The organism is Hydrogenobaculum acidophilum, from assembly GCF_054656715.1.
Genome location: NZ_BAAHXP010000010.1, coordinates 1 through 57671 on the forward strand (window position 1 = coordinate 1; position 57671 = coordinate 57671).

Here is a 57671-nt window from a genome sequence, read left to right on the forward strand (position 1 = left end):
AGTCCCTATAAAAGATTGGCATATTATACAACAACAGCTCAAAATTCTCTATCCAGGTGTGCTATAATGTTTAGTAAGAGAGTTTACACAAAGTATGAGACACTCCCTCTGATTAACTTAGTTATTGGACTTTTGTGCTTTTTGGTGAGATTTTTTTAAGTTTTGAGGTTTTTGTATTAGTTCAGTAAACTTAATTTCTCACTAGAGATATCTAATTCCATATATATATCGTATATTAGCTTTGATAATGGTCTTTTAAGAAATTCACTCTCTGTAGTTGGAAAATAATTGCAATATAACAATCTATATTTATCTTCAAGATTTAGCAAATTATCATCTATCTTGATTTTAGCCTCGTTTATTAATTTAGTTTTTAATATTATTTCTGCTACAACATCCTTGTGATATTGATATCTTTCTTTAAGAAGGAAAATACGCCTATTTTCCTCTATTGAATTTTTAAAATCTATCTCTATATTATCTTCTATATTTGTTAGTTTAATACTAGTTAATGCATTTAAATAGATGTCGGTAATAAAAGTAAATTTAAAATCGTTATAACTATCAATCTGAAATGGCGATTTTAATTCATCGTTATAGTTATTACTCTTTTTCTTGTTACATATACTACAAGATGGAATTAAGTTACCTAAACTTATAGCAAAAATAGGAAATTTAGATTTAGGCAAAAAGTGATCTAATTCTGGTCTTAGTTTAATATTATTATTTTCCATTTCTTCTATAGTGTAAGTATATTGCTCGTTGCAGTATGGGCAAACTCTGGCATCCAAAATTTTAGTTAAAGTATAACCTATTCCATCTTTACCGATTTTATTTTCATAGATTTTATCAAATTCTTTTCTAAGCTTTTTCATTAAAAATTTATATATGTTTTTATCAATACTTTGTAGTTCATTCAAAAGATTTTCGATCTCTCTATAGAATGTCAACAAGCTTTTTATGTCACCTGTCAAAATAACTGTTAAGTTATTCAATATACTTTCAATGATTTTTGTTATTATATTAATTTTCATTTGTCTTTTTGTTAATATTTTTTTTCTTTTGATAATTTTCAATATAAGTATTTCTAAATTTCTTATTTCGTACTCGAGATTACTTGGCTCACTATTACTGAAGTATTTTTCGTTTTTTATCCCTTTTGCAAAAAAATTATAATAAGCTTCTTTAAATTCTTCCGTATACTTTCTAAAGTCAATATTAATCATTTTTTATTTTTAAATTTACCTTTGTAGAAATCTTTATTTTTTACTATATCTAACAGTTTAGATTGTATTATTTTATCGCCTATCATAGATATTAAATTTTTAAATTCTTCTTCATCTTTCGTGCTTAGGCTTCCTTCATTTACTAGCTCTAGAAAATGCTTTAATTTTTGATTTATATATTCTCCCACACCCTTTTCCATAAAGAAACTATCAGTTAACAAATAATAGATATTTTGGGCTAGCGTATCTGATATTTCATCGTGAGGTTTGACTTTAGCTTCATTATCTTTCGTCTCTAAATTATATTTCATCTCTAAAAATACGCAGTTATCTTTTGGAATGTCTGAAATTACGAATGGCGAATGAGTGGATATGATAATATGGAAATCTTTATCTTCAAATTGTTTTAAGAATTTCGTTATAAGAAATATTAATAATCTTTGCCATTCTGGATGCAAATAAGCATCTGGCTCATCTAACAATAAAAGCATATTCTTTGTATCTTTATTTTCATGTATAAACTTTTCTATGTTTGTAAACAAGTTTATCAAGCGTTTCTGTCCAGAAGATAGAGGTGGATATGTAGATATATACAAAAACATAGGTTCTCCTAGGGAAATGTCTCTTATTAATGATGATACTTCTTTAAATAGTTGATATATTTCTATGATTGTATTTTTTTCTTCATTGCTTCCGTCTATTTTCAATAATCTTCCTATCGCAAAATCTATTGCATTAGTTGTAAGAAAAAGTTGACCATCTATTTTTTCTCTTAAAAATTCATATTTTTTTATTATTTGTTCTAAATTATCTACAATTTTATCTATTTTCTCAAGAAACTCTTTTAGTAAAGTATAATGAATTTCTACTTTATTACCATTTTCTTCTTTAATAATTTTAATCTCTTGCTTTAGCTCTAATATAAGATTATCTAAAATATCAGCTATAGAGTCTTCATCAAGCTCATTATCTTTATCTTCTATTTTTTTATAGGTTTTTCTAATTATACCATTTATATGTCTCAAGACCTTAACTTCAGTAGAATCCTTTTTATCTTTAATAGAGTTTTTAGAATTGAAATCTCTATATAGCGTATATATATAATAGATTATTGATTTTAATTCTATGATTGGTTTTAACTTTTTAATACTAGATATAAATCCTCCTTCTTTAACTCCTAGCTTTTCCATTAGTATATTTTGTATAAACTCTAGTTTTCCTGAAAGTTTGCCTAAACTTGTGAAATTTACTATATTTAAAATAACCGAATCTGGTATTTTTATATTCTCATCAATACTGTCTAGTTCCTGCCAAAACTGAATTTGGCTAAAAAAATTTACAAACACATCATGATTTAATCTAGATATTGCAATTTTAAATTTACTTAAACAAGAAAACTCTTTGTATGAGCTTTCTAATTTTTCTAATCTTTCATATAAATCCTGAGCATATGAATAAAAACTATCTTCACAAGGTCTATAAGAATCTCTGCTTTCGTTAGATAAGTCTATTAAAGTAAACTTATCAAAATCAGAAGTAAGATAGTACAAAGATAGGTTATGAACTTGTTTGAAGTAATTTCTAAAATCATTTTCAAAGTGTATCAATTCTTTATAGTTGAAAAGGGAAGATTTGTAATCAGGTAACTTTATGTTTATTTCCAGACTTTCTATAGGTTGATTTGCAGAATTAAATTGATTTAATTGAATTACATGTTTATTAGGATTATCTACTTCATTAGGATTATCTACTTTCGCTCCAAATATAATCAATTCCTTTTTATCAATATCTTCAAACAAAGCAAAATAAGACTTCAAAAGATATTTTTCTCTTGAAATACCAAAATGAAATAAATCAAATACGCTACTTTTTCCTACGCCATTTTTACCCACTATTAGAGAGATAAATTGATTTTTGGGGAAATAGTTATTTATATTCCTAATATTTTTCTTTATTCTTAATGTTCCAGTTCTATTTTTTTCTTTGCTTAACTCAAAACTAAATTGAAAATTTGGATTAAAATTAATACCTATGTTATTGAAAACTCTATATCTTTCAATCCATAAATAAGATAATATAATCATACATAAGATATTATACTATAAACCTATTGAGAAATTAATCATATAGTACTACCTCACCAATCCTGAAAAAGCTAAATCCTACAAGTATGCCACAGCTGTTTGTCTTTGGGCTTTATCTTCTTTTTTAGTATATGCATTGATATTTTAACAGCCTTTATAGCCTTTGTCTACCATCAATGAAAACTAACCCTGATGCTATTCATTCATCTATAATCTTTGATTTTCTACCAGCATTAGGTTTATCAGAGTATTTACAAAAATATGTGCTTTAAATACAATTGGAAAATAGTCAATGCAATTTCAATATAAGACGATATAAATAAATACGAGCTTTTTTAACTGAGTATACAAAAAATGCTATTACTATCATACTAGAGAAAATGAATCCAAATAAATATTTGAAAGACATGATTTGATGCTCGCTTTTATACCATAAAGCTGATATAGAAATACCAAGAGAGGATAAGGCTATAGATAAGGATACATAAGAGCTGTTTCTATTGAAGGATTTATAACTAAGCTATATTTCTTTGTATTAGCTCTTCAAGTCAAGATATGTTTTAGGAGTTTGGGATTTAAAATTTGAATTGGAAATTAGGGTTATAATTTAATTTTTTATTTTGTCAATTATAATCCATAAGCTTGTGTTTTGTCTGACTAACTAATCATAAAAGCCTGACACTAATCCCTTCTATCCCAGTTATCTATTCCAAGCACCACTTTTTTGTAATAATATTGGGCTGAAAAACCATAAACCATCAAAACAGCACAAAAACATATCATAAATATTTGATCGTTTTTATGCCCAAGCCAAGGTTTTGTTATAAACATAGAACAAGAAGCTACGATAGAAGCCACCAAATCTGGCAATATCCCTTTTCCATTTAGTCTAATATATGTAAAGTTCCATTGCCAACGCCACATGATCAGTATCAACCATCCCCAGACAAAGAAAACAAACAAGTTAGTCCATATAGACCAATTTGATATATATGTGGTATGCCTTAGCCCCTCATACGCTCCTTCAAAACCTATCATTATAAAACCTTCATATGATTTTAGCATAAGTTTTACATAGAAAAAGCGTAAAAATTTTTTAAGTTGTACAAGTTCACATAGACTATGAACACTTACATCTGTTAAAATTTCTACATATTTTATTTGAAGGAGGTAGATATATGATTGATTTATATCATGTTTATGTAGTGATTATCACATTAGAAAGGGGGTGACAAGTATACCACGGTTTACCATAAGAAGACAATATGAGGTAGATGTAATAAGAGTAAGGACAGAAAATCCTGCTTGGGAGATTTCTTTGGACACAAATATTAGGGGGTTATTCCTAACTATTCAAAAAACTGAAATATTAGTAAATATATACTATTGCATAATCAACTCAAATATACTTAGCTATATTATTTTACTTATGCCTATACTAAACTATATATTCCTATACATGAGAATTATCATGTATGGTTTTGATAGCAAACTATGTTTTTAGAAAACCAAGATTTATCAATGGTTTACGGGTTCCTAACCAAACCTAACTTTTTTATTTTTTGTTCCTAACTTTTTATTTTCAAAAATGGTTAGGCGTTTTGCCCTTGTCTGTCAATGGTTCTAACCTTCTAACCATTCTAACCGCATTTTTAAGTATATATAGGAAAAAATTTTTAGTGGGGGGGTATCCCCCTCTCTTATTTTTATTTTTTTTCTATAATACCTCAAAAAATTGTTAGAATGTTAGAATGCTAGAATGCTTGTCTATCAATGGATATCTTCCTAACCATTTTAAAGAGTAAAAAGTTAGAAAGTTAGGATTTTTGGTTAGGATTTTGTTAGGTAAACGCGTGCAAATCCTCATATATACCTTGATATATCTGGATTTTCGCTAAAATGATAGGGTAGGGGTATGGTATAGGGTAGGAGAGGGTACCCCCCCTCTTAGCCATCACACCAGGGGGTAGGGGGATACCCTCTCCAAAAACCAACTCCCTTGTCTATTAAGGCTTTCCAGCAGGTAGGGTAGTGGGTGGATATTAATGGGGCATTCATGGGGCATTCATGGGGCATTCATGGGGCATTCATGGGACGTTCAAGTGGGATTTTGTTATATGTAAATAGTCTACCGATTTTCAGTTTAACTTAATAAATTATTAACTTATCAAGTTATTAACTTAATAAATTATTAACTACCAAGCATTGTTCATATAACCGGAAAAATCAATATACTAAATCGCTCACAAAGATATAAGTTGCTAATAAATATGTTATTGGTAAAGAAAACTTTTTGTGATAAAATTGGATAATAATTATTGGGAGGTTTCTATGAGAAAAGTTCTTTTGAGCTTATTTATAGTCTCTGGTTTGTCTTTAGCTATAAGTTTGCATCTTAGAACAGCTGAGGGTATTTATGGTGTGACTACTTATCCAGTGACATTTTCAAAAAATAAAAATGCTTATGTTTGTATAGAATATAATAAACCTTATTTGAAAGGTTTTAAACCTGTAGTCATCAATAGTAGCTATTACAATGGTGGCTACAATAATCATGGAAGATTGTATATTTATGTTTATGAAGGCTACAAGCCATATAGCCTTTGTAATATTGAAAACGGTTTTAAGATGAAATTAACATATGAGGGGATAAAAAATCTTAATGGATATAAGATAATAAACCTTGGTGTCAATAGGATAGGAGACGTCTACAAGCATTATCATAAGTCAAACATATTGTTAATTTATAAGAACAACAAAGAGATAGCTCAAATAAATACTCTAACACCACTACAAAGTTTAAAAATAATTGACAACAAGATATACATTAACCAGTTGAAAACGCCAGAAGACCAAATAAATAATTATTGCTTCTATCTTAATAGAACAAGTGAAATAGACTATGGAAGTAATGACAACAATTTTGCCTTCGAAACTTTAAAATCATGTATGCATAATAAGGCAATAGAAAATGCTTACTGGAACGGTAAGATTAAACAAGAAAACCCTTATCAACCTCCTGTTACAGGCTTAATACCACCATTCTACATACAAAACTTTTACGTTAATAAGTAGGTTTTCTGTGTCTCGGATGATGAATGCCTGTTTGTGAATATTGTATAACATCTTAAAACATGGTTTAGTCTTATTAGCCATCATGAAGTTAAATCTTTAGGTTAAAAGCTAGGATAATTCTATAGTTTAAGAAACTTATAAATCTTTTTGAGGTATAGGAGAAAAAGGATGTGAAAATGTCATTCGTATCCACTAATAAGGAAGATAAAGCCCGAAGACAAAATATAGAGACTAAATTCTAAAGAATAAACCAATTTAATGCTCTAAGTAAGGTGGCGGAAAGGGATAACGATTCTTGCTTATTTGTATGCTTATATGATAAACCGTGTTATACTTGTACGATTTAGCTTTTTAGGACTATTAAGATAGAATCATGTGGTTAGCTTCTCATTCGAGGTATTATTTTTCATGACTTCTAACGTATTTATAGTTATCCATTTCATTCTGCCTTTATTAAGTGCATCTTGTATTGCCTTTTCTCTTTCTGTAAGTCTTGTAGTTTTACCAGTTTTAACTTCTATAAAAATTATTTCAATATTTTCATAATTTTGCTCTTCTAATCCTTTGAAAGCTATAAAATCTATTGGAGTGCCTATAAACCTAATATCTTTTGGATTAATACCATATTCTTCAAAAATTAACAAGGGTGCCAAATGCTCTCCAACTTTTCCGATAATAACAGAACTTGATTTTTTAATGGCATCCTGCCTTATATTTTTCTCATTTTCCATAATCCATCTATCAAGTTTATTTTTATATTCTTGTTCTAATATGCTCCTTAACTCCGATTCTAACCTTATCCTATCTTGCCTTTTATACTCATCAATTTTGGTATTAAATTTCATATTAAGATAAATAAGAGCTATAGCCATAACAATAAATAGGATTAAAATAAACAAAACTAAATTTGAGCTCATAATTATATTATATGTCAACTTTGTTTTGCATACGTTTCATATCTGATGTAATGCCTTTGCATTGCTTTACCGTGAGGAATTTATCTGCCCCCTAGCCCACAACTCAAAGAGAAAAAATTCTTGCTTGCCCGCCCTACCATACTTAGGTCTTATCTTGTATTTTTTTTACAGGAATATATCTAGTGAGGGCTATACCATTATCTTGCTATCTATTAGTGATTACAGTTTTTTTCTTTTTCGAAATATAGGGCGTTCCCTTTTAGGGAACGCCCTACTTAAGTGTACTTAAGTACACTTAAGGTACAAAAAATAGTGTGAATATTCTGAAACCATTATCCTGTATTGCTAAAAATTTGAGTAAATATTGACTGGCGTCATCAGTCCAACAATTTGCGTCGTTAGTCCAACTGTTTGCGTCATCAGTCCAACAAATTTTTTCTTGTTTATAACTTTTTAGCTCATAAGAAAGCTTCTATTTTAACAATGGTTATTCTGGCTTTTTATCGCTTTTTTATCGCTCTTGTTTCTAACAAATATAAAATACGTATCATTTTGTCTTTTCTCCTCATGCCAACTTTTGAGAAAGGAAATTTTAACAAGCTCATTAAACGCTTTTCTTATATCTCTTAATGTAGTGCGGTTTTTCTCTTGAGTATACATATTGAGTTGTTTCCTCAAAAAAGACAATGAAAATGAGTTTGCGTTTTTCTGGGTCATTAGAAAGAATACGAGAAATGTAGCTGTTCTTGACTTAGTTTTTTGAATGTAATCATTGTTGATATACAAAGCTTCTTTGTGCTCAAACATCATAAGCAATGCTCCAAAAAATGTTAATTCTAACGTATACTTTTTTGAGCCATCCTTCTCTGAGTTATCTTTTGTAATTCTTATAAATGGTAGTGGCATCATAGAAAATGCGGTCTCTTTATTCATTTTCTTGTCTATTATCTTTCCTTCTATAGATAATGTTTTTAGTCTTCTTAGGCTTTCTAATATTGCTTTATAAGTTTTACCACCTATACTATTTCTACTCAAAAGCATATATTCAGTAGCAAATTTATACAAGTCAATAGAAAACGTAAATGTCATATCGTAAAACTCTTTCACCACTTGGATATCTATCTCTCCTGATAAAAGCACTTGTATATCTTGTTTACTGGCAAAAGTTTCTCTGCAGTCATATAGACTGGTTAGAAATGCGGCTAAAACCTTAAAATCAAAGGCATTAATCGTTTCCTGTGCGCTGATAATCCATTCTCCTAAGCTATTATTCACTGTGTTGTTAAAAGCAGGTGTCCGCTTTTTAGTAGGTATCCCTAAAATTGCTTTTGACATTACTTTTCCTACTCTAAAAATCTTGCTCATACTATTACCCCATGTCAATATTTATAAAGCGATGTCTATGCAAGCACTTATGTTATTGTGTTTTTCAGCTTTCGCCTTTCTCTTATTCTCCTTCCTATCTTCATATTCGTTTACAAACTTTTTAGCTCTTTCTGGTGGACTGCAGAAATCATATATAGGCCCCTTCTCAAACTCGTAAAAGTAAATCAAATCATTACTAAACACATCTCCCTTGCTCTCAGAAAGCCATATCTGACTCATTCGCGGTATATCTTCGGTAAACATCTCTATCATAAAGTCTCTTGTGTTTGGTAAATAAGAGTTTTTGACATTCCAAATTTCAATAGCCAAAGGTATTGCTTGAGACCTTCTTAAGAACCAAATGAATCTTGCATTAGAATGCAAAGCGGATGCTCCTCTTATAAGGTCAAGCATATCGTATTTCGTTTTTATCACTTCCCCTTTCTGTCGCTTTCTTACATGGTGAGATAAGAAGATGTTAACATTATGGGTAGCACAAAGCTTATTTAATTCAAACATCATCTTTGATACCTCTGTATTGTCCTTTTCATCTTCCAGAAGGGCACTTATAGGGTCAACGATTATAATTTCATAGCCAAAATTAACGTATTCTTGGATAAGTCCAAAAAGGTTTGTTATACTTAACTCAAAAAGGCTTTCAAAAGTATCTAACATAAAGGGTTTGGTCTGATTCACTGGCTCTTCTTTATTTACTCTTTTAACTCTTTTCCTAACAAGCCTTTGTAAACGATGCTCCAAGATGTGAATAGGGTCTTCCAAAGATAGATATACCACTGAGTATTTTTCTATCCATCTTAGCATGTTCCACATGAGAAAAAAGCCTTTTCCAACGCTTCCCATTCCTGCCACTAAGCCTAATACCCCTTTTGGTATGTTGTAGAGTTCATCTATTTTCTCTACCGGTGGTAGTTGTTTAACTTTGTATTCGTTCACATTTGTAATAACAATCTTTTGATATATGGTCTTAGAGAAAAGAAAAGCCTCTTCTATACTATGTCCTTCTTCTAAGAAGTCTGCTATGTCATATCCTTTCTCTTTGTCTTGAAAACTTACCAAATCTACCTGAGATGCGTATCTTTTTACATAATTCACTATTTTTTGTGCCTTATTCTGGCCTGTTTCATCGTTATCCTCAAAAACTATTACTTTCTTTCCCAGTAGCCAATCATCTATTTGAGAGTTGACTATTTCCTGTTCTGGGCTTGAGGAATAAGAGAGTATAAGTATGTCTAATCTTGAGTCAGTAGCTTCCAAAAGGGCATCTCTACATTTCTCTCCTTCGCAAAACCAAATTTCTGATATATCATTTGGACTTAATACGGTTAAGGACAGAAGGTCATAGAGCACTTGTCTTCTATCGTCAGACTTCCAGTCAATTGAGAATTTTTTAGAGTTATCATCGTATTCATAGCGTATTTTGTCATACACATGCTTACCAGCTCTGTCATAGTAATGATATACAATAGAGTTCACGATAGTTTTTTGTTTTTGGCTGGTTTTTAGCTCAGGTGAGTTCCTTCTACTCTTCTCAAGAGCATCTTTTTTCCAGTTCTCTACTTTCTTCTTTTGCTCTTTTTTGAGCTCTCTTGGTATTCTCTTTTTCCACTCCTCATCTCCCATTCGGTCAGCAAATTGATAAGCGTTTCCCTTTTCTCCACATGCAAAGCATTGCCATAAGCCTGTGGACGCATTAAAAGAAAAGGATGGGTGATGATCATCGTGAAATGGACAAAGTGCTGTATAATTATCTTCACTTCCTTTCTTTACCCTTTGTAAGTATTTGTCAAATAAATCAAAGTAATTCATACTAATCTCAAAAGTAAATACTTTTAATATTATGCATGCATATTGACAATATTTCAATAAGAAAAATCATCATATCTAGCTTGATATATATGAATAGTTATATAAGGTACTGATAGATTTTGTGATAGATTTTGTTTTTCTATTAAAGTTAAGCAAGTTAATAAAAAGCAAAATCTTACTATCTATAGTAGATGATACCCAAGTTGATATTAATAAATTTTCCTTTGTCAAATTACAATCATATTGACAAAATTGAAATAATTTGGTATATTATTTATGTATTATCAATTAGTGTGGAAAGGAGGTATGTATGCCAGTAGTGAAAATCTCAGATTGCTCTAACTATTTTGGTAGGATAGCCTACCTGGCCGCTTGTGGGTACCCTAAAGACCTTGTGGAAGGTAGTTATAGAAAAGCCATCTTACCAAACCTTGGCAAAATAGACATGGACTATATTATCAACATGCTATTTGATTACGAGAGAAAGGTTTTGCAAAGAGAGAAAGCATCCATCAACGAATATCTAAAACATCTTCCACAGATAGAAGAACCGCTATTGATTTACGACAAAAAAGATGGCAAAGAGCATGTCTTTACTTGGGTTAAGCTCTCAGAGGTAGCCAACGAGGTAAAAAACGCCTTTGTGGATTATCTGAAAGAAAACTACTCTTTTAAGGATATAAACAGGCTAAAACTCTCATCTAAAAGAACAAAGAACAACGAGATAATGGCAGATATTTCATCGTATAGTTATCAACGCATCATGACCTTTGGAGTATTACCAGAAAGAACCTATAGTTCTTACTCAATGATAGTGGCTTTAATAACTAAGTGGCTCATTTTAGAGAATATTCTAAGGGGGGACAAAAACACAATACAAGCTTTCAACAAAGCTACAAGGATAATCTGTGAGATAGTCTCTGAGATGGTAGATGTGGATTACAAAGAACTATGGGATATCATCAACAAAGCTATGAATACAAGCTATAGCCTTGATTTTTAAGATTGACAATTTTATGATTAATAGGTATAATTTATCTATCCGATGGCAAGCATCTTCAAGCGTGGGAACACCTATTACATAGACTACATAGACAATACTGGAAAACGCATAAGAAAATCTCTTGGTACCTCTAACAAAAAGCTTGCGGAGATAAAAAGGGCGGAGATAGAAACAGAGCTTGCCAAGGGTAGGTTAGGCTTTGCCACTGACATAGAGTTATCTGAGTTTATCAAAAAGTATTTAGAGTATTCAAGGGTTAATAAGAGTAAAGAGACTTACAGAACTGACGAAAAAGCCTTGCAAAATCTTATTGATTACTTTGGCAACATTAGATTGTCTCAGATTACCATAGAAAAGCTTGAAGGATGGAAAATATGGCTAATAGATGCAAGAGGGCTATCTAAAACCACTGCCAACATAAGGATTAGACATGTAAAATCAGCTTTTTCAAAAGCTCTGGAATGGAAACACATTGAAATAAACCCAACAAACAAGTTAAAGCTATTTAAGACGCCAATAGGAAGACCAGACTTTATTACAGAAGAACAGATGAAAAGGTTTTTATCTTTTGTAGAAAATGAAACACAACAAGCTATGTTTATGTTATTATATCTTACTGGTATGCGGTTATCGGAAGCGGTAAACCTTACTTGGGATGATGTAAACTTTGAAGAGATGACCATAACCATAAGAAGCAAGAAAGATTGGCACACAAAGAACTATAAAGAGAGAGTAATACCGATACACTCAAAGCTATTGCCTTTCTTGGAACACTTAAAGAGTGAAAGCCCTAACAAAGTTATACCTTATGCAAAAAGAACGATAGAGGACATATTCAGCAAATACTCAAAACTCTCTGGTATAAAGATAACACCGCACTTGCTTAGGCATTCAATAGCAACCGCAATGGCATCTAAGGGAGTTTCACTGCAAGCTATCAAGGAGATATTGGGACATTCTGACTACTCAACCACTTTGATTTATGCTAAACTCGTTGACGACTACAAGAGAAAAGCGTTAGAAAGCGTAAACATTGAACTCAAGACAAACAAATTAGAAGATATAGATTAATAATTAGCGTCGTGGTATAATAAAACTATGAGGATATACAATAATTTCAAAGCGATATGTTTTTCTAGCGTCTTATTCTTTTCATTGCTTGGATTGTCATCTTGCGCTAATATAGCTAAAAGAAGGGAAGAATTTTTATCAATGTATAATAAAGCCAAAAAAGATGAGATAAATAAAGAATCTGAACAAAGAGAATCTGACTTAAAACAAGCCAAAGAATTGTGCCTCTCTCTTGGTTATAAGCCAAGAACAAGATTAATTTATAATTGCGTAGAAAATGAGTTTCAGACCTTACAATATAAAGATAGCATAAATAATTGCTCAGACCTTTATCATCGTTTAAAGTTTAAAGAATATTGCTATGACATGTTAAAGGGGATGCTAATTTTTAAAAGGCGTGTTCTTATTTCGAGATGTATAGTTAAGCAAATAAATAATTGTGAAAAACAGGCTAAGGAAATTTATCTAAGTAATAAAAATAATCAAGGCACAAAAATATATAAACACTTATACATTCATTATTATACTCACACCTACAATCACTAATATTGAGCTATATCACGACACAAATATGGCACAATAACAAATAAAGCCTTGATAGACAAAGAAAAGAAATATCTTGAAAGCTACTCGAAATCACCTGTGGGTTTTTGCCCACCGAGGGTTCGAATCCCTCTCTCTCCGTTTTAATCCTTTGAAACCTTCTTTGTGCGATTTGTGAGTTTATCATATGTAAGCGAATTCTTCATTTAAACACTTATCAAACTCTAATCCGTGGCAAACTTGCCCCCTTCATGTTACCGAATCGTGGTAGATTTGTGGGGCGCGGCATACTTGTGGGCCGTGGCATACTTGTCATCCCCTTTCTAATGTTATGTGAGTTCTAAACTTTTAACCATAAAAACTTACCTACTTCATGCATTGGTTTATAAAAAATTTTAACAAAGGCAAGTGTCCATAGTGTATGTGAACTTGTACAAAAACTTGTTTTTTTTAAAAATTTATGTTATAATAATCTGTAGTTTTAGTTGGCTTCAAAGCCAACGGCGTACTTCAACAGCTGAATATGGGGATAGCATTACTTTAAAGTGATATGATATATATCACCTTTGGGAAATTTTTGTGTTTACGAAAAATCAATGTTTTCCCCAGCTCTGTTATATATCATAAACACTAGATAATCATTGATAGAGAAAGCTTTCCAGCTATCTGTTCTATATCACCTTTCTTAGTAAATTTTTTACAAATAATATAATTTATATCATTGTATAAATGACTATGAAAGCTTATAATTTGATTATTGAAATCGGGTTGACGGGTTGGTAATCTGCCTTATGGAATTGAAACTCATTGTGATGCAGGAGAGAATCGCTCTAATACAATGTTGGTAATCTGCCTTATGGAATTGAAACTCTACAAGTTGAGTGCATACGAGTTTTTGTTTTATAGTTGGTAATCTGCCTTATGGAATTGAAACTAATCTTTATGAAAGATGCAGGTATATGCGAAATCGTTGGTAATCTGCCTTATGGAATTGAAACACATATACATAGATATTTGTATCAGTTGGTATAATGTTGGTAATCTGCCTTATGGAATTGAAACTAGATAGACTTAGGAAAAACTTAAGCTCTGAATACAGTTGGTAATCTGCCTTATGGAATTGAAACTAAAAGTAAGTTCTTTGGTTTAGGGTTCAAGCGGTTTGTTGGTAATCTGCCTTATGGAATTGAAACACTTACCTCCTTTGCCTTCTTCATCTTACTCCTCCGTTGGTAATCTGCCTTATGGAATTGAAACAGTATAATTATAAACAAAATTGAAAAAATAGAAATAGTTGGTAATCTGCCTTATGGAATTGAAACAAAGCCTTTTGTGGTAAGTGCAATGGTTTTAGGGTGTTGGTAATCTGCCTTATGGAATTGAAACTTGTATTAGCACAACTACTAAGAAAACCTAAGGTAGTTGGTAATCTGCCTTATGGAATTGAAACAAGCAAAATTTGTTCCTTGAGCAACTTTTAAATACGGGTTGGTAATCTGCCTTATGGAATTGAAACTAGATATACCTAATTCTATTATGCAGGAGGTGAAGTTGGTAATCTGCCTTATGGGATTGAAACTTGTGGTTATGTTGTATATACCTGAACATGTTTCGTTGGTAATCTGCCTTATGGGATTGAAACTGTAATTTGTGTGCCCAATCAGCTTCAGCTTCTGGGGTTGGTAATCTGCCTTATGGGATTGAAACTTTCTTGGGCGAGCTTATTTAAAAGCTCGTCTTGTTGGTAATCTGCCTTATGGGATTGAAACTAGAATTTCAATACCTTATAGGCACTATAAAAACAAGTTGGTAATCTGCCTTATGGGATTGAAACATTGCTAGACAAATGTTCTTCGTATTCTTGAAGAAGTTGGTAATCTGCCTTATGGGATTGAAACTCTTTTGCGGATAACGAACCAGCAGATGTCACCAAGTTGGTAATCTGCCTTATGGGATTGAAACAAGCTTCACTTGGACAACCGTTAGGATTGCTTGGTAATGTTAGAGTAGGTTGGTAATCTGCCTTATGGGATTGAAACACTAAGGCGAATAGAAGAGGAAATTAAACAAGGCAAAGTAAGAGTTGGTAATCTGCCTTATGGGATTGAAACTCTTCGAGTTCTTCCTTATACTCATAATAATCTGGTTGGTAATCTGCCTTATGGGATTGAAACGCTCTGAGATTTTTCAAATAGCCTCGGCTTTTTAACTTGACAAAAAATGCTTTTGTATAAGTCCATACACACTATTGACACTTAGCTTCGTTAACATTTTCTGTGAGCCAATACCTGAAAGCAGTAAGTTTTGATTGCCTCAATACCTAGACAAATATAACTTTGTAAGACCTCACTGTGCTCTAGGATACAGAACTCCTAGAGAAGTAGCTACAAGTCTGCCACGGTTCACAAGTCTGCCACGATTTACAAGTATACCACGGTCTATAGCGATAAAGTTATGAGGTTGGAGTAACAGTATGAAAATTTGGTATAATTTTTTTAAGTGTAAGTGTTAGCGTGTGGCATACTTATCACGATGTACAGCAACTCATACAAAGAGTGTACAAGTACAAATGTTATAATATCTCATAGGGAGGTATTTTTTTTGAGGCTTAAGATTACATTTTCAGCTTATAAAGAATACGTGAAGCTACCTATACATCACAATAAAATTGTTCAATCCATGCTTTATAAAAGTTTACCGGAAGAGCTCTCAAATTTCTTGCACAACCTAGGCTTTTACTACAACAACAGACATTTTAAGCTTTTCACATTTTCAAGGATTTTCTCAGAAAAATTTTATATTAATAAAAGCTCAAAAATCGGTTTTAAAAACACCACTAGCATATCTTACAAATCTCCTATACACCTGTATATATCTTCGAGTGTAAATTATATAGTAGAAAACTGGGGGCAATTTCTCATAAAGAAATCAGATGTCAGACTTTACAAAAATATTGTGTATATAGAAAGTATGGAAAGTGTTAGTTTTGAGGCTTTTAGAGAAGAGATGATCGTAAAAACCCTTTCGCCTATAACCGTGTATAGGACCTTTGAAAACGGTAGAAAATACTATAGATACTACGCTCCCATAGAAAAAGAGTTTGAAGAGCTCATAAGAGAAAATCTTAGAAAAAAATATAATCTCATAACCGGCAAAGATGTAAAAGAGTTTCCTATAAGTATAACCCCTATAAGTACTAAAAAAGTGCTTTTAAAGTATGAAAATTTTCCAATAGAAGCTTACGACGGCACCTTCAAAATAAAAACAGACCCTGAGATGTTTAAGGTAATCTACGATGCAGGTCTAGGAGCTAAAAACTCTCAGGGATTTGGCATGATAGAGGTAATAGGATGATAGAAAGTATTTTTAAACTTGGTAAAATGTTTGGAGAGAGCGTTGGTAAAAAAGACTACGATGATATAAAAGCTGAAAATGTTATAACGATTGACTTTGATGAAAATGGTAAATTTAGCAAGGTGGACCAGGAGAAATTTACTGAGGAAAAGCTACCAAAGTACTTTTATAAAAAAGCAAAAGGGTCAAATCCACCATCCCTTTCTCCTACTTTAAGCCTAAACAAAGATGTAAACAAAACGCTTGGAAATCTTAAGAAGGTTTTAAACAAGATGCTAGATACCTTTGAAGATTTGCATGATGAAGAAGGAATAACGCTTGTAAGCAATATACTAAAAGCCTTAGACCAAGAAGACTTGGAGAATATGATAAAAGAGCGCATATCAAAAGAAAGCGCTATCTTGACAATAAAAGTGGGGGGTAAGTATGTGGGGGATATAGATTCTTTCAAGAGTGCTATTTTAAACGTTGCTTCTGATGAAGGAAAAGAAAGCAAAAGTGTTGGGGTTTGTGCTTTTTGTTTACAAGAAAAAGAGATAAGCGGGAACATATCACCCTTTAAATTTTATACAATAGATAAACCAGGGTATGTAGCAGGTGGATTTGATAAAAAAGAAGCTTACAAGAACTTTCCAGTATGTTATGAGTGTAAGGATTATATAAAGATTGGAAGAGAAAAGATAGAAAACTCCTTGAAATTTTCAATATATGGAAACTTAACTTATTATATTATTCCGGATTTTGTAATTGAAGATGAATATGTTGAAAAAGAGGTCTTAAACATACTATTTAACCAAGATTTTAGAAACAACAAACTAACAAAATCACAACATCAAAAGTTAATGTCTAGCAATGAAGAGATTTTGGATTTGCTGATAGAAAGCAAGGATATTATGACATTAGACTTTTTGTTTTTGGAAAAGACCAACAACGCAGAGGTGATAAACCTTCACATTCAAGATATATATCCATCTCGCTTAAAAGAGCTTTTTGAAGCCAAAGAGAAAGTAGAAGCTGTGGTAGAAAAGCCATTTACTTACGCTGTGATGCATAAATTCTTTTCTAAGACCGATAAGAAGAAAAGGGACGAAGATTTAAGAAAGTACTTTTTAGAGCTTTTAGACAAAACTTTTAGGTCCGTGAGGGTAGATGGAGTATTTTTGATAAATTTCTTACTAAGACAAATAAGAGATGCTCTAAGCCCAGAGGATTTAAAGGAAAACATATATAAATACAAAGATGTCATAAAAGATGCTTACGGGGTGTTTTTATTTGTAAAACTAAGCACCAAGGAGGTAAAGATGGAAGATGTAAAAGAAAATCTGAGAGAAGAGGTCAAAGGCATCGAAGAGTTTGTAGAGAAATTACCAGCTCTTGATAACGCTACTAAAAAAGCCTTGTTTTTAATGGGTGTTTTAACAGAGTACATCCTAACAACTCAATATCTCAACGGTATGAAGGCGAAACCTTTTATGAAAAAGTTAAACGGCTTAAAAATGAACGCAAACGATATAAAAGGACTTTTGCCAGAGATTAGGAATAAACTTGAAGAGTACGGAGAATATGGACCAAACATAGCAAAGATATTTAGCTTAGCTTCTAATTATCTTGCAACAGAAAATGCTTTGCAAAAGATGAGCATAGAGGAACTAAACTTTTACTTTGCTTTAGGTATGGGCATGTATGACAGTGTTAAGGGAAAATTTATCTTTGTTAAAAAGGAGGAAAACAATGAAGAACAGACGTGAGTTTTTGTTTGTTTACGATGTGTCTTGGGCAAATCCAAACGGAGATCCTTTGGATGAAAATAAACCAAGAATTGATGAAGAAACAGGCATAAACTATGTTACAGATGTTAGGCTGAAAAGAACCATAAGAGACCAGCTTGTCGATATGGGTTATGAGGTGTTTATAAGAGAAGAAAGAAAAGAAGACGGCAAGCTCTCAAGCAAAGAGGATATATTTTCTAAATACGAAAACGATTACGCCAAGGTTTTAGAAAAGTGTATAGATATAAGGCTTTTTGGTGGGACTTTTGCTCTTAAAAGCGTTAAAAAATCAAAGGGAAAAACTAACGAATCGGAAGGACAGGACAATGAGGAAACTAAACAAACAGCATCCTTTACTGGTCCTGTGCAGTTTAAATTTGGCAAGTCTCTAAATAGAGTTAAGATGGAGCTAGTGAAGGGAACTACTGTGATGCCTTCTGGTGAGGGTAAAGGGCAAGGAACAATGACGGAGGTTTATGTATTACCTTATTCTCTTATAGTATTTTACGGTATTGCCAATGAAAAAGCAGCCAAAGATACTAATTTGAAGGATGAGGATATAGAGGATATGCTAAAAGCTATGTGGTTGGGGCATAAGAGCTCAACGGACGTAATATCTAGGTCTAAATTTGGACACAGCCCTAGGCTTTTAATAGAGATAATCTATAAAGAAAACACTCTTACCCATATAGGCGAGCTTGACAAGCTTTTAAGCTTTAAATCTGACAAAAGAGATGAAGAGATACGAGATATAGAGGAGTTAGAGTTAGATTTGTCAAAGTTAAAAGATAAGATAGCAAAGTACAAGGATAAGATAGAAAAAGTAAGGTTTTCCATAGACGATAGGGTAAAGTTTTCCATGCCCATAGAGTCTTTATTTGAAGGCGTGGCATATGAACAATTTCCTTGGGTAAAAGAGGTGTGAGTTTTGAGGGTTTTGGTTTTTAGACTGTTTGGGGATTTTGCGCATTTTAGAAAGTTTTATACAACCTCTTCCCCGCTCTCTTTCTCTTTCCCTCCTATACCTACTGTAAGAGGTATAATAGGCGCTATAATGGGTTATGATAAAAATGAATATCTTGAAAAGACCAGACATTTAAAGATAGGTGTGGGAATAGTAAACCCTATTAAAAAGGTAAGGATGGGTCTAAATATAATATTCACAAAAGGGGGTTCTGGAGGATTTGACCCTACCCTTATTTCTCACAGAAAAGGAGATGTCAATAAGACTTTGAGAACCCAAATAAAATCCGAATTTGTGAAAGATACTTGTTACAAGGTTTACATCGGTGCTAATGATGAGTTTTTAGAAAACCTCGAAAACATACTATCCCATCATCAAACTTATTATAGCGTCTCACTTGGCTTATCAGAGTTACTAGGTGATTTTTCTTTTGAAGGTGTTTATAAAGCTGAAGCTGTAGAGGAAAATGACGCTACAATAGTACATAGCGTAATTCCAGCCGGTATAATTAAAAGCCTAGATGTAGAAAAAATAAGGCATTTAGCGAAAGAAAGAATACCAATTTACATGTTGCCTAATAGAAAAGTGCAAAGGTATGAGGATGTTGTCTTTGATGTATATGGAAACCCTATATACGGGAAGTTTAGTGAAGTTTTAAGACTAGAAAACGATGAATACGTATATTTATGGTAAAATCAGGCATATATTCTCATCCAGATGTATACATAGAAGACCATATAAATAGATGTATTGAGCTTTTAGAATTTTACATACAAAAAAATAATTTGATGGATGATGATTTTGTAAAAGCCGTGAAAACTTCATTGGCTCTTCATGATTTTGGTAAATTTACAACCTATTTTCAAACCTATATCAAAAAAGAAAATGACAAGGCTATAGATAAAAGACTAAAAGAACACTCTCTTATATCCGGAGTTTATGCTTTTTACTGCCTTAAAAACTTGGTAAGCAATAAAAGTTATCAGGCTTTTGCTTTTGTTGCTTGTAAAAGACACCATACAAACCCAAAGGCATTTATAAACGAGTTTTATATACCTCAAGAAGATGTAAATACAATAAAAAAGCAGTTAGAAAGCATAAACCAGGATAAGTTTAATATATTTGTAGATAACTTAAACTTACCAAAGGATATAAAAACTAATATTTATCTAAACAAAGAAGAGTTTAAAAATAATATTGACATCATAGCAAAAGAACTTATGGCTTTTAAAAAAGATTTTAGAAAAGACGTAATATCCAATAAGTGCAAATACGATTTGAGAGATTTTGTTAGGTTTCAATATATATACTCTCTTATTTTGGATGCTGATAAAACTGAGGCTGGAGCAAAGCCTTTTAAACCAAAAAGAATAGAGAATATAAATTTAGATATTGTTTTGAATTATAAGAAAACGCTTGATAAAACTAAATTTATAGATAATATAAGAGAAGAAGCCTTTAACGATATTATATTTAATAAAGATTTTGACGAAAACAATAAAATATATTCCGTAACGCTACCTACTGGCGTAGGTAAAACACTTATAGGACTAGCTTTAGCTTTGAAGCTTAGAAATCAAGTGATGCAAAAAACAGGTGCTATACCACACATAATATACGCTTTGCCATATGTAAGCATCATAGACCAAAATGCAAAAGTTTATGAAGATGTATTAAAATCAAAAGATATTTTTGAAAACCTTGATTCTTCCATACTTCTTAAGCATCATCATCTGTCGGAACCAAGTTACGAAGAGTTTGATTTTGGCACATCTAGAGTTTTGATGGAAGCTTGGAATTCTGAAATAGTAGTGACTACTTTTGTTCAGCTTTTTCATGCTATGATATCTTATTTAAACTCTTCTTCTAGAAGATTTAACAAGCTCTCAAACGCTATAGTAATAATTGATGAGATACAAGCTTTACCAACAAAATATTGGAAGCTTATAAAATATATGATAAAAGAAATATCAGAAGCTCTTAACACATACTTTATATTTATGACAGCTACGCAGCCTTATTTAATGGAAGATGCCATAGAGTTAAGCCAAAAGAAAAAATACATTGATAGGCTAAATAGATATAACGTATATTTTGATTTAACGCCAAAAAGCATAAAAACATTTTTAGAAGACATTAATTTTAAAAGCAATAAAACTTATTTGTTTATTAACAACACCGTAGCATCTTCTAAGATGCTTTATGGGCTTTTGAAAGAAAAATTAGAAAATAAAAATATAGGCTATCTTTCAACAACTATTACTCCTTATGAGAGAAGAGCTAGAATAAAGGATATAAAAGATGGAAAATATAGGATTGTGGTAAGCACTCAATTAGTAGAAGCAGGGGTAGACATAGATTTTGATATAGTTTATAGAGATTTTGCGCCGATGGATTCTCTAAATCAATCCGCTGGAAGATGCAATAGAAACATGGAAAAAACTGGCGAGTTTATAGTCGTAAATTTAGTAGACGAAAACAATAAAACATACTCAGAAAAGATTTACGATAAAGTGCTTCTTAATTTAACCAAAGATATGCTAAAAGATAAGTTATTCCTTAGTGAAAAGGAGTTTATTCTTTTGATAGAAGAGTATTTTAAAGAAGTGCATAAAAAAATAAGCAACGATGAGTCTAACAACATCATAGAGGCTATAAGGCTTTTTAAGTTTGATGCTGATGATGGGAATTCCATAAGAGATTTTGAGTTAATTGAAGACGATAAGTATAAAAGCGATGTTTTTGTAGAAATAAATGACGATGCAAAGAATGTGTGGAGCGAGGCAAAAAGCATAATAAAAAATTTAAAAGCTAAAAAGATAGACATATTTACAGCAAGAGACAGTTTTGAAAAGCTAAAGGCTAAATTTTTTGATTATGTAATACATGTGGATATAAAAAAGAATGAGCCTAGGTTTGATGATGAGCTTAATATGTATATAGTTGAGAAATGCGAGCTTAACGATTATTATGATAAAGAAACAGGTTTTGGAAAAGAGGCGAGAATAGTATATTAGTTATGGATGTTGAACAAAGCATAGAGAATGTAAATGGCACTCTTATTTGGTATTACTACATATGCAAAAGAGAAGTGTGGCTTATAGGACATGGCATAGAGGCAGATCAGGATAATGATTACGTAATACTTGGAAGACATATACATGATATTTTTTATAAAAACTACAAAAAGGAATTTATGATAGATAATCTTATTAAGATAGACATAATACCTAATAAATATGTTATAGGAGAGATTAAAAAATCTTCAAAATATTTAAAAAGTGCTAGCATGCAACTAGCTTTTTATATTTACTATATGAAGAAAAAGGGTATAAATCTAAATGGTGAGCTTATGATACCCGAAGAAAGAAAAAGAATAAAAATCTTCCTAACAGATGATATAGAGTATGAACTTGAAAATGCTATAAAGGATATAAAAACTATCATATCTTATGAAAAGCCGCCAAAACCAGAGAAAATACAATACTGTAGTCACTGTGCTTACAAAGACATGTGCTGGAGCTAACATGGGGAAAGCCATATATCTATTTAACAGCGGAGAGCTAAAAAGAGAGGACAATACAATACTTTTCATAACTGAAGAAGCTAAAAAGCCTATTCCTATAAACGCTATATCCGAGATTCACGTGTTTGGAGAACTTGATTTAAACAAACGAGTTTTAGAGTTTTTAACAAAAAATAAAATACCATTATTTTTCTACAACAGATATGGATACTATGTGGGAAGTTATTATCCTAGAGAATATCTTAATTCTGGGATTATGATACTAAAGCAAACAGAGTTTTACTTAGATAAACAGAAGAGACTATTTCTTGCCAAAATGTTTGTAAACGGGGCTTTTTCAAATATATTAAAAAATTTAGAATATTACAAAAGGTCTAAATCTGAAATAGGCGATTATATTGTAATAATCAAAGAAAAATTTAAAAATATAGAAAGTGTGAGCGATATACCTTCATTGATGGCTCTTGAAGGTGATATAAGAAAAATTTATTATGATGCTTTTAATATAATACTAAATCAAGACGATTTTTCTTTCGAAAAAAGGTCTAAAAGACCACCAGAAAATCCTATAAATGCTTTGATAAGCTTTGGAAATTCTCTTATTTATACTACAGCTTTATCTCAAATCTACAGAACCCACTTAGATCCAAGGATTGGTTATCTTCACGAAACAAATCAAAGGAGCTTTAGTCTTAACCTTGACTTGTCTGAGATTTTTAAACCTATAATAGTTGATAGGGTTATATTTAGTCTTATTAATAAAAGCCAGATACAGCTAAAACATTTTGACGAGGATTTAGAGTATACCTATCTAAACGAAAAAGGAAGAGAAATTTTCATAAAAGAATATGAAGACAAGCTAAATACTACCATAAAGTATAAAAACTTGGGCAGTGTATCTTACAGAAAACTTATAAGGTTAGAGTGCTACAAACTCTACAAGCATTTTCTAGAAGAAGAAACTTATTATCCTTTTATATCAAGTTGGTAAAATGTTTGTGATTCTTGTTTATGATGCTAACGAAAAAAGAGTTAGCAAATTTCATAAAATATGCAAAAAACATCTAACTTGGGTACAAAACAGTGTTTTTGAAGGAGAAATTACGGAGGCAAATTATAGAATCCTTATAGACGAGTTAAAATCCATAATGAAAGCAAGTGAAGATTCTGTGTTGATTTATAAATTTAGAACTAAAAAATACTATGAAAGAGAATCTATAGGAATACCAAAACCTTCTCACGAAGACTTCTTCTTCTAAGTCTTGCCTATCAATCTTTTCGTCAATCTCTTTTTTATCATTAATTGCTTGTTTAAAAAATAGTGAAAATTTAATGAAAAATTTTAAAATATCTGGCAATGACAATACTTTGTCAATCTCCAGCAATTTTTTCTGTATTTAAGGTTCACTGATAACTTACTTACTATCTTGACATATTGATGTTTCAAATTATATTTATCTTGTTATTGAGCAATGGGCGTACTTTAATAGTTGAATATGCAAGGCTTGTGAGGGTTTTTAGAGTGCCTATAAGGAATTGAAAGTCTTTATGATTATCCAACAAATTTAAATGTTAGTTTGTTTTTAGAGTGCCTATAAGGAATTGAAAGTACAAATAATACATCGCAAACATACTCTAGTTATTTTGTTTTTAGAGTGCCTATAAGGAATTGAAAGTTCTTGCTGTAATGCAAGCTGTGTGTTTTGCTGTATGTTTTTAGAGTGCCTATAAGGAATTGAAAGAAAATTAATTTGTCATTGAAAAATTGAAAATTTGTTTGTTTTTAGAGTGCCTATAAGGAATTGAAAGAGGCTTCATATTTGTGTGTAGTAATCCAATTAGCTAAGTTTTTAGAGTGCCTATAAGGAATTGAAAGCCACACTTTGCCTTATCCTTCCATATCTTTTTTGAGTGTTTTTAGAGTGCCTATAAGGAATTGAAAGTGTTTATCTTCGTTTGTAATTCTGAGGTTTGTATATGTTTTTAGAGTGCCTATAAGGAATTGAAAGTCCATATGAAAGCCCATCACTTGCAAATGTGATAGTAGTTTTTAGAGTGCCTATAAGGAATTGAAAGATATTTAAATGTAAAGATTGCGGTTTTGAATACGAGCGTTTTTAGAGTGCCTATAAGGAATTGAAAGAATAAGTAGTAAATCCATTAACATTTGCTGTTTGATAAGTTTTTAGAGTGCCTATAAGGAATTGAAAGGAATTGCAAGTTATACAAGAATTTTTAGCTCCGCAAGTTTTTAGAGTGCCTATAAGGAATTGAAAGAACAATTCCGTGACATATTGAGAGTTTCTTACAAATTGTTTTTAGAGTGCCTATAAGGAATTGAAAGTAGACCCTCAAACATGTAATAATTATCGTAGTATGGGTTTTTAGAGTGCCTATAAGGAATTGAAAGTTATCTCTTTTGCTTTTTGACATTTCTACCATTTTTGTTTTTAGAGTGCCTATAAGGAATTGAAAGAGTCATCATAAGTTTGTATAACTGTGTTTGCATTTTCGTTTTTAGAGTGCCTATAAGGAATTGAAAGTCTGTTTTTCATATTCTGGCATTTCCTGTAGAATATGTTTTTAGAGTGCCTATAAGGAATTGAAAGTACCATCTGATATTGCAATAGAACTTATAAGTAAGCGTTTTTAGAGTGCCTATAAGGAATTGAAAGTCATATATAGAGTGTTAGAGAATGCTAAACTAATCAAGAGTTTTTAGAGTGCCTATAAGGAATTGAAAGTATATAGTTGTAGGTCTCTCACCATATCACTATTATTTGTTTTTAGAGTGCCTATAAGGAATTGAAAGGTATAGCTCGTAGTAATTTCATAACCAAGATAAGAAGTGTTTTTAGAGTGCCTATAAGGAATTGAAAGTAATTGTAAAATAAGAAGGTATAGATTATGCAAAAGCGTTTTTAGAGTGCCTATAAGGAATTGAAAGAGAAAATGTCGATTTTCTATGGCATAGACATGGACTAGTTTTTAGAGTGCCTATAAGGAATTGAAAGACTGGACTACTTCCATTTTACTTCAAACCCCATTGCCGTTTTTAGAGTGCCTATAAGGAATTGAAAGTACATTTGATTTATATTTGTTAGTCCTTGTTGACCAAGTTTTTAGAGTGCCTATAAGGAATTGAAAGTACATAAAAAAATATAAAGCTAAGGGTTTGTCAATAATAAGGTTTTTAGAGTGCCTATAAGGAATTGAAAGTTATCTTGAAAAATATAATTAAGCCAACCCATAAGTGGGTTTTTAGAGTGCCTATAAGGAATTGAAAGAAACAAAATATAGAAAATATAGATATCTCAGGTAATAGTTTTTAGAGTGCCTATAAGGAATTGAAAGTTTTCATGAAGAAGAACGTTTGGAACGCTTGAAAGAAAGTTTTTAGAGTGCCTATAAGGAATTGAAAGTAAAACTGCCAAACAATTCTTCATATACAAATACCTGTTTTTAGAGTGCCTATAAGGAATTGAAAGCCATTGGCTTATCACAAAGACCTTGATCTTAGAGGAGGTTTTTAGAGTGCCTATAAGGAATTGAAAGTGGTTTTAAAACAAAAGAAAAATGTGTGATAAAAGCAGTTTTTAGAGTGCCTATAAGGAATTGAAAGGAAGAGTAGTTTGTAAACTCAAGATATGCTGTTCCAGTTTTTAGAGTGCCTATAAGGAATTGAAAGATTTTTCAAACTTCATAGAAAAATATGATTGTGTAGCGTTTTTAGAGTGCCTATAAGGAATTGAAAGTTAAATAATGAAGAAAAATTTAACAATGTAATAAAAGAGTTTTTAGAGTGCCTATAAGGAATTGAAAGATTTGCAAAAAATATTGGTGGATATAAACCACCAGCAGTTTTTAGAGTGCCTATAAGGAATTGAAAGATAAATCACTCATTTGAGTTTTATCCCACGCTTTGTAGTTTTTAGAGTGCCTATAAGGAATTGAAAGTGATGTTAATAGTTTGTATCCTTTTGTGATGGCAGAGGTTTTTAGAGTGCCTATAAGGAATTGAAAGTCTGCTATAGCAGGATTGTTTAATAAATCTTTTAGTGGGTTTTTAGAGTGCCTATAAGGAATTGAAAGTGTATTTAACGTTTTCAAATTATTCATCTGTTGTATAGTTTTTAGAGTGCCTATAAGGAATTGAAAGAGTGCAACGAGTGTGGAAAGGAGTTTTTTGTAGATGGTTTTTAGAGTGCCTATAAGGAATTGAAAGCTTAGCCACCATCTCAATTATCAATTACATAACTATGTTTTTAGAGTGCCTATAAGGAATTGAAAGTTAATATTAATAATGTTAATAAATCAAAACAACATAGTTTTTAGAGTGCCTATAAGGAATTGAAAGATAAAAATATCAGAGCTATAAATCCAACAATGAACTTGTTTTTAGAGTGCCTATAAGGAATTGAAAGGGGCATGCATTCTTGCATAAAATTCAATGGGGGGCTCGTTTTTAGAGTGCCTATAAGGAATTGAAAGTCCTGTTGGTTTTCCATTACGCTTTCCAATTGGTAGAAGTTTTTAGAGTGCCTATAAGGAATTGAAAGACGGTGGTGTGGCAATGGCATTTTGAGGTATTTGAACGTTTTTAGAGTGCCTATAAGGAATTGAAACCTGCTCATTCATGTTTAATAGCAATTTTGCTAACTCGTTTTTAGAGTGCCTATAAGGAATTGAAACAACATCTATAATCAAACAAACTCTATCCAATTGACTGTTTTTAGAGTGCCTATAAGGAATTGAAACATAATAAGCTTGATTTTGCTGCTCTTCATCTAAATGTTTTTAGAGTGCCTATAAGGAATTGAAACACAAGAATTTTGCAGAGAGGTTTGTAATCTATGAAGTTTTTAGAGTGCCTATAAGGAATTGAAACTGTATTTTCATCTCTTCGTAAACAATCCTATAGCCAGTTTTTAGAGTGCCTATAAGGAATTGAAACGACTTTTGCAAGATATATGAGAAGAATTGGAGCAGGGTTTTTAGAGTGCCTATAAGGAATTGAAACTATTCAAAGTCTATTTATAAAACCTATGACTAATCAGTTTTTAGAGTGCCTATAAGGAATTGAAACAAAAACCGAGCTCCTCTGTAGCACCCTCTTTGCCTTGTTTTTAGAGTGCCTATAAGGAATTGAAACTATTCTTTCTTGTTTCCAGCAAGACAGGATATCATTTGTTTTTAGAGTGCCTATAAGGAATTGAAACAACCATATCGGGTGCATCCAGCATTGTCTGTTTGAAGGTTTTTAGAGTGCCTATAAGGAATTGAAACGGGCTAAAATATCGGTTTTAAACAAAACGATAGAGCAGTTTTTAGAGTGCCTATAAGGAATTGAAACTAAACTTGGATAGCTTCATCAATACTCATGTTCTGCGTTTTTAGAGTGCCTATAAGGAATTGAAACTTAAAGTTTGACCCTGAGGTTTCTAAGCAACTTATGTTTTTAGAGTGCCTATAAGGAATTGAAACTACCATTTTCTCTTGCTATTTGTAATAACAAAGCATGTTTTTAGAGTGCCTATAAGGAATTGAAACATGTATGAATATAAAAGCAATCCACCGCCTAAAGCAACGTTTTTAGAGTGCCTATAAGGAATTGAAACTACTTCCGCTTGCGTTTGCTTGGGCTTCCGCATATGAGTTTTTAGAGTGCCTATAAGGAATTGAAACTTGTCGTGTAAAACAATATTCCACCTAAAAGTGAGTTGTTTTTAGAGTGCCTATAAGGAATTGAAACCGTTGATGGTTTTCTTATCAGTCACGTCGTAAACACTGTTTTTAGAGTGCCTATAAGGAATTGAAACTAGCACATCGCTAAAAATCCCGGTGAAACATACACCGGTTTTTAGAGTGCCTATAAGGAATTGAAACTCTAATTCTCTAAATGAATATCCTATTGCTCTTAGTGTTTTTAGAGTGCCTATAAGGAATTGAAACATACATGCTGTTCTTCTTTTTCAATCCAGTCAGTTTTGTTTTTAGAGTGCCTATAAGGAATTGAAACAATACCTTTATAGACATCTTCTCAGTAATCTCAACAAGTTTTTAGAGTGCCTATAAGGAATTGAAACATATATGGAATATTCTTTGCCAGCTCCCCAACAGCTGTTTTTAGAGTGCCTATAAGGAATTGAAACATTTTTGGTTCATCGTATTCTAAGTCTGTTTTCTTTTTGAGTTTTTAGAGTGCCTATAAGGAATTGAAACTTGGTTTGCTGTGTATTATTGTTGCTACTCCAATCAAAGTTTTTAGAGTGCCTATAAGGAATTGAAACTTGGTTTGCTGTGTATTATTGTTGCTACTCCAATCAAAGTTTTTAGAGTGCCTATAAGGAATTGAAAAAAACTCGAAGTCCAGACAAATAATATAACTAAACTCATTGACAACTATAACGCGGATTATACTTTTACAAGTATTTAAATTAGTTAAACATAGACTACTATTAAAGAGCTACTCAATCATACTTATCCAATATGGCTTATGAATTTGGATTAAAAGTATGAAAATTTGGTATAATTTTTTATAGCTTATATTTGATTTTTTAAGGTATGATTATAGAGGGATAAAATGGAAGGAAAACATGAGGAATTATATGAGAAGAAGCTAAAAGCTCTTATACACGACCCACCTTATAAAGCATCAAATATTCTAGGACATTTCGATGACGCAAAAGAGCTCTTTGAGGCTCTTAATATTAATGGAGCTCTTGAGGATGAAAGCGTAAAAATTGCTGATCAACTTGCTTCTGCTCAGAGTAGAGTTATAGTAAAACCAAAATTTCAAGACATACAAAATGAAAAGCAATTTGAGAAAGACTCGCGAGTGAATTATGATGAATGTCAATTCATAAATATTTTTTCTGAAGAAAAAGAAGAAGTTGAATCACCAAATAAAGACGAAGTAATAAATTTATATAAGAGGCTTGGGAATTTGTTTAGTCAGAATAATAATCAGGATAAAGCAAGACTTATTTTCCTTTTTCTTTGGTGTTTCTATACTGAAATTTTTCCTGAGATAGAAAAACATCCAGCAGATACTAGAGCTCCTAATCACTCAATATACGATCATTTGGTTCAGACTTCTGCTATTACATCAGCTTTGCCTAAACCTGCATTTTTGTTGTTTACCATAGGCCCTGTTCAAAGTTTCATTTCAAAAGCTAGAAAGATCTCAGATCTGTGGGCAGGTAGTTATATGCTTTCTTATCTAATATGGAAAAGCATGGAGCCTTTGGTTGAAGAGCTAGGCCTAGATGTTATTATATTTCCAAATCTTTTAGGACAACCGTTAGTTGATAAATGGCTTTGCGAAGTTTTTAGGAAATTTCCTATTGCCGATTTATTTAATGCAGATGAATTAGAATTTTTAAATAATACAAAATTTAGAGAATGGTTTGATGGTTGGTACAAGTGTATATGTAATAAAAATAATAATGAAGATAGTAATAAAGATTGCGAAGATATTAAACAAAAGCTCACAATTGCTAATCTGCCAAATAGATTTTTGGCAGTTATTCCCTACGATGAACGTCAAGCTAATAAGTGTTATGATGCTTTTAAAAAAGCTTTAGAAGAGCTTGCTGAGAAAGTCTATTATGAAATTGATAGCATAATACCTTCAGGACTAGATTCATCAGATAATATAGAAAATAAACTTGGAAATAATATAAAACAACAGCTCCTTGCTTATTTCCAGGTTTATTGGGTTATTATGCCTTGGAGCAAAGACTCAGGTAAATATTCTCCCGATGATGCATTGAGTGATTACAGTAAGCTTTTTGGGAAAAACGAGATTTATAATACGGTTAAAAACATTGTTGAAAACCCATATTATAAATTTGCTAATGTAGGCTCTGCTTATTCACTGCTCATTGAACTTACAGAAAAGCTACTGGGTGCAAGAAAAAGCCTTAGGGATTTTGAACATAAAGAGTATCCTGGTGAAGAGTATCCTAGTGAAAAGTGCCATTTGTGTGGCGAATATGAAGTGTTAAATTTAGGGGCGGAAAAATGGGATAAATTGCGAAACAATAGGCCTAGCTTAGTTAGCAAAGATGAGAAGCTATGTGGTATTTGTCTAACAAAAAGATTGTTTCCAGATATAATAAAGGATGAAATTGGTCTATCAGACAGAGTTAGATTCCCATCAACTCCTGAAATGGCAAGCATTGGAGAAAAGAAAATATTGAGCAATGATATAAAGAATTCTATAAAACAGGCGTACGATAATTTTGTTTTGACCATAAAATCAAAAAACAACGATGAAAGATTACCAAAAACTGTCTCAGTACCTAAGCTTGCAAACGATACGCTTTATGGTATAGATGGTCAGTTTCTTATGTTAGAGAATTACAGAGTCAATTACTTTGCCAAAGAATATGGAATTAAAGTTGATGAAAGCGATTTTAATGAAATTGTGGAAATTTTAAATAGCAAAGATAAAAAAGTAAATCCTTCAAGATATTACGCAATATTACAAATGGATGGGGATAATATGGGTAAATGGTTAAAAGGTGAATTTAATTCAACGATAGAGAAAGTGCTACATGAAAAAGTGAAAAACGCTTTAATTTCTTATTGGCAAGATAAAGATAAGACATTGATTCAAAAGATGTTATGTTCTAAGCATCCTATGTCTCCATCTTTACATCAAGCATTTAGCAGAAGACTTTCTAGTTTTGCTCTCGGGCATGTTAGAAAAATTGTGGAGCAAGATTATTGGGGAAAACTTGTATATGCGGGTGGAGATGATGTTTTAGCGCTTTTACCAGTTGAAGAAGTTTTAGATTGTGCTTATAACTTGCAAAAAACTTTCAAAAGTATTTTAAGCCCGAAAGCTTCAATGAGTGCAGGAATTGTCATTGTTCATTATAAATATCCTTTATATCTTGCTTTAGAGGAGGTAAATGCCGCAGAGCGAAGAGCAAAAAAGCATTATGGAAAAAATAGCTTTTGTTTAAGATTTTTGAGCAGAAGCGGTGAGCAAAGGGAATGTGGTGGTACATGGGATCTTGTTGAGTTTATTGATACACTGGTTTGCAAGCTTAGAAGCGAACAAATCTCATCAAGATTTCCATATGATTATTTTATGATTGTTAATGAGCTTTACGATGGGCAAAATAATCAAAAAATTAAGGAAGTTTTAAAATTAGAGCTAAAAAGAGTTTTTCTAAGAAAAATTAAAGATGATGGAGGTATTATGAGGTTTTTCGAAGAGAAAATGTTGAATTGGTTTGATAAGCTTGATATTTATGATTTTGCTAACTTGCTTTTAATCTCTGAAAAGATTTCAAAAAAGTCTAACCTATGAAAAGGTTTATCTATCAGATAGGAAGGCTTGATAGAAACTACAGAGATAACCTAAGTTTTGTTTATAAAGACAACAATTACAATAAACCTCTTTCGTCGCTTGCTTTAAAAGAATATTTTAAACAAGATGCGGAAGTTATAGTCATCTATCCTGTAAGCATAGTTTATAACAATAAGATACTTGAAAGCTTAAAAGATGATGATTTTGCAAAGCTTGTTAAATCAGAGATTAACGACTATCTAGATGACCCAAAAAAAGTATTAAAAAATCATCCACACAATAAGGAAGCATCAAGCTTTATAGTTATTCATTCTTTCGGAACCTATGAAAAACCAGATACTTCAGAAAAGCTAATCTTTAATTCACATTATGACGATATAGTATTAGAAATTTTATGCGACCTGATTGAAAGATATCTCAATATTTCAACAGAGAAAAGCGAGTTTTATTTTGACATCTCATCAGGTTTGAATATTTATATATCAGCAATGCTTGAAGCTGTAAGGCATTTCGCAACTTTTGCGCAACTCAAAAATTGGTTCAACAAAGATATAATACCAAAAATTTTTATTTCTTTTTCTGACCCAATTTTAGGGTCATCGTTAAATAACTATAAACTATATATTCAACAATTGAGCTTCAAAGCATTTTTCTCATCTCCTTTAACAAAAGAAGATAAGGAACGATTGCCAAGTATATTGTTTCCTGATGTTGAAGACGAAAACGAGAAGCGAGAAAATAGAAGAAGAAGAGGAGACTTAAAAAAAATTTTAGAGAATTTTCTTGTTTTTTTTCTCGGCCCTAAAGAATAATACGCCGCTTGTCTTATATCAGTTTGAATATGACGAATATAACAATATAATTGATTTTGTAAAAGATTTAATAAACGAAATTAAAATAAAGCTTTCAAAGGATTGGCAAAACTCTGCTAATTTATCAAAAAGCGAATATTTGAAAGCCCTATTATCACTTGGTTTTTACGCTGGAATTATTGAAGTCTTATCTAAGGAAAATATTAAGAATTGTCCTGATGGTGTTGACATTGATGAAATAGAAAGTAAATTTGCAATTTATAGATATTTTGATTTAACAGCTAACGTGCCAATGCTTAGAAATGAAATATATAACTTGCAAAAAGGTAAAGACGAAGAAAATAATAGGCTTATAGATAAAGCATCAAACAATTGGGAGAAAATTGGTAATTTTCTTTATGGTAGAGATGGTCAATGGAATCCAAGAAACTTTTTTGCTCATGCTGGATTTGAGCGAACCGTAACAGAAATTAGAAAAAAAGATAATAAGCTTTATCTTAGATATAATAAAGACGATGATAAAGTGATTAAAAAGATTAAAAATGCACTTTTGGAATATATGGAGGCTTAGAATATTATGTCTGTGTTTTTAGAAACTAAAACGTATAATTTCGAAGTTACGACTCCTATAATAATGACTGGTGTTGATAAAAATGAAGCAGAATTAAGAATACCATCGATAAAAGGGATGTTGAGATGGTGGTTTAGATTCTATATGGTAGGAAAGGTTAGTAATATAGAAGAGTTAAAAGATATAGAAAGCGAAGTTTTTGGTTCAACAAAGAAAGCATGCCCATTTTATTTGAGGATTGAGCAATCGCTTCAAAAAAAGCAGAATGCTTACTTATGCATGAATGATAATAGAAAAAATAACCACGACAATAAAAGCAAGGATTATTCTAGAATAAAACGTTCAGCATATGAACCAGAACAAAATTTTAAAATCTCTTTTAGATTTTTATCAAATTTTAGTTACACTAAAGATCTTTATGATTCTATTTTGCTTTTATCTCTTTTTGGTGGAATAGGTGCAAGATGGAGAAGAGGGTTTGGAAGTGTGCAACTTAATTATACTGATCATAAATTAAGCTCTGGTAATGAAAATTTTGATGAATTATCGAGAACAATCAAAGATAAGATTAATAATAGACATAATAAAAAAATTAACTATTTTATGAATATAACCAATACAAAAATTTATTTGATAAAGAAATTTTGGAATAGTTGGGAAGAAGCTATGAACAATTTAAGAGATAATTTTTATAGAAAATTGAAGAGGCAATTGGAAATTAAAAAGATTTCTTATAAACCCCAAGAATGGGATCGCGAAGTTTCACCATTGATAATTCAAATTAAAAAGACAATTGATAATAAATATTTTGGTATAGTTCTTGTTTATGAAGAATGTAATATATTTCAAAAGCTTGAAAAACAAATATTCAATCTAGGGTTTGGGCTAGAAGATATATTATGATGATAAGCTTTAATGTTAAATGTAAAGTTTTAACGCCTTTATTTATGAAGGGTGCGGATCAGCAAGCTGAGCTGAGAACACAGAGTATAAATGGGATCTTAAGATGGTGGTTTAGGGTTTTAGGTGGGTCTCTTGAAGATGAAAGAAGACTTTTTGGATTTGCTGGTAAAAATCCAAATCAGGGATTAGCAAGAATTAGTATAAAAAGCGCCTCTTTTAATCCGCAAGATTTTACTAGTCCGAAAGGCAATAGTAAAGACTATAAAGGTTATAATTATATTGGGTTTTCTTTAAAATCAAGAAAGGCAATTCCCGATGGTACAGTTTTTGATTTAATTATAAGTTTTCATCCAAAAACTATAAACAATGATATTAAGAAATTTTTCTGTGGTTTATGGTGTGCTTTCAATCTTGGAAATTTTGGAAGTAGAAGTAGAAGAGGTTTTGGATCAATTGCCATTGAAGATGTTGAAGGAGATTTTCCAAATGATTTTAAACTTGAATTTAAACCGCAAAACTCTATAGATGAATGGCTTAAAAGTCAGCTGGATTATATAAAAAGTTTAGGGTTTTGGCAGGCGAGGAATGATATACCGTTTATTTTTTCAGATAACTTTGAAATTTATAGAGTTGAGAAACATAATTTTAAAAATTATTCAAAATTTGTAAGAAATGTTCAAGAACATAGAAAAGGCAAATATCTTGCAAACTCATGGGGTTTAAATCAAATAACAAATCATATAGAGCTACTTGATTTTATGGGTTTTTTATTAATGGCATTCAGAAGTTATAGAAATCCTGACTATGAAAACGCTAAAAGCATATTACAGAGAAATAGAGAAGATACTTTATTTGAGCGACCAATTTTTGGATTGCCTTTGAATTTCTTCTTTTCAAGCATATCAAAAAAAGGACAAATTAATATCAAGAAAGGAAACGAAAATCTTCGCCGCGCCTCTCCGCTTTTGCTTAAAATTCTGCAATTTGACAACCAATACGAAGGGCTTTTCATCGTATTAAAATCGCGCTTTATGCCTGAAGATGCAAGGCTAAATCTTAATAACGTTGATGTTAAACTCCCGCAAAATGAGTGGAAAGCTATAGATGAACTTTTAAGCATGCTTAAAAGTAACAACATTATAAGGAGGATTTAAAAGTGTTGAAGTTTACAATAAAACCTTACGATGTCTTGTTCTTTGGGAGCGGTAAGCCATTTAATGTAGGCGAATCTGTCCAGTCTATATTTCCTCCTCACCCTACTACTTTCGCGGGTGCTGTGTGTTCAAAAATTTATGCCGGTCCGTCAAAGTTATTAAAAGCGGTTTATGGCCCTTTTATTGAAAAAGATGGGATTACTTATTTTCCAAAACCACAAAATATATTTGGAGAAAGAAAAAAAGAAACCATAGAAAGGCTTTTCCTAGTTGAACCTAATAATTTAGTGTTGAGCTTATTTCAATATAGCAATACAAACAAACCTGATCGTGTAGAAAAACTTGCTATCTATAAAGGAGATGAAGAGATTGAATCGTTTGAGGGCTTTATATCTATTGAAGGACTTAAAAGTTGGATTAATGGCGAAGAAATAAAAGATAATTGTGTTTTGAGCATGAGAGATATTTTCGATTATGACCAAAGAGTCGGAATAAAAATACAACCTTCTCTGAACTCTATTGGAGGTGAAGAAGATTCACTTTATAGAGTAAAATTTTTACAAGTTAAAAAAGGTATAAATTTTGTTTTTTGGACTGATTTTAATGAAGAGTTTAAAGATAAATTTCAAAAAGAACCAAGAGTTTTAAAGCTGGGAGGTGAGATGAGAAATGTAATGTATGAAGTTGAAGAAGATAATTTTATAAATTGGATAACAAAAAAATTAAGCATACCTCATAAAATACAAATCAAAAATGGTGATAAAGTAAAGATTTTATTTCTAGGCTATGGCGTTTTTGATTGTAAAGTTCCAAATATAAATGGTTTTAAAATTACCTCTATGTGTTTTTCTAAATATGATACAATTGGTATTAATTCTGGATCAAATGTAAAGACTAAGAGAGCTTTTCCACCAGGAACAGTTTTTTGGCTTAAGTATGAAAATAAAAATAACAAATATGTTGAAATTGAAACTATATCTTATTTGATAAAGAATCAGGAAAATTATGATTTTTCTTCTTTTGGTAATCAGGACTTTATAGGAACGAATTTAGTTTTATCAACAAAATTAAATGAGAAGGAGGAAAATAAGTATGTATGAAAAATCAGCAATTCTAACTTTTTATGCGGAAAGTCCTATTCATATGGGCACAGGTCAAAGTATTTCTTATGTGGATTTACCTATCCAACGAGAAAGACATACTAGCTTTCTGATTCTGTGGTCGAGCGGGATAAAGGGTGTTTTAAGAGATTTAGCTAAGAGGTTATGGAACAATAAAAATCTGGTTGAAGCGATATTTGGTCCTGAAAACGAAGGTTCTAACTTTGCAGGCTGTATAAGCATAACCGATGCTAAAATTTTATTATACCCAGTTCGTTCCGTTAGGGGTATATTTGCTTGGATAACCTGTCCATTTGTTTTGAAGAGACTAAAAGAGGATTTGACAGCCGCCGGAGTTAAGCTTGAAGGATTCTCGTTTAATGGTGTTTTAGATGAGGGTATTTCAGATGATTGTATTCTTGTTAGCAATGATAGTAATTTAATTGTTGAAGATAGTAATTTAATTGTTGAAGAAAAAACTGTTGCTCTTGAGGAATTTGTTTTTAAAGCTGATATGAAAAATACTAATATTTTAACTAAAATAGCTAATTGTTTAAAACTTTTAATTCCCTCGAATGATTTAACAAAAAATCTTGATAGGCGTATTGCCATAGTATCTGATAACGTTTTTGCAGATCTTGTTAATTATGCCGTTGAGATAAGAACAAGAATAAGAATAAACCATGAGACCGGGACGGTTGATGGCACAGCTTTGTTTACAGAGGAGTTTATACCTTCTGAAAGCATATTTTATTCGCTTATGTTTATAAGAGATTCATTTCAAAAAAACAATTCTCTAAATGCTGATTATGTTAATCAAGAATTGAGCAATTTATTCAAACAGTCCTCACTACTTCAACTTGGTGGTAATGAAACACTTGGAAAAGGATTAGTAAGAGCAAAATTCTTTAAAAGATATAAATCAAGATTTTTGCAAAGCGATAATGAACAAAAAAGCCAATAAGGAGGAAAAATTATGCCAAATATGAGGAAAACCTTGGAACAGGAAAGGGCGAGTTTCTGCTTGCATAAAGTTGAAATATTGAAGCAAAGTAGTGATGAAAAAAATCAAGAAAAATATGCTTTAAGTGTTAAGAGATTGCCTCAATTAATTGTTAATAATGGTCTAATCCCTACTCTTGCATATTACAAATCAAAAGAAGAGAAAAAACCTGTTTACGACAACATCAACGAATGGCTTAAAAAGAAAAATTACATATCAAATGATGCTTTAAAAGAACTTGTTGAAGCAGATTTCCAAAAACTTCGCGCTGCTACTATTGAGATTCTTGCTATTTCAAATTGGCTTAAAAGGATTGTTGAAGCCGAAATAAAAATAGAAAAGGAGGCCGAACAATGAAAGAGTTTCATATAATAAGCACAGGAGTTTCGCTTATAACAAATGCTCAAAAAGCAAACATTATTGATAAAAACATAAAAGTCTCTGAAGAAAGTAAATGGAGGGAAATGCTAGATAATCCTAAAATTATTGAAGATCTAAAAAGCTTCATAGTGCAAAATCCCAAACTGAGTTGCGCAGAATTGAATACGTTTTTGCGAGTTATCGAAAAGAAAAATTATGAAGATTATAAAGATATTGAAGTCTATCTTTTTGGAACAAATACAAGCTCAAATGAACTTTCAAGAAGGGCGATAGAAAGTTATTTAAAAGAATTAGGTATAAAACTATATACACCTTATGAAACATCAGGATATTTCTTTGAGGCTCAGTTTGATGGAGAGTATGCTAAAGACGAATTTAAAAAAGGCATAGCAGAACTTCTTGACAGATTAATTTCAATTGCCAATAAGAAGATAAAAGAGGGATATTACGTTTATTTTAACCCCACCGGAGGTTTTAAAGCCCATGTTATGACCTGTGCCTTAGCTAGCTCTTTGCTAAGTTGTGATATCTATTATATGAATGAGGAATTTAGCGAAGTAGTTTTCCTGCCAAAACTATTCTATTTGCCAAAAGGTAAGGAAATAAAAATTTTAGACCAACTGTCAACCAAGATTGTTAGCGGCAAAGAGGCTGAGAATATTTTTAACAGCAGCAAAGATGAAATTGAAAGACTTGAAATCTATGGGCTTGTTGAGATTGAGGAAGATGAACAAAAAGTTTATAGACTAAAAATCACAAGCAGAGGAAAGCTTATTTTAGAAAACCTGGCTTATTTAAAAAGAGGAGACCAATATGAATTTTGAAATCAAAAATGGACGCGTTTGGTTTGGAAATCAAAAGTTTTTCAAACAAGCGAACGAAAAACACAATAAGGAAGACTCGTTGAAGGAGTATTTTTTTGACAAAGCTTGGAATGATAGCGGTATAAATAAAATTGAATCTGCTTCGTTGCTTCTTAAAAAATATATTCCTATTTTAGATGTTGAAATTATAAAAAATAATAAAAACAATAATAAAGCGAAGTCCAGTATATGGTTTAGTATTGATAGAGAAAGTATAGGCGGAGAAAGTAAAGCGCTATTTTTAAATAAGTTTATCAAATGGTTTAAGGAAAAAGAAACAATCTATGAGACTTATAAAAGTGTTGAAACCCGCTTGTCGGCTCAGGCCAAAGCTCTTGAAAATCAAGGTTATAAAAATATTTTTCGACCAGATAATTGCCTAAAACTTAAAACAGTTTCTCGCCTTGTTGTTGGGCTTAGTGATAGCAATGTTCTAGAAGTTTCATTAATTCTTCATCATATTTTTGGAATTCCTTATATTCCAGCAAGTACTCTAAAAGGTGTTGTTAGAATGGTAAGTTTTTGGGATATAATAACAAAGTTGAATAGACAAAACGATAAAGGAATAAAAAAGCTCCAAGAACAACTTTATAATGACAACATCTCAGATTCAGATGATTTTAATATTTTAAAACACAAACTTTTATTTGGTACTAAGGGGTTAAAAGGCCTTTTAGTATTTCTTGATAGTTTTCCAGTAATTCCAAAGAATCTAGATATGTTTGAACTTGATGTTATGACACCTCATTATTCAAATTATTACACTCAAGGCGATATACCTGGTGATTGGGAAAATCCAAAGCCAATAGTTTTTTTAACGATAAGAGAAGGAGTTGAATTTTGTTTTTATGTTTTATTTGATCAATATAGGTTAGAGCAGATTAAAAATAGTGAAAATATTTCTAAAGGCTTAAGGATGAAAATATCCAAGCTATTTGAGGGTAATGCGTTCGATGATATTAGAAAATGGTTTAGTATTGCACTTGAAGAGTTTGGCTTAGGAGCTAAGTCACGGCTGGGTTATGGAATTTTCACCACTCCAACCCAGGGTTGAAAGGATAGGAGCCGTATTTGGCGTTTTTTACGTAAGCTTTTTGGTTTATTATGTAGACTCTTTCTTGTTCTATCCATTTTATGGCTTGTGGTAGGAGCTTATGCTCTAAGCTTAGGATTTTTTGCTCTAACGAGGTTTCGGTGTCTTCTTGGCCTATGGGGGTGATGGCTTGGGCTATGATGGGACCGGCGTCTATTTCTTCTGTTACAAAATGCACAGTGGCACCGCTAAACTTTGCGCCTGACTCTATCACTCTTTTGTGTACATTTATGCCTTTAAAAGCTGGCAACAATGAAGGGTGTATGTTTATTATTTTGTTTGGATAGGATTTTATAAAGTTTTCGGAAAGTATTGCCATAAACCCTGCTAATACGATAAAATCTATGTTTTTTTCTTTTAAAAGCTTCAAAACCTTTTCTTCAAACAAAGATTTTGGTTTTGGCTCAAAGTAAAAAGCCGGAGTGTCGTAATATTTTGCTATATCAAGAGCTTTTGCATGTTGATTGTTTGATACGACAATAAACTCTGAGTTTAAAAATCCTTGTTTTTTGGCTTTTAATATGGACTCTAAGTTTGAGCCTCTTCCTGATACAAATATCGCTATATTCATAGTTTTTTTGCCCTCTTTATAAAGTTTTCTAGCTTGTAGGGGTCTTTTTTGCCGGGTTTTGTTTCAACACCAGATGCCACATCAACAGCGTAAGGTTTTATATCTTTTAGATTTTCTAAATTTTCTTCGTTTAGTCCTCCAGATACAAAAAAATCTCTTTTTAAAGGTTTTAATATGTTCCAATCAAAACTTTTACCAGTCCCACCATACTGATTAGATAGTGTGTCAAACAAAAGTATGTTTTCATCCCAGCATTTTTCTATGTTTGGCAAAGCATCTTTTACTCTAAAAACTTTTATAATTCTATTTGATATGCTAAAAGCACAATCCTCATCGCCGTGAAGCTGTACAAAATCAAAATGATTGAGAAGCTCTTTTACTTTTTCGATAGGTTCATTTACTATTACCGCCACCGTTGGTATTTTTAAATGTTTTTTTATCTTCAAAGCATCTTCTAATTCTATGTATCTTTTGCTTTTGGGATAAAGTATAAAACCTAAAAAATCAGCACCAAGCTCTTGGGCCAAAAGAGCATCTTCTAAATTTGTGATACCGCATATTTTTACCTTTGCCATATTATCTTTCACGCTCTTTTAGTGATAACAGTATAAGCCCTGCTATAGACAAACTAACAGCGCTATCCGCCACGTTAAAAGCTGGCCAATAATGATTTTCTATATGAAAGTATAAAAAATCTGTAACTTTGCCGTAATATATCCTTTCAAACAAGTTTCCAAAAGCCCCGCCCGATAGCATACCCATTAGTATACTTATTTTTGTATCTTTGCTTTTAAAAGCATAAAAACCACTTATAAAAATAGCCAAAATAGGAAGTATTTCTAGAAGAAGGACCCTTAAAACACCACCAATACCAGAAAGCATACCAAAAGCAATGCCTTTGTTGTATATTAAAACTATTTTAAGTATAGGTAATACATCTATGCTTTCGTTTGGTTTTAAGATGTGTCTTATCTCTATTTTCGTTATCTCATCCAATATAAACACCGTTAGAAACGTGAACGTGTAGATTAAAAGAAATCTTTTAGACTGTTTTTCCATATATGTTTTGCTGTTTCTAAATCGCAGCTTACAAGTTCTCTTCCGTTGTATTCTATAATAAAGCTTCTTTCGTTGGTGATGTTTCCTATTAGCATCCAATCAAGGGGCGTTTGTTCTACCATATTTTTAAACTGCTCTTCTAGTTCTTGCTCTACGCTTACCACTACCCTTGTGGGGTTTTCTGCAAATAAAAACATCGTTGGATCTTCATCTACATAAAGGCTCACGTTTGCTCCTAAGTTTGTATCTACAAGACTCTCAAATATGTTTGTTATAAGACCTCCCATTGACACATCGTGAGCTGATAAAATGAGGTCTTCTTTGATAAGTTTTATAACAAGCTCAGTCAAGAGTTTTTCTTTTTCAATATCTACTTTTGTAAGAGCACCTCTTACGCTACCTGTTAATATCTTTTGCACCAAGGAGCCGTTTAGAGTATACTCTTGGTTTAGGTTTCCTATAAGGAATAGGCTTGACGGTTTTTTAAACCTATGGTCTATATGCTTGTGTACATCTTCTAAAAGCCCTACACCTACTATTACCGGTGTTGGCATTACGTTTACGATGTTAGAGCCTTCTACGGTTTCGTTGTATAAAGATACGTTTCCACTTATGACAGGTATGGAAAATTCTTTCATGGCATCTGCCATGCCGTTTACGCAAAGCTCCATTTTTATAGCTACGTCTTCTCTTCTTGGGTTTCCGAAGTTAAGGCAATCGCTAAAAGCAATGGCTTTTGCACCTACGCAAGCTAAATTTCTAACACATTCTGCCACATTCCACCTAGCCCCTTCGTAAGGATCTGCTTCCATATAGTAAGGGTTGCCATCGGCTTTTATCGCTATTCCTTGGTTTGATTTTATCTCCGGTCTTAAAGGCCATTTTATCCTTAGTACAGCTCCGTCGCTTGAAGGTCCTAAAACTGTATTTGTGCCCACTTCAAAGTCATACTGGGTGTATATGTGTTCTTTTGAGGCTATGTTTGGGTTTGATATTACCTTTATGAAAAGCTCTTTTGGCTCTATTTTTTCGGGTATGAATTTTTCCATGGATGGACTAAAGGTTTTAGAAGGTGTTACGTAGCAGCTAGGCACTCCTTCTGCCACTATCTTATAGTCCAAAGATGCTACTCTTTCACCTTTAAAATATATGTTTACTGTGTTTGATGTTGTTGTTTCTCCTAATACACACCAAGATAGATGAAATTTGCTTGCTATATTTATTAGCTCTTGAAGGTTTTCTTTTTCTATGACTATAAGCATCCTTTCTTGACTTTCAGAAAGAAGTATTTCGTAAGCGTTCATATCGTTTTCTCTTAGGGGCACTTCATCTAAGTTTATATCAACCCCCATGTTTGATTTGTAAGCTATTTCAAAACAAGCTCCAGCTATACCACCAGCTCCTAAATCCTGTATGCCAATGGGTAAATCTTTATCCACCATATACATTATAGACTCTAAAAGCTTCTTACCGTAAAACGGGTCTCCAATTTGTACGTTTGAGCGTCTCTTCAAAGCTTTTTCGTCAAACTGAGAGCTTGCCATCGTGGCTCCATGTATACCGTCTCTTCCAGTGGAAGAGCCTATTAGGAACAAGAGTTGGCCTACTTTGGTAGCTCTTGCTTTGTATATTTTGCTTTTAGGCATTACACCTATGCAAAATACGTTCACTAGCGGGTTTTTGTTGTAACACTCATCGAAAAACGTCTCACCGCCAACAGTGGGTATACCTATACAATTTCCATAGTGGCTTATGCCTTTTACTACACCTTTTGTTATTCTTTTGCTTTGGTTTATATCTCCAAATCTCAAAGAATCAAGGAGCGCTATAGGTCTTGCACCCATTGATATTATGTCTCTTATTATTCCACCTACTCCAGTGGCTGCACCGTTAAAAGGGTCTATAAAAGATGGGTGGTTATGGCTTTCTATCTTAAAAGCTACAAAGACATCTTCTAGTTCTATAACCCCTGCGTTTTCACCGGGACCCTGCACTACGTATGGGCCTTCCGTAGGGAATCTTTTTAAAAGAGGTTTTGAGCTTTTATAAGAACAATGTTCCGACCACAAAACCCCAAATATACCAAGCTCTATATCGTTTGGCTCTCTACCTATTAGGGATTTGATAGTTTCATACTCTTGTTCTGTGAGTCCATGCAAATTATCCATTGTTAATTATTTTAGCACATTTATAGGTTTGACAATATGTATACTATACCAATAAAAGCCAAAGACAAGAGGGCAAACTTGAAAATACTTATAAAAAACAGGCTTAGTATCGTATAGCTTGCTATGGCAGGTTTTCTTATATGAATAGCATCGTATTTGTGTGATACATATACGATAGCCCATATGGTAATAAAGTATATGACGGTATCGATTATGATTGCATACATAAGATTAGATAGGTTTATATGAAAGGGTAAAAGCCCCAAAAGGGGCTGTAGGCTTTTGTAAGCGCTATTTTGAGCTTGATACATCTTTATCGTCTTCTGGCTTTTTAAACCATAAATTTTTAGGAAGTATTATAATCTTTTCGTTGGGTCTTTGCATTTGCATATATTCACTAGCGAATTTTTTCATAAAAAAGTCTGGGCTTTCATCTATTTGTTGTTTTTTTGCGTATAGATAGTTGTACTTTTCCTCTTCCCTTTTTAACAGCTTTTCAATAGGTGCGTTTGAATTTTCCAAAGCCATCAGTGAAAATATGTTAGAAGAGCTTACAAACACATTCCATATGGTGTAAAATACGGCCAAAAGGAAAAAGCCTTTAGTTATAAAGTTACTGTAAAAATGGCCAAAATTCTTCTTTTGACGCATACTGGGCTCCGTACCCAAGGTATTCTTCTATTCTTAAAAGCTCGTTGTACTTTGCTATTCTCTCAGACCTTGACAAAGAACCCGTTTTTATCTGTCCTGCGTTTGTGCCTACGGCTAAATGAGCTATAAACGTGTCTTCAGTTTCTCCAGACCTGTGTGATACTATGGCGTTGTAGCGGTATTGTTTTGCTATAGCTATGGTTTCTAGGGTTTCTGTGACAGTCCCTATTTGGTTTAGCTTTATAAGTATCGCATTTGCCATGGCTTTTCCTATACCTTCCAAAAATATACTTGGATTTGTTACAAACAAATCATCGCCCACGAGCTGTACTCTATCGCCTAGTTCTTCTGTAAGCATTTGCCATCCCTCTTCGTCTTCTTCAGAAGCCGGGTCTTCCATAGATATTATCGGATATTTTTCTAAAAGCTTTACACAAAACTCTAAAAGACCTTCTTTGTCGTAGCTTTTACCATCTATGGTGTATATACCATCTTTGTAAAATTCAGATGCTGCAAAATCAAGAGCTATTGCTATATCTTCTGCTGGTGTATATCCTGCTTTCTCTATAGCTTTTAGTATAAATTCTATAGCCATATCTGTGGATTCCAAGTTTGGTGCAAAGCCCCCTTCATCACCTACGCATGTGGCAAACCCATTTTCTTTTAATAGGCTTTTAAGAGTATGAAAGGTTTCGGCTCCCATCCTAAGAGCATCAGAAAATGTATCCGCTCCATAAGGCACTATCATAAACTCCTGAATGCTAAGAGGGTTGTCTGCGTGGACCCCACCGTTTATTATGTTCATAAGAGGTACAGGTAGTTTTCTTGCAAAAACACCACCTAGATATGCAAAAAGAGGTATTCCAAGCTCATTGGCCATAGCTCTTGCTGAAGCCATGCTTACCGATAATATCGCGTTTGCTCCTAGGTTTGATTTGTTGTCGGTACCATCCAACTCTATAAGTGTGAGGTCAAGCTCCGTTTGGTTTGAAGCATCTATTCCTATAATAGCTTTTGCTATTTCTTTGTTTACGTTTTCTACGGCTTTTAATACACCCTTCCCCATGTATCTTTCATCTTTATCTCTTAGCTCCAACGCCTCTTTTGAACCCGTAGATGCTCCGCTTGGTACTATCGCTATACCACTAACACCAGACTCTAAGATTACTTCTGTTTCAACTGTAGGATTTCCTCTGGAATCTAAGACTTCTCTTGCTTTTACGTCTATTATTTTGCTCATAAAACCTCCTTATGTAATGCCTATCAATAGGCACGAGGGGGATCGAACCCCTGACCTCAGGCGTGTCGAGCCTGCGCTCTCCCAACTGAGCTACGCGCCTTATTTTCTTATTATATCATATCTACCGGTTCTACTGCTCCAAAGCGCCTTTTCCTTCTGAAAAAATCTTCCACTATGATGCACAAATCTTCTGGTGTAAAATCTGGCCAGTATTTTTCGCAGAAAAAAAGCTCAGCGTAAGCCAAATCCCAAAGTAAAAAGTTTGATATCCTTTTTTCGTTGCCAGTTCTTATAAGAAGGTCTACCGCCGGTAGAAAGTATGTGTCCAAAGCTTTTTTTATATCCTCTTGGGTTATTATTTTCTTTTTTTTATCCAAAAGCTTGTTAAATGCCCTTGTAATGTCGTCTAATCCGCCGTAATCCACTGCCAGTGTAAGCGTTATAGAGTTGTTTTGACTGGTTTTTTGCTCTATGTCTTCCATATACTGAAGAAGATCTTTTGGTATCCTGTCTCTTCTTCCTATAAACTTCATCTTTATACCATTTTTTAAAATACTTTCTTCTTTTCTTACAAGGTATTCTTTGAAAAGCTTAAAAAGCACATCTATTTCTTCTTTTGGTCTTTTCCAGTTTTCTGTAGAAAATGCAAAAAGTGTAAGATAACTCACGCCAAGCTCTTTGGCTTTTAAAGTGATAGGCTCCACTACCTCAGCCCCTGCATAGTGTCCGTAAAACCTACTCTTTCCCTTATCTTGAGCCCATCTTCCATTGCCATCCATTATTATAGCTATATGTTTTGGTACATTTAAGTCCATTAAATTAGTATAACCTAGAAAAGTGAAATCAAGATGAAATATTATACGTTGTAATTTTCTTCCTCCTCTTCGTCTACTTCGTTAAAATTTAGTTCTAGTCTTTCGGCTGGTATTATAGTTGTGATAGAGTGCTTGTATACAAGCGTTTGTTGTTTACCATCTTCTATAAGTATTGTATAAAGGTCAAAAGATCTTACCTTACCTTGCAACCTTACGCCGTTTAAAAGATATATAGACACTTTTACTTTAGACTTTCTTAGCTGATTTAACATCAAGTCTTGCAACCTCGCTGCATTCTTACTACCCATAGCTTTACCTCTCAAAGTTAATAATTTATTATTATATCAAATTTTCATAAAAATTACAGGCTTTTGATTTATAATAAGTAATATGATAGAGGATATCTTGAAAGAAGCTGAAGAGAGCATGAAAAAGAGCATAAGCCATTTTAAGAGCGAATTGGCAGGTTTTAGAACAGGTAGAGCCTCTAGCTCTTTGGTGGAAGATATAAAGATTGAGTATTACGGCTCTAGGGTACCTATTAAACAAGTGGGTAACGTAAGCGTACCAGAGCCAAGTCAGATACTCATTCAGGTATGGGACCAAAACGCTATATCGCCAATAGAAAAAGCTATAATGGAACAACTATCTTTAAACCCAGCAAGACAGGGAAATACGCTACGCATTACGCTGCCCCCTCTTACCCAAGAAAGACGTAAAGAGCTTGTAAAACTTTTACATAAGACTACCGAAGAAGCGAAGGTGGCTATAAGAAACATAAGAAGAGATGCCAAAGAGATGATAGAGTCTTTGGAAGGCATATCTGAAGATGAAATAAAAAGAGCTCTTGATAAACTTCAAAAGATTACAGACAAATATATAGATGAGATATCAAACCTATCGGCTTCCAAAGAAAAAGAGATTACGGAGCTAAAATGAATATATCTGAAACTTTTAGGCTTTTAAAAGAAAAAAACAAGATATCGTTGCTCTCTTACATGGTGGCCGGATACCCCGATTTAGAAACCTCTTACAAAGCTTTTGACATACTCTTAGAAAACGGCTCTGATATGATAGAGATTGGGTTTCCTTTTTCAGACCCAGTGGCAGATGGCCCAACAATCCAAGAAGCTCATACTATAGCTCTACAAAACGGTATCACCCACAAAGATATATTTAATCTTTCTAAAAGCCTAAAGACAAAACACAAAGATAAACCTTTTTTGTTGATGACATATTTTAACCCTATTTTTAAGCTTGGTTTGGATAGTTTTTTTGATGAGGCCAAAGAAGCTGGTATAGATGGTTTTATAATACCAGATTTGCCCGCCGAGGAATCAGAAGACATCAGAAAATCCCTTGATAAACGAGGTCTTAGCCTTGTGATGCTTCTAGCTCCCACCTCTTTTAAAAACGGAAGAGTATCTACCGTATGTAAGATGTCCACCGATTTTGTTTATATGGTATCTATAACAGGTATAACAGGTGCAAGGGATAAACTTCCGATAGACAGCATAAAAGAATACGCAAAAGCTTACAAAGAGCATTGCCATAAGCCTATAGTGCTTGGTTTTGGTATATCCACAAAAGAGCATATAAACGCTTTGAAACAATATGTGGACGGCGTGGTGATAGGAAGTCATTTTGTTAAAAGCCTAAAACAAAGAGGCTTGGAAGGGTTAAAAGAAGAGGTTATAAAACTCTCAGAAGCTACGTATCTATGAAAATACTTGTTGTAGAAGATGATAAGACGCTTTTAGAGCTTTTATGTAAAAAATTAAAAGAAAATGGATTTATGTGTGAAGGGGCGGACAGTGCCCAAGATGCACTGTTGTTTTTAAAATCTGAAGAGTTTGATGTTATATGCCTTGATATAATGCTTGGAAAAGAGAGCGGCATAAACCTTTGTAAAGATATCAGAGAGTTAAACAAAGAAGCTTCTATCATTTTTATAAGTGCTATAGCTGACCTTAGCACCAAGACTAAGGGTTTTGAGGATTGTTTGGCAGACGATTATATTACAAAGCCCTTTAGCGTAGAAGAGCTTATTCTTCGTATAAAGGCTGTTATAAGGAGAAAGCACAACATAAAAGGAAGTGTTGTAAAACTAAGGGAAAATGTGCTTTACGACATGGATAAGAAAGTCCTTATAGTGGACGGTGAAGAGAAAGAGCTTACCAGAAAGTTAGCCTGCATATTGGAAACTCTTATATTTAAAGCTGGAAAACTTGTATCTTACGAAACTCTTATGCAAAACTGCTGGGATATGGCGGAGACTCCAAGCCAAGATTCCATAAGGACCCATCTTAAGCTTTTAAGAAAACTTTTAAAAGAAGAGAACAAAGACATTATAAGAAACGTCCCAGGTCTTGGCTACAGACTTGTTTAAAAACCTTTTTACAAATGCAAAGTTAAAATTTGCCATACTAAATTCAATCATATTTGTACTTGTAATGGGATTTTTCTACTATATTGTATACAACCTTTACGTCGGATACGCCCAAGAGATAATAAAAAATCGTTCAGAGGAACTTGCAAAAATAGCCATCCTAAAAGTGGCAAACCACAAAGCCTTTACGCTTCCACCAGGTTTTAGCATCACTATCAAATCAAACGGTAAAGTTTATTACGATGTAAACAAAATAGACAAAGACGATAAAAATACCATAAAGATAAAAGACAGGTTTGAATACAACGGTAATATATATACGGTGTTCTTAAAAGCCTCTATGGAAGATATAATAGAATCAGAAAAGCAAATAATCTTTTATGCAAGCTTGTTGTTTTTCTTGCTAACATTATCTGTTTTTGGTATATCTTATTTGTTTGCTGGCATATTTTTAAAGCCTATTGAAGATTACACCCAAAAGCTTGATATAGTCCTAAAGGGTAGCATGCACGCTATAAACACACCGGTTGGTATTTTAAAACTTATAGACATAAAAGATAAACGTGCCAAAGAAGCTATAGCTCGTATTGAGGATACGGTAAACCGTGTAAAATCCATTTTCATATCAAAGCCAAACGAAGAAACCTTGATAAATATAAATGAATTTGTTAAGGATGCCGTAGATTCTTTAGAAGATGCCCTAGAGTCAAAAAATATCGCTGTTAGCATTGAAGAGGATACAACGCTTAAAGTTTATGCAGACCCCATGGATATGTCTATGATAATAGAGAACATCTTTGATAATGCCATAAAATACAACAAAGAAAACGGTTTTATAAACGTCAAAATATCATCTTCCAAGCTTGTAGTGGAAAACCCAAGCGAGCCTATATCAGATGCCTCAAAAATCTTTGAGCTTTTTTACCGTGAAGACGAATCAAAAGAAGGCTTAGGCCTTGGTCTTTATATAGTAAAAGCTCTCTGTCAGCGAAATAGTATCTCGGTAAAAGCCAAATACGAAAACGGAACTTTCAAGATTACACTTGAATGGTAAATAAAAATTAGAATGGCTTATATCATATATAGTTGTTTTTTTGGTAAAAAGTATTTATCTTTTTTAAAGAGGAGCTTATGAAGACGGTAGAGGAAAGGATTGACAAGTTAGAAGAACTCGTTGAAAGACTTACGATAGAAATGATTTCTTTCAAGGAAGAGATGAGAGAGCTTGTAAAAATATCAGAAGAAAGTAGACAAAAAGACAGAGAAGAATTCAATAGGAAGATGGAAGAGTATAAAAGGCAATCAGAAGAAAGCAGAAAGCTTGATAGGGAAGAGTTTAACAGACGAATTGAGGAAATTGTAAAAATATCAGAAGAAGATAGACAAAAAGACAGAGAAGAATTCAATAGGAAGATGGAAGAGTATAAAAGGCAATCAGAAGAAGATAGACAAAAAGACAGAGAAGAATTCAACAGGAAGATGGAAGAGTATAAAAGGCAATCAGAAGAAGATAGACAAAAAGACAGAAGAGAGTTTAATAAACTGATGGGTGAGATTGCAAATAAAGTTGGTAAACTCACAGAAGATATAGTAAGGCCTGCGGTAAGACCTGTTGTCGAAAAGTACTTTTCTTGTGAACTTAGTGCCATCTTTACAAATGCGGAAAGAAAAACAAAAGACCTTAATGGGGAGTTTGATGTAATAGCGGTATCTGATACATGTAAAACCGTATACCTTATAGAAGTAAAATCAACTATGAGGACAGCTTATATAGATAGTTTTCTAGAAGATACAATACCGAGGTTTAGGGCGCTTTTCAAGGAATATCAGGATTATAAAATTATTCCTATAATAGCTGCCCTTGAAATAAAAGAAGATATGTTAAACTACCTATCTAAAAAGAAAATATATGCTATGGCTTATAGAGAGTGGGATTATATGGATATATTAAACTTTGATAGAATAAAAGATGTTTAGATACAAACAACCGTTTTATTAATTTGAGTAGGTATGGAACTCGCTGAACTTATAGAAAAAGCCCCCGAAGAACCAGGCGTTTATATTTTTAAAAACCAAAGACACTATATCTATATAGGAAAAGCGGTAAGCCTTAAAAAAAGATTATTACAGCATCTAAAAGAAAGGGCAAACTCTCAAAAGGAAGAAAATATATTTAGACATTCCACGGAGCTTCAGTGGATAGTGACCAACAGCGAATACGAAGCTCTTTTGTTAGAAATGGACCTTATAAGAACTCACAAGCCAAAATACAACGTGCTTTTAAAACACGGTAGCGGTTACCCTATCATACTTATAACTGACGAAGATTATCCTACTGTTAAAATCACCAGAGACACGAAAGAAAAAGGAGAAGCTTTTGGACCCTTTCTAAATGTAAACAAAGCTATAAAGATTAAAAAGCTAATACATAGCACCTTCAAGCTAAGAACGTGTGAAGAAATGCCAAAAAGACCAACACCATGTATGGATTATCATCTTGGGCTTTGCTCTGGTCCTTGCGCAAATTTAATATCCAAAGAAGACTACGCTATAAGCGTAAAATCCGCCAAAGCCTTTTTATCGGGCAACGTAAAAGATGTACTTCCTATTTTGCACGAAAAAATAGAGCAATACGCTTCAAATTTAGCTTTTGAAAAAGCGGCATTTTTAAGGGACCAGGTATTGGCTTTGCAGAACATAGTAGAAGGTCAAGGGGTGTTTTTATACGATATAGAAGAAGCGGATGTGTTTTACTTGGAAGGTTATAGTTTATGGCTTTTCATAATAAGAAACAAACGTCTTGTGGCTTATAAAGAGTTTTCTATAAACAAAGACCAGATTATAGACCATGAAGAGATGCTTGGCACATATTATATGTCAAATATCATCCCTAAGAAAATAATAACAAACTTTGATATTACAGAAAATTTTAGGCTTTTTATAAAATCAAAACGAAAAGATACAAGCTTCTCTTTAAATATACCAAAACAGCTTTTAAAGATAATAGAAAAGAATGTAATTTTAAAACCAGACACTGCAGAGTTTGAAAGCGAATTTCATAAGCTTTTTGGGAAAAAAGCCCCAAAACTGATAGAGTGTTTCGATATAAGTCATTTTCAAGGACATTACACAGTGGGTTCTATAGTGGTTTGGGAAGAAGGCAGCCTAAACAAATCAAAATATAGAAGATACAAGATTAAAACCGTGGATTACATAGATGATTTTGCTTCTTTGAAAGAGGTTTTATCAAGAAGGGCAAAAAGGATAGTATCAAAAGAGGATAAGGCTCCGGATATGTGGCTTATAGACGGTGGTAAAGGTCAACTTTCAATGGGTATCGAAGTAAAGGAAAAATTTTTATTAAACATATACGTATGCTCTTTAGCAAAAAAAGAAGAAATCATCTATACAGAAGATGGGCTTGAAATACCCATAAAAGACAACCAAGCCCTTTATAGGGTCTTTGGGCTTTTAAGAGACGAGGCGCACCGTTTTGCCATTACCTACAATAGAAACCTTCGCTCAAAAGAGTTTATAGAAGATACGCTATCAAAGGTAAAAGGCGTTGGTAAGATAAAACGAGAGATTATATATAGACACTTTGACAGCCTTTATGATTTTATAAAATCTGACGATGAAAAGCTTAAAAAACTTGGCATATCAAAATCTATAAAAGAAAGTGTGAAAAAGATACTTGGAGACATATAAAATAATCTTATGAAGAAAGTAAGACTAAACGATGAAAAGATAAAAGCTATAAAGGATAGTATAAAAGCTTACGATAAATTTCTAAACATTACCAATGGGATTTTAGCCATTGATGATAATCTCTTTTTTGTTATTGCAAACGGTGACAGGCTTGTCGCTTAATTGTGAATACAGTTTTTAAAAAATTATGCCATAGGAGACTTTTTATGTCATACTTACATTGGAAAGTTGGGTAAATTTATATCTATAATCATAGTATTTGGCTTTTAATAATATTATCATTGTTAAGATGAGTGATTTTAAAATAAACAAAGAGCTTGATATCACCGGAGAGATTTGTCCTTTTACCTTTGTGAAAAGCAAGCTGGTTTTAGAGACCATGGAAAAAGGAGAGATATTAAGGGTAATAGTGGATTACGAACCGTCGGCAGTTAGCGTGCCAAAGAGTATGACAGATGAAGGTCAAGAGGTGCTAGCCACCAACAAGATAGACGATAAAAGATGGGAGATAATCGTTAGAAAAGCAAGATGAACATACTTATAGTAGTGACATCAAACCCCTTTTCGAAAGACTTTGACAGCGTATACAAACTATCAAAAGCCCTTGTAGGAAAAGCTAGCGTGACGATATTTTTAAGCGGAAACGGCACTTACTGGCTTACTTACGACATGACAAAAAGCTTTTTAGATATAGGTGTAAAGATAATATATTGTGCTCATTCAGCCCGTCAAAGGGGCGTTGAAGAGTCTATAAAATCCCAAAACTTTATTTCAAGCTCTTCTTACGATATGTTTAGAAAGATATCAGAGTTTGATAAGGTCATAAACTTTAATTGATATGATAAGTTTTATACTTAAATCAGAGCCCTTTTCTTGGAAAGCGCACGAAGGCTTAAGACTAGCCGCTGCAAGCGGTATCACAAACGATACAAACGTTGTATTCACAGGCGATGGTATCTACGCTATAACAAAATGGCGCCCAGAAGCTCTTGGTATAGCAAGTTTTGAAAAAATGATAGAGCAGATGGGTATGTTAAACGTAAGCTTTTATGCCGAGAGCTCTTGTATAGAATCAAGAGGTTTGAAGGCTTTTGAGTTTATAATAGAGCCAAAAATTATATCCTCTGAAGAAGTAAAAGATATTATATTAAAATCAAAGGCGGTGCTTGTATGGTAGAAAACCCAAACACCGTTTGGCTTGTAAGAAAGTTTGGAGATTTCAAAAGTAGCCTACCTTCTGAAAACGACATCGTAATACTTATACAAGATGCAGTCTTAAGAGCACCAAACAAAAACTGGTATCTATGTAAAGAAGACGTATCTGCAAGAGGACTAAAGGTTCAAGAAGAATTTTTACTTAGCTGGGAAGACATAGCAAAACTCATACTAAAAGCTAAAAACGTGGTGGTGTGGTAAATGTGGTATATATCAAAAACCTTTAGATTTGAAGCTGGACACAGGGTTTGGAAACAAAATCTAACATGTTCAAGAGGCTCAAATTTAGGCTCTGATTGTCAAGAAAACAAATGCATAAACCTTCATGGGCATAGCTACGAAATAGAGGTGGTGTTATCATCAAATGTACTTGACAACCAAGACATGGTGATGGATTTCCATCATCTTAAAAGCGCACTAAACCCACTCATAGAACAATTCGACCATAGCTTTATCATAGATAAAAACGATCCACTTTTTGAGGCTTTTAACAAGCTAAATCAAGAATACGGATTAAAACTCACGGTGGTGGATTTTTGCCCCACGGCAGAAGCACTAGCAAAATATATATATAATTATACAAAAGAAAAATTTGAAAAAGCTGGGCTTTTAAACGAAGTAAATATATACAAAGTAATTGTTTGGGAAACCAAAACTTCAAAGGCTGAATACATAGGAGAAGGATTATGAGCGTAAGACACAAAGTAAAAGAGCTTATAGACAAAAAGTATGAAGAGCTTGAAAAGATAGGGAAAAACCCACTAAAAGTGTATGTGGTGTTTAGTCCAAAAGACAATTTGGAGGATTTTGACCCAGAGTTAGCGGAAGTGTTGGAGTTTGAGCTAGACAAAGAAAATGAAGAGTCAAAAAAGAAATTCTTAGATAGGCTTTTAAGAGAGGTACTTGAGTCTGAAGTGAAAAACATGGTTTGGTGCGGGTTTGTAGTGGATACAAAAGAAGAGCTTATACCAATATTAGAGCAAATACCAAAGGATCAAATGGTAGAATTTATAAACTTAAAAAAAGAAGAATAGATGCCGTCTTTGATACTTTTGGCAGCTGGCGTAGGCAAAAGAGCCGGTATAAAAAAACAGTTTATAAAGTTTAAAGATATACCTCTTTACGCTTTTACCCTTAGAAAGGTAGCAGATCTTTTTAGCGAGATAATAATGACGGTCCCTCAAGATGTGGAGCCAAATATTTTATACGATGCCCATAAGTTTGGAGCAAGGTTTATATACGGTGGTAAAGAAAGACAGGATTCCGTAAGATTTGCACTGGAGATGGTAAAAGATGATATAGTGGTAATTCACGATAGCGCAAGACCATTTGCCAGTAGAGAAGTGTTTAAAAAAGTAATGGATTTGGAAAACTACGACGGAAAGATAGCAGCAGCAAAAGCAAGAGATACTATAAAAAAACTAGAAAACGGAATTTTAAAAACTATTCAAAGGGATAACGTTTGGTTGGCTCAGACACCTCAATGTTTTAAAACAGATGTTATCAAATACTGCCATGAAAAAGCGATAGAGGATGGTATAAAAGCCACCGACGATGCGTATCTGTTAGAGTGTTATGGATATAGTGTTGGTATAGTAGAATCCTCTTATTGGAATATAAAGCTTACGTACCCAGAAGATATCCCATTTTTTGACAAGATATTGCAAAGGTAAAAACTCACAAAATATCTTATAAGAAAATCTTATTGACAGTATACAAAATTAATTTTATTATGTTATTGTAATATCCTTAAAAGGAGGAAGTCTATGGAACAAAAAGCTCCCGATTTGGTGGTGATACTTCTAACTGGTCCAGAAAACCCGGCGAGGTTGCCATCTGCATTTTTCTTAGCCTCAACTGCTGCTGCCGAAGACATGAATGTAGTTATGTATTTCACTGGGCCTTCCACGCAGCTTCTTAAAAAGGGCGTAGCTGAAAACACATATCCTATGGAAGGTGGACAACCTATATCTTACTTTATCAACTTAGCCCGTCAAAACGGCGTACAGATGATAGCTTGCAAACAATCTTTAGATTTAAACGGCATGAAAGAAGAAGATTTGGCCTACGATTTCCCACTACTAACGCCGACCGCGGCGCTACCAAGCTTAGGGATGGCAGGTAAAGTAGTAACTTGGTAAAAATCTAAGGGGCTTTTAAAAGCCCCTTAACAAAAACATTGAATAAAAGAAAACATCTTAGATTTTATACACATATATAAACTACTTACGGTATCATAAAAAACATATCCTACGAAGGAGCTCTTCTAGAAGTACCAAATCAAGATACGATTAAAACGCTTTTAGAAAACAAAGACTTTTCCATAAGCATACTACAAGAAGAGGTAAAAGCAAAAGTGGTATTAGACAATTTAAATCCAAACAACAACTGTGTAGGGCTTCTTTTTGAGAACCCCATATCAAAAGATACGCTACAAAAAGCTATAAAACTATACAAAAAACCAACTCGCGTAAAAAAAGAACAAAAATTCAGGATAGAAATTGATGCTATAGAAGATTTTGAAGCCCATGATTTTGTCAAAGGAGTAATGCCTATAATAATGGAGCTTACCGATGAAAATACCAACGTAGACAAAATATATGCACTTATAAGAAACATGCCAACATTGGAAGAAGATATATTAAAAATAGCCAACAACGCTTATTCAAACAAAGGCATAGATATAAAAGATATAAAATCTGCCATTATAAGGCTTGGACTCTCAAGGATAAGAGATTTTACATTAAAAGCTATATCAAAAGAAGCTATAACAGAATATAAAGATGGGCTAAAAGAACTAACAGAAATAGAGCAAATACTCATCCTTCAAACAGCAATGTTTGACAACATATGTCAAATAGCCTGCACCCAAAAAAGTAGATTTTACGACCTTCTCATGTTATCTATGATAGATGGGCTTCTTATTATAATAGACTTTTTAAATAAAAACAACCATATTGATATCAAAAGCAAGATACTAAATATCGTAAAAGACCCATCAAAATTATACTCATACATATCTAGAGTGTTTGAAAAAGATATGTTTGGAAAAGACATGATAAGCTTAAATGCCACTTACTTTGAAAAGGTGTTTTACGGTTTTGAGGATTTTATTAAAAGTATAGTTATAGGATACTCATCTTACGCACCATACTACAAATATAACACCATCAAAAAATTACCAATATCAAAACAAGCTATAAACTTATCTTTTACAATACACCTTTCTATACTTGGTGTAAAGTTTATACTACAAAACGACGAAAATGCTGGGTTTATAATGCTAAATAGGTTAAGCAGGTTTGGTATAGATGGTGTAAAATTTTCCAGCTTTTTAAAAAATGCTATCAACGACGCAAATCTAACTATAAGAGATTTAGGAATGTCAAAAGAGATAAGCACTTCTATACCAAAAATAAACTACAGCCCAAACATAGAGGGTGAAAATGCAAAAGAGAAGGAAAAATCAGAAATACCAAAACCCCTCCAAGATTTTTACACTATATTCACACAAACGCTTACAAAACTAAAACGAATTTGTGTAAGATATGAAGATAAGGCTTATACAATGTTAAAAATAGAGAATCTTGTAAACTTTATAAAAGAAACCCAAAAAGGCATATTAGGGGTTGTAGACCTAAATACCTTTGAAACACCATCTTACGAAGACATAAGCTTTTTAGATGTGTTAATATTAAAGGATATAGACAACATAGAAGATGCTGGAAAATTAAAAGCCATATTAGAGAGTTTTGAAGGACATATAATAATGACTCTAAGAAACGACATAGATTTAGAGACTATAAACAATGAGCTTTTCAACACCATTGTAGAATTTACAATAGATTTTCCCTCTTACATGGAAGATGATGAATTTTACAACGATGTTGTTAAAAGCGCAAAAACATTGCTTAAAAAAGACTTTA

General features: G+C 32.7%; 53 protein-coding genes, 1 tRNA gene and 2 CRISPR repeat arrays (1 of these 56 running past the window's edge). Of the genes, 38 read left to right on the forward strand and 16 right to left on the reverse strand.

Annotated features, from left to right (window positions below; all coding sequences use genetic code 11):
* Positions 1 to 176 precede the first annotated feature (176 nt).
* The 3 genes from ACYQZV_RS06110 to ACYQZV_RS06120 form a co-directional block, all read right to left on the reverse strand.
* The gene (locus ACYQZV_RS06110; RefSeq protein WP_459894059.1) at positions 177 to 1226 is read right to left on the reverse strand and encodes an HNH endonuclease family protein; all 1050 of its coding nucleotides are present in this window, start codon (positions 1224 to 1226) and stop codon (positions 177 to 179) included.
* On the reverse strand, positions 1223 to 3310 hold the full coding sequence (locus tag ACYQZV_RS06115; protein WP_459894060.1) for an AAA family ATPase: 2088 nt from the start codon (positions 3308 to 3310) through the stop codon (positions 1223 to 1225). Before ACYQZV_RS06115 ends, ACYQZV_RS06110 begins: the two co-directional genes overlap by 4 nt.
* A 681-nt stretch (positions 3311 to 3991) precedes the next feature.
* Complete coding sequence (locus ACYQZV_RS06120) at positions 3992 to 4348, reverse strand: hypothetical protein (protein ID WP_459894061.1); 357 nt, start codon at positions 4346 to 4348, stop codon at positions 3992 to 3994.
* A 1293-nt stretch (positions 4349 to 5641) separates the two neighbouring features.
* Here ACYQZV_RS06120 and ACYQZV_RS06125 point away from each other — a divergent pair.
* Positions 5642 to 6385 carry a hypothetical protein gene (locus tag ACYQZV_RS06125; RefSeq protein ID WP_459894062.1) on the forward strand — a complete coding sequence of 248 codons (744 nt, stop codon included), beginning with the start codon at positions 5642 to 5644 and terminating at the stop codon, positions 6383 to 6385.
* A 371-nt stretch (positions 6386 to 6756) separates the two neighbouring features.
* On the opposite strand, the gene ACYQZV_RS06130 is transcribed toward ACYQZV_RS06125, so the two are convergent.
* From ACYQZV_RS06130 to ACYQZV_RS06140, 3 genes are all read right to left on the reverse strand, one after another.
* Positions 6757 to 7302 (reverse strand): Holliday junction resolvase-like protein, encoded by a 546-nt coding sequence (locus ACYQZV_RS06130; protein ID WP_459894063.1) that lies wholly within the window; start codon positions 7300 to 7302, stop codon positions 6757 to 6759.
* Between the two features lie 477 nt (positions 7303 to 7779).
* Complete coding sequence (locus tag ACYQZV_RS06135; RefSeq protein ID WP_459894064.1) at positions 7780 to 8667, reverse strand: hypothetical protein; 888 nt, start codon at positions 8665 to 8667, stop codon at positions 7780 to 7782.
* A gap of 21 nt (positions 8668 to 8688) precedes the next feature.
* Positions 8689 to 10494, reverse strand: coding sequence for a CHC2 zinc finger domain-containing protein (locus tag ACYQZV_RS06140; RefSeq protein ID WP_459894065.1), 1806 nt, complete (start codon positions 10492 to 10494; stop codon positions 8689 to 8691).
* 310 nt (positions 10495 to 10804) lie between these two features.
* Here ACYQZV_RS06140 and ACYQZV_RS06145 point away from each other — a divergent pair, with 310 nt between their 5' ends.
* The 21 genes from ACYQZV_RS06145 (at position 10805) to cmr6 (ending at position 39890) form a co-directional block, all read left to right on the forward strand.
* Positions 10805 to 11497: a hypothetical protein gene (locus ACYQZV_RS06145; RefSeq protein WP_459894066.1), complete on the forward strand. Its 693-nt coding sequence runs from the start codon at positions 10805 to 10807 to the stop codon at positions 11495 to 11497.
* Between the two features lie 42 nt (positions 11498 to 11539).
* Positions 11540 to 12568, forward strand: a complete 1029-nt coding sequence (locus ACYQZV_RS06150; protein ID WP_459894067.1) for a tyrosine-type recombinase/integrase — start codon at positions 11540 to 11542, stop codon at positions 12566 to 12568.
* Positions 12569 to 12595: 27 nt separating this feature from the next.
* Positions 12596 to 13114, forward strand: coding sequence for a hypothetical protein (locus tag ACYQZV_RS06155; RefSeq protein WP_459894068.1), 519 nt, complete (start codon positions 12596 to 12598; stop codon positions 13112 to 13114).
* A gap of 772 nt (positions 13115 to 13886) precedes the next feature.
* Positions 13887 to 15285: direct repeats of the CRISPR family, unit length 29 nt; unit sequence GTTGGTAATCTGCCTTATGGAATTGAAAC.
* A gap of 427 nt (positions 15286 to 15712) precedes the next feature.
* Positions 15713 to 16465: a CRISPR-associated endoribonuclease Cas6 gene (gene cas6 / locus ACYQZV_RS06160; RefSeq protein WP_459894069.1), complete on the forward strand. Its 753-nt coding sequence runs from the start codon at positions 15713 to 15715 to the stop codon at positions 16463 to 16465.
* The gene (locus tag ACYQZV_RS06165; protein ID WP_459894070.1) at positions 16462 to 18213 is read left to right on the forward strand and encodes a TIGR02556 family CRISPR-associated protein; all 1752 of its coding nucleotides are present in this window, start codon (positions 16462 to 16464) and stop codon (positions 18211 to 18213) included. The genes cas6 and ACYQZV_RS06165 overlap by 4 nt, the downstream gene beginning before the upstream one ends.
* Positions 18197 to 19159, forward strand: a complete 963-nt coding sequence (cas7b, locus tag ACYQZV_RS06170; RefSeq protein ID WP_459894071.1) for a type I-B CRISPR-associated protein Cas7/Csh2 — start codon at positions 18197 to 18199, stop codon at positions 19157 to 19159. The genes ACYQZV_RS06165 and cas7b overlap by 17 nt, the downstream gene beginning before the upstream one ends.
* A 3-nt stretch (positions 19160 to 19162) precedes the next feature.
* A complete protein-coding gene (cas5b, locus tag ACYQZV_RS06175) occupies positions 19163 to 19891 on the forward strand; it encodes a type I-B CRISPR-associated protein Cas5b (protein ID WP_459894072.1) in 729 nt (242 codons plus the stop codon).
* Complete coding sequence (cas3, locus tag ACYQZV_RS06180; protein ID WP_459894073.1) at positions 19885 to 22215, forward strand: CRISPR-associated helicase Cas3'; 2331 nt, start codon at positions 19885 to 19887, stop codon at positions 22213 to 22215. The genes cas5b and cas3 overlap by 7 nt, the downstream gene beginning before the upstream one ends.
* Positions 22216 to 22217: 2 nt before the next feature.
* Positions 22218 to 22724: a CRISPR-associated protein Cas4 gene (cas4, locus tag ACYQZV_RS06185; RefSeq protein ID WP_459894074.1), complete on the forward strand. Its 507-nt coding sequence runs from the start codon at positions 22218 to 22220 to the stop codon at positions 22722 to 22724.
* A 1-nt stretch (position 22725) separates the two neighbouring features.
* The gene (gene cas1b, locus ACYQZV_RS06190) at positions 22726 to 23715 is read left to right on the forward strand and encodes a type I-B CRISPR-associated endonuclease Cas1b (RefSeq protein ID WP_459894075.1); all 990 of its coding nucleotides are present in this window, start codon (positions 22726 to 22728) and stop codon (positions 23713 to 23715) included.
* Position 23716: 1 nt separating this feature from the next.
* Entirely contained in the window at positions 23717 to 23983 is a 267-nt protein-coding gene (cas2, locus tag ACYQZV_RS06195) for a CRISPR-associated endonuclease Cas2 (RefSeq protein ID WP_459894076.1), read from the forward strand.
* 254 nt (positions 23984 to 24237) lie between these two features.
* Positions 24238 to 29082: a CRISPR direct-repeat array (repeat unit 30 nt; unit sequence GTTTTTAGAGTGCCTATAAGGAATTGAAAG).
* A gap of 225 nt (positions 29083 to 29307) precedes the next feature.
* Positions 29308 to 32049: a type III-B CRISPR-associated protein Cas10/Cmr2 gene (cas10, locus tag ACYQZV_RS06200; protein ID WP_459894077.1), complete on the forward strand. Its 2742-nt coding sequence runs from the start codon at positions 29308 to 29310 to the stop codon at positions 32047 to 32049.
* Entirely contained in the window at positions 32046 to 32861 is an 816-nt protein-coding gene (locus ACYQZV_RS06205; RefSeq protein ID WP_459894078.1) for a hypothetical protein, read from the forward strand. The genes cas10 and ACYQZV_RS06205 overlap by 4 nt, the downstream gene beginning before the upstream one ends.
* Positions 32833 to 33432, forward strand: a complete 600-nt coding sequence (locus tag ACYQZV_RS06210; protein WP_459894079.1) for a TM1812 family CRISPR-associated protein — start codon at positions 32833 to 32835, stop codon at positions 33430 to 33432. The genes ACYQZV_RS06205 and ACYQZV_RS06210 overlap by 29 nt, the downstream gene beginning before the upstream one ends.
* A gap of 6 nt (positions 33433 to 33438) precedes the next feature.
* Positions 33439 to 34335 (forward strand): type III-B CRISPR module RAMP protein Cmr1, encoded by an 897-nt coding sequence (gene cmr1, locus ACYQZV_RS06215; RefSeq protein WP_459894080.1) that lies wholly within the window; start codon positions 33439 to 33441, stop codon positions 34333 to 34335.
* Positions 34332 to 35489: a type III-B CRISPR module RAMP protein Cmr1 gene (cmr1, locus tag ACYQZV_RS06220; protein WP_459894081.1), complete on the forward strand. Its 1158-nt coding sequence runs from the start codon at positions 34332 to 34334 to the stop codon at positions 35487 to 35489. The genes cmr1 (ACYQZV_RS06215) and cmr1 (ACYQZV_RS06220) overlap by 4 nt, the downstream gene beginning before the upstream one ends.
* Before the next feature lie 2 nt (positions 35490 to 35491).
* Entirely contained in the window at positions 35492 to 36589 is a 1098-nt protein-coding gene (gene cmr3 / locus ACYQZV_RS06225; RefSeq protein WP_459894082.1) for a type III-B CRISPR module-associated protein Cmr3, read from the forward strand.
* Positions 36582 to 37553, forward strand: a complete 972-nt coding sequence (cmr4, locus tag ACYQZV_RS06230) for a type III-B CRISPR module RAMP protein Cmr4 (protein WP_459894083.1) — start codon at positions 36582 to 36584, stop codon at positions 37551 to 37553. The genes cmr3 and cmr4 overlap by 8 nt, the downstream gene beginning before the upstream one ends.
* A 12-nt stretch (positions 37554 to 37565) precedes the next feature.
* A complete protein-coding gene (gene cmr5 / locus ACYQZV_RS06235) occupies positions 37566 to 37949 on the forward strand; it encodes a type III-B CRISPR module-associated protein Cmr5 (RefSeq protein WP_459894084.1) in 384 nt (127 codons plus the stop codon).
* Positions 37946 to 38797, forward strand: a complete 852-nt coding sequence (locus ACYQZV_RS06240; protein WP_459894085.1) for a putative CRISPR-associated protein — start codon at positions 37946 to 37948, stop codon at positions 38795 to 38797. The genes cmr5 and ACYQZV_RS06240 overlap by 4 nt, the downstream gene beginning before the upstream one ends.
* Entirely contained in the window at positions 38787 to 39890 is a 1104-nt protein-coding gene (gene cmr6, locus ACYQZV_RS06245; RefSeq protein ID WP_459894086.1) for a type III-B CRISPR module RAMP protein Cmr6, read from the forward strand. The genes ACYQZV_RS06240 and cmr6 overlap by 11 nt, the downstream gene beginning before the upstream one ends.
* On the opposite strand, the gene purN is transcribed toward cmr6, so the two are convergent.
* The 10 genes from purN to hfq form a co-directional block, all read right to left on the reverse strand.
* On the reverse strand, positions 39868 to 40500 hold the full coding sequence (purN, locus tag ACYQZV_RS06250; RefSeq protein ID WP_459894087.1) for a phosphoribosylglycinamide formyltransferase: 633 nt from the start codon (positions 40498 to 40500) through the stop codon (positions 39868 to 39870). The genes cmr6 and purN overlap by 23 nt on opposite strands.
* Positions 40497 to 41075, reverse strand: a complete 579-nt coding sequence (locus tag ACYQZV_RS06255; RefSeq protein WP_459894088.1) for a phosphoribosylanthranilate isomerase — start codon at positions 41073 to 41075, stop codon at positions 40497 to 40499. The genes purN and ACYQZV_RS06255 overlap by 4 nt, the downstream gene beginning before the upstream one ends.
* Position 41076: 1 nt before the next feature.
* Positions 41077 to 41559 (reverse strand): signal peptidase II, encoded by a 483-nt coding sequence (lspA, locus tag ACYQZV_RS06260; RefSeq protein ID WP_459894089.1) that lies wholly within the window; start codon positions 41557 to 41559, stop codon positions 41077 to 41079.
* Positions 41529 to 43727, reverse strand: a complete 2199-nt coding sequence (purL, locus tag ACYQZV_RS06265) for a phosphoribosylformylglycinamidine synthase subunit PurL (RefSeq protein WP_459894090.1) — start codon at positions 43725 to 43727, stop codon at positions 41529 to 41531. The genes lspA and purL overlap by 31 nt, the downstream gene beginning before the upstream one ends.
* 20 nt (positions 43728 to 43747) lie before the next feature.
* Positions 43748 to 44038, reverse strand: coding sequence for a hypothetical protein (locus ACYQZV_RS06270; protein WP_459894091.1), 291 nt, complete (start codon positions 44036 to 44038; stop codon positions 43748 to 43750).
* Positions 44019 to 44315 carry a hypothetical protein gene (locus ACYQZV_RS06275; protein WP_459894092.1) on the reverse strand — a complete coding sequence of 99 codons (297 nt, stop codon included), beginning with the start codon at positions 44313 to 44315 and terminating at the stop codon, positions 44019 to 44021. Before ACYQZV_RS06275 ends, ACYQZV_RS06270 begins: the two co-directional genes overlap by 20 nt.
* 25 nt (positions 44316 to 44340) lie before the next feature.
* Positions 44341 to 45618: a phosphopyruvate hydratase gene (gene eno / locus ACYQZV_RS06280; RefSeq protein ID WP_459894093.1), complete on the reverse strand. Its 1278-nt coding sequence runs from the start codon at positions 45616 to 45618 to the stop codon at positions 44341 to 44343.
* Positions 45619 to 45645: 27 nt separating this feature from the next.
* Positions 45646 to 45718: transfer RNA gene (locus tag ACYQZV_RS06285), tRNA-Val, on the reverse strand.
* A 10-nt stretch (positions 45719 to 45728) separates the two neighbouring features.
* Positions 45729 to 46433, reverse strand: a complete 705-nt coding sequence (gene uppS / locus ACYQZV_RS06290; protein ID WP_459894094.1) for a polyprenyl diphosphate synthase — start codon at positions 46431 to 46433, stop codon at positions 45729 to 45731.
* Between the two features lie 41 nt (positions 46434 to 46474).
* Positions 46475 to 46741: an RNA chaperone Hfq gene (gene hfq / locus ACYQZV_RS06295; protein WP_459894095.1), complete on the reverse strand. Its 267-nt coding sequence runs from the start codon at positions 46739 to 46741 to the stop codon at positions 46475 to 46477.
* Positions 46742 to 46823: 82 nt separating this feature from the next.
* Here hfq and frr point away from each other — a divergent pair, with 82 nt between their 5' ends.
* The 16 genes from frr to ACYQZV_RS06375 form a co-directional block, all read left to right on the forward strand.
* Positions 46824 to 47372 (forward strand): ribosome recycling factor, encoded by a 549-nt coding sequence (frr, locus tag ACYQZV_RS06300; RefSeq protein WP_459894096.1) that lies wholly within the window; start codon positions 46824 to 46826, stop codon positions 47370 to 47372.
* The gene (gene trpA / locus ACYQZV_RS06305) at positions 47369 to 48157 is read left to right on the forward strand and encodes a tryptophan synthase subunit alpha (protein ID WP_459894097.1); all 789 of its coding nucleotides are present in this window, start codon (positions 47369 to 47371) and stop codon (positions 48155 to 48157) included. Before frr ends, trpA begins: the two co-directional genes overlap by 4 nt.
* Complete coding sequence (locus tag ACYQZV_RS06310; RefSeq protein WP_459894098.1) at positions 48154 to 48822, forward strand: response regulator transcription factor; 669 nt, start codon at positions 48154 to 48156, stop codon at positions 48820 to 48822. The genes trpA and ACYQZV_RS06310 overlap by 4 nt, the downstream gene beginning before the upstream one ends.
* Positions 48803 to 49876: a sensor histidine kinase gene (locus tag ACYQZV_RS06315; protein WP_459894099.1), complete on the forward strand. Its 1074-nt coding sequence runs from the start codon at positions 48803 to 48805 to the stop codon at positions 49874 to 49876. Before ACYQZV_RS06310 ends, ACYQZV_RS06315 begins: the two co-directional genes overlap by 20 nt.
* Positions 49877 to 49953: 77 nt before the next feature.
* The gene (locus tag ACYQZV_RS06320; protein ID WP_459894100.1) at positions 49954 to 50799 is read left to right on the forward strand and encodes a hypothetical protein; all 846 of its coding nucleotides are present in this window, start codon (positions 49954 to 49956) and stop codon (positions 50797 to 50799) included.
* 33 nt (positions 50800 to 50832) lie between these two features.
* A complete protein-coding gene (gene uvrC, locus ACYQZV_RS06325; RefSeq protein WP_459894101.1) occupies positions 50833 to 52530 on the forward strand; it encodes an excinuclease ABC subunit UvrC in 1698 nt (565 codons plus the stop codon).
* 9 nt (positions 52531 to 52539) lie between these two features.
* Positions 52540 to 52692 (forward strand): hypothetical protein, encoded by a 153-nt coding sequence (locus ACYQZV_RS06330; RefSeq protein ID WP_459894102.1) that lies wholly within the window; start codon positions 52540 to 52542, stop codon positions 52690 to 52692.
* Positions 52693 to 52819: 127 nt separating this feature from the next.
* Entirely contained in the window at positions 52820 to 53062 is a 243-nt protein-coding gene (locus ACYQZV_RS06335; protein WP_459894103.1) for a sulfurtransferase TusA family protein, read from the forward strand.
* Positions 53059 to 53367 (forward strand): DsrE family protein, encoded by a 309-nt coding sequence (locus ACYQZV_RS06340; protein ID WP_459894104.1) that lies wholly within the window; start codon positions 53059 to 53061, stop codon positions 53365 to 53367. The genes ACYQZV_RS06335 and ACYQZV_RS06340 overlap by 4 nt, the downstream gene beginning before the upstream one ends.
* 1 nt (position 53368) lies before the next feature.
* The gene (locus tag ACYQZV_RS06345) at positions 53369 to 53707 is read left to right on the forward strand and encodes a DsrE family protein (protein WP_459894105.1); all 339 of its coding nucleotides are present in this window, start codon (positions 53369 to 53371) and stop codon (positions 53705 to 53707) included.
* On the forward strand, positions 53701 to 53946 hold the full coding sequence (locus tag ACYQZV_RS06350; RefSeq protein WP_459894106.1) for a sulfurtransferase TusB: 246 nt from the start codon (positions 53701 to 53703) through the stop codon (positions 53944 to 53946). The genes ACYQZV_RS06345 and ACYQZV_RS06350 overlap by 7 nt, the downstream gene beginning before the upstream one ends.
* On the forward strand, positions 53947 to 54435 hold the full coding sequence (locus tag ACYQZV_RS06355; protein ID WP_459894107.1) for a 6-pyruvoyl trahydropterin synthase family protein: 489 nt from the start codon (positions 53947 to 53949) through the stop codon (positions 54433 to 54435). It abuts the gene before it with no gap.
* Positions 54432 to 54779, forward strand: a complete 348-nt coding sequence (locus tag ACYQZV_RS06360; RefSeq protein WP_459894108.1) for a hypothetical protein — start codon at positions 54432 to 54434, stop codon at positions 54777 to 54779. The genes ACYQZV_RS06355 and ACYQZV_RS06360 overlap by 4 nt, the downstream gene beginning before the upstream one ends.
* Positions 54780 to 55418, forward strand: a complete 639-nt coding sequence (gene ispD / locus ACYQZV_RS06365) for a 2-C-methyl-D-erythritol 4-phosphate cytidylyltransferase (RefSeq protein ID WP_459894109.1) — start codon at positions 54780 to 54782, stop codon at positions 55416 to 55418.
* 93 nt (positions 55419 to 55511) lie between these two features.
* Positions 55512 to 55886 (forward strand): DsrE family protein, encoded by a 375-nt coding sequence (locus ACYQZV_RS06370; RefSeq protein ID WP_459894110.1) that lies wholly within the window; start codon positions 55512 to 55514, stop codon positions 55884 to 55886.
* A 215-nt stretch (positions 55887 to 56101) separates the two neighbouring features.
* On the forward strand, positions 56102 to 57671 hold the 5' portion of the coding sequence (locus tag ACYQZV_RS06375) for an HDOD domain-containing protein (RefSeq protein WP_459894112.1). The gene runs 95 nt beyond the window's last position; the window shows 1570 of its 1665 coding nt (coding positions 1–1570); its start codon is at positions 56102 to 56104; the stop codon falls past the right edge of the window.

Bases quoted from the DNA above. Each gene is read 5' to 3' on its own strand.
- ACYQZV_RS06110 (WP_459894059.1), bottom strand. From the start codon at position 1,226: ATGATTAATATTGACTTTAGAAAGTATACGGAAGAATTTAAAGAAGCT.
- ACYQZV_RS06115 (WP_459894060.1), bottom strand. From the start codon at position 3,310: ATGATTATATTATCTTATTTATGGATTGAAAGATATAGAGTTTTCAAT.
- ACYQZV_RS06120 (WP_459894061.1), bottom strand. From the start codon at position 4,348: ATGATAGGTTTTGAAGGAGCGTATGAGGGGCTAAGGCATACCACATAT.
- ACYQZV_RS06125 (WP_459894062.1), top strand. From the start codon at position 5,642: ATGAGAAAAGTTCTTTTGAGCTTATTTATAGTCTCTGGTTTGTCTTTA.
- ACYQZV_RS06130 (WP_459894063.1), bottom strand. From the start codon at position 7,302: ATGAGCTCAAATTTAGTTTTGTTTATTTTAATCCTATTTATTGTTATG.
- ACYQZV_RS06135 (WP_459894064.1), bottom strand. From the start codon at position 8,667: ATGAGCAAGATTTTTAGAGTAGGAAAAGTAATGTCAAAAGCAATTTTA.
- ACYQZV_RS06140 (WP_459894065.1), bottom strand. From the start codon at position 10,494: ATGAATTACTTTGATTTATTTGACAAATACTTACAAAGGGTAAAGAAA.
- ACYQZV_RS06145 (WP_459894066.1), top strand. From the start codon at position 10,805: ATGCCAGTAGTGAAAATCTCAGATTGCTCTAACTATTTTGGTAGGATA.
- ACYQZV_RS06150 (WP_459894067.1), top strand. From the start codon at position 11,540: ATGGCAAGCATCTTCAAGCGTGGGAACACCTATTACATAGACTACATA.
- ACYQZV_RS06155 (WP_459894068.1), top strand. From the start codon at position 12,596: ATGAGGATATACAATAATTTCAAAGCGATATGTTTTTCTAGCGTCTTA.
- ACYQZV_RS06165 (WP_459894070.1), top strand. From the start codon at position 16,462: ATGATAGAAAGTATTTTTAAACTTGGTAAAATGTTTGGAGAGAGCGTT.
- cas7b (WP_459894071.1), top strand. From the start codon at position 18,197: ATGAAGAACAGACGTGAGTTTTTGTTTGTTTACGATGTGTCTTGGGCA.
- cas3 (WP_459894073.1), top strand. From the start codon at position 19,885: ATGGTAAAATCAGGCATATATTCTCATCCAGATGTATACATAGAAGAC.
- cas4 (WP_459894074.1), top strand. From the start codon at position 22,218: ATGGATGTTGAACAAAGCATAGAGAATGTAAATGGCACTCTTATTTGG.
- cas1b (WP_459894075.1), top strand. From the start codon at position 22,726: ATGGGGAAAGCCATATATCTATTTAACAGCGGAGAGCTAAAAAGAGAG.
- cas2 (WP_459894076.1), top strand. From the start codon at position 23,717: ATGTTTGTGATTCTTGTTTATGATGCTAACGAAAAAAGAGTTAGCAAA.
- cas10 (WP_459894077.1), top strand. From the start codon at position 29,308: ATGGAAGGAAAACATGAGGAATTATATGAGAAGAAGCTAAAAGCTCTT.
- ACYQZV_RS06205 (WP_459894078.1), top strand. From the start codon at position 32,046: ATGAAAAGGTTTATCTATCAGATAGGAAGGCTTGATAGAAACTACAGA.
- cmr1 (WP_459894080.1), top strand. From the start codon at position 33,439: ATGTCTGTGTTTTTAGAAACTAAAACGTATAATTTCGAAGTTACGACT.
- cmr1 (WP_459894081.1), top strand. From the start codon at position 34,332: ATGATGATAAGCTTTAATGTTAAATGTAAAGTTTTAACGCCTTTATTT.
- cmr4 (WP_459894083.1), top strand. From the start codon at position 36,582: ATGTATGAAAAATCAGCAATTCTAACTTTTTATGCGGAAAGTCCTATT.
- cmr5 (WP_459894084.1), top strand. From the start codon at position 37,566: ATGCCAAATATGAGGAAAACCTTGGAACAGGAAAGGGCGAGTTTCTGC.
- ACYQZV_RS06240 (WP_459894085.1), top strand. From the start codon at position 37,946: ATGAAAGAGTTTCATATAATAAGCACAGGAGTTTCGCTTATAACAAAT.
- cmr6 (WP_459894086.1), top strand. From the start codon at position 38,787: ATGAATTTTGAAATCAAAAATGGACGCGTTTGGTTTGGAAATCAAAAG.
- purN (WP_459894087.1), bottom strand. From the start codon at position 40,500: ATGAATATAGCGATATTTGTATCAGGAAGAGGCTCAAACTTAGAGTCC.
- ACYQZV_RS06255 (WP_459894088.1), bottom strand. From the start codon at position 41,075: ATGGCAAAGGTAAAAATATGCGGTATCACAAATTTAGAAGATGCTCTT.
- lspA (WP_459894089.1), bottom strand. From the start codon at position 41,559: ATGGAAAAACAGTCTAAAAGATTTCTTTTAATCTACACGTTCACGTTT.
- purL (WP_459894090.1), bottom strand. From the start codon at position 43,727: ATGGATAATTTGCATGGACTCACAGAACAAGAGTATGAAACTATCAAA.
- ACYQZV_RS06270 (WP_459894091.1), bottom strand. From the start codon at position 44,038: ATGTATCAAGCTCAAAATAGCGCTTACAAAAGCCTACAGCCCCTTTTG.
- eno (WP_459894093.1), bottom strand. From the start codon at position 45,618: ATGAGCAAAATAATAGACGTAAAAGCAAGAGAAGTCTTAGATTCCAGA.
- uppS (WP_459894094.1), bottom strand. From the start codon at position 46,433: ATGGACTTAAATGTACCAAAACATATAGCTATAATAATGGATGGCAAT.
- hfq (WP_459894095.1), bottom strand. From the start codon at position 46,741: ATGGGTAGTAAGAATGCAGCGAGGTTGCAAGACTTGATGTTAAATCAG.
- frr (WP_459894096.1), top strand. From the start codon at position 46,824: ATGATAGAGGATATCTTGAAAGAAGCTGAAGAGAGCATGAAAAAGAGC.
- trpA (WP_459894097.1), top strand. From the start codon at position 47,369: ATGAATATATCTGAAACTTTTAGGCTTTTAAAAGAAAAAAACAAGATA.
- ACYQZV_RS06310 (WP_459894098.1), top strand. From the start codon at position 48,154: ATGAAAATACTTGTTGTAGAAGATGATAAGACGCTTTTAGAGCTTTTA.
- ACYQZV_RS06320 (WP_459894100.1), top strand. From the start codon at position 49,954: ATGAAGACGGTAGAGGAAAGGATTGACAAGTTAGAAGAACTCGTTGAA.
- uvrC (WP_459894101.1), top strand. From the start codon at position 50,833: ATGGAACTCGCTGAACTTATAGAAAAAGCCCCCGAAGAACCAGGCGTT.
- ACYQZV_RS06330 (WP_459894102.1), top strand. From the start codon at position 52,540: ATGAAGAAAGTAAGACTAAACGATGAAAAGATAAAAGCTATAAAGGAT.
- ACYQZV_RS06335 (WP_459894103.1), top strand. From the start codon at position 52,820: ATGAGTGATTTTAAAATAAACAAAGAGCTTGATATCACCGGAGAGATT.
- ACYQZV_RS06340 (WP_459894104.1), top strand. From the start codon at position 53,059: ATGAACATACTTATAGTAGTGACATCAAACCCCTTTTCGAAAGACTTT.
- ACYQZV_RS06345 (WP_459894105.1), top strand. From the start codon at position 53,369: ATGATAAGTTTTATACTTAAATCAGAGCCCTTTTCTTGGAAAGCGCAC.
- ACYQZV_RS06350 (WP_459894106.1), top strand. From the start codon at position 53,701: ATGGTAGAAAACCCAAACACCGTTTGGCTTGTAAGAAAGTTTGGAGAT.
- ACYQZV_RS06355 (WP_459894107.1), top strand. From the start codon at position 53,947: ATGTGGTATATATCAAAAACCTTTAGATTTGAAGCTGGACACAGGGTT.
- ACYQZV_RS06360 (WP_459894108.1), top strand. From the start codon at position 54,432: ATGAGCGTAAGACACAAAGTAAAAGAGCTTATAGACAAAAAGTATGAA.
- ispD (WP_459894109.1), top strand. From the start codon at position 54,780: ATGCCGTCTTTGATACTTTTGGCAGCTGGCGTAGGCAAAAGAGCCGGT.
- ACYQZV_RS06370 (WP_459894110.1), top strand. From the start codon at position 55,512: ATGGAACAAAAAGCTCCCGATTTGGTGGTGATACTTCTAACTGGTCCA.